The sequence below is a fragment of the Brevibacterium sp. VCM10 genome (assembly GCF_000583215.1).
In the GTDB taxonomy this organism is placed as follows: Bacteria; Actinomycetota; Actinomycetes; order Actinomycetales; family Brevibacteriaceae; genus Brevibacterium; species Brevibacterium linens.
The window spans coordinates 1-56,399 of record NZ_JAJB01000020.1 but is presented as its reverse complement, the minus strand read 5'-3'; the positions used below and the strand labels follow the sequence as shown (position 1 = coordinate 56,399).

At 65.8% G+C, this 56,399-nt stretch carries 54 protein-coding genes and 1 tRNA gene; 32 read left to right on the top strand and 23 right to left on the bottom strand.

The features are described 5' to 3' along the window. Window positions 1-190: 190 nt before the first annotated feature. Window positions 191-508, bottom strand: coding sequence for a hypothetical protein (locus AD89_RS0105560; protein ID WP_025777621.1), 318 nt, complete (start codon window positions 506-508; stop codon window positions 191-193). 203 nt (window positions 509-711) lie between these two features. Here AD89_RS0105560 and AD89_RS0105555 point away from each other — a divergent pair, with 203 nt between their 5' ends. Beyond that, on the top strand, window positions 712-1,509 hold the full coding sequence (locus AD89_RS0105555; RefSeq protein WP_025777620.1) for a hypothetical protein: 798 nt from the start codon (window positions 712-714) through the stop codon (window positions 1,507-1,509). A gap of 24 nt (window positions 1,510-1,533) precedes the next feature. Here AD89_RS0105555 and AD89_RS0105550 read toward each other — a convergent pair whose 3' ends face one another. Both AD89_RS0105550 and AD89_RS0105545 read right to left on the bottom strand, forming a co-directional pair. Further along, window positions 1,534-3,501 (bottom strand): bifunctional sugar phosphate isomerase/epimerase/4-hydroxyphenylpyruvate dioxygenase family protein, encoded by a 1,968-nt coding sequence (locus AD89_RS0105550; RefSeq protein ID WP_025777619.1) that lies wholly within the window; start codon window positions 3,499-3,501, stop codon window positions 1,534-1,536. Continuing rightward, entirely contained in the window at window positions 3,498-4,823 is a 1,326-nt protein-coding gene (locus AD89_RS0105545) for an MFS transporter (protein ID WP_025777618.1), read from the bottom strand. Before AD89_RS0105545 ends, AD89_RS0105550 begins: the two co-directional genes overlap by 4 nt. Window positions 4,824-5,064: 241 nt before the next feature. On the opposite strand from AD89_RS0105545, the gene AD89_RS0105540 reads away from it, so the two are divergent. From AD89_RS0105540 to AD89_RS0105530, 3 genes are read left to right on the top strand one after another with little or no spacing between them, the layout of a single operon-like run. Next, window positions 5,065-5,814 carry an IclR family transcriptional regulator gene (locus tag AD89_RS0105540; RefSeq protein ID WP_025777617.1) on the top strand — a complete coding sequence of 250 codons (750 nt, stop codon included), beginning with the start codon at window positions 5,065-5,067 and terminating at the stop codon, window positions 5,812-5,814. Further along, window positions 5,811-6,287, top strand: coding sequence for a type II 3-dehydroquinate dehydratase (gene aroQ, locus AD89_RS0105535; protein ID WP_025777616.1), 477 nt, complete (start codon window positions 5,811-5,813; stop codon window positions 6,285-6,287). The genes AD89_RS0105540 and aroQ overlap by 4 nt, the downstream gene beginning before the upstream one ends. Further along, window positions 6,284-7,144: a shikimate dehydrogenase gene (locus AD89_RS0105530; RefSeq protein WP_025777615.1), complete on the top strand. Its 861-nt coding sequence runs from the start codon at window positions 6,284-6,286 to the stop codon at window positions 7,142-7,144. Before aroQ ends, AD89_RS0105530 begins: the two co-directional genes overlap by 4 nt. 3 nt (window positions 7,145-7,147) lie before the next feature. On the opposite strand, the gene AD89_RS0105525 is transcribed toward AD89_RS0105530, so the two are convergent. Continuing rightward, on the bottom strand, window positions 7,148-7,984 hold the full coding sequence (locus AD89_RS0105525) for a DedA family protein (RefSeq protein WP_025777614.1): 837 nt from the start codon (window positions 7,982-7,984) through the stop codon (window positions 7,148-7,150). A gap of 129 nt (window positions 7,985-8,113) precedes the next feature. On the opposite strand from AD89_RS0105525, the gene AD89_RS0105520 reads away from it, so the two are divergent. Genes AD89_RS0105520 through AD89_RS0105510 form a run of 3 tightly spaced genes read left to right on the top strand, consistent with a single transcriptional unit; the run spans window position 8,114 to window position 10,678 of the window. Beyond that, window positions 8,114-8,533 (top strand): hypothetical protein, encoded by a 420-nt coding sequence (locus AD89_RS0105520; RefSeq protein WP_025777613.1) that lies wholly within the window; start codon window positions 8,114-8,116, stop codon window positions 8,531-8,533. After that, window positions 8,523-10,022 (top strand): sensor histidine kinase, encoded by a 1,500-nt coding sequence (locus AD89_RS0105515; RefSeq protein WP_231488463.1) that lies wholly within the window; start codon window positions 8,523-8,525, stop codon window positions 10,020-10,022. Before AD89_RS0105520 ends, AD89_RS0105515 begins: the two co-directional genes overlap by 11 nt. Further along, window positions 10,019-10,678, top strand: coding sequence for a response regulator transcription factor (locus AD89_RS0105510; protein WP_025777611.1), 660 nt, complete (start codon window positions 10,019-10,021; stop codon window positions 10,676-10,678). The genes AD89_RS0105515 and AD89_RS0105510 overlap by 4 nt, the downstream gene beginning before the upstream one ends. Window positions 10,679-10,743: 65 nt before the next feature. Here AD89_RS0105510 and AD89_RS0105505 read toward each other — a convergent pair whose 3' ends face one another. Then, window positions 10,744-11,685, bottom strand: coding sequence for a beta-ketoacyl-ACP synthase 3 (locus AD89_RS0105505; RefSeq protein ID WP_025777610.1), 942 nt, complete (start codon window positions 11,683-11,685; stop codon window positions 10,744-10,746). A gap of 65 nt (window positions 11,686-11,750) precedes the next feature. On the opposite strand from AD89_RS0105505, the gene AD89_RS19245 reads away from it, so the two are divergent. The 7 genes from AD89_RS19245 to AD89_RS0105470 all read left to right on the top strand — a co-directional run bounded on the left by AD89_RS19245 (window position 11,751) and on the right by AD89_RS0105470 (window position 21,511). After that, on the top strand, window positions 11,751-12,347 hold the full coding sequence (locus AD89_RS19245; RefSeq protein WP_025777609.1) for a TetR/AcrR family transcriptional regulator: 597 nt from the start codon (window positions 11,751-11,753) through the stop codon (window positions 12,345-12,347). A gap of 151 nt (window positions 12,348-12,498) precedes the next feature. Further along, the gene (locus AD89_RS0105495; protein WP_231488462.1) at window positions 12,499-13,848 is read left to right on the top strand and encodes a glycosyltransferase family protein; all 1,350 of its coding nucleotides are present in this window, start codon (window positions 12,499-12,501) and stop codon (window positions 13,846-13,848) included. A 106-nt stretch (window positions 13,849-13,954) separates the two neighbouring features. After that, a complete protein-coding gene (locus tag AD89_RS0105490) occupies window positions 13,955-15,202 on the top strand; it encodes a colanic acid biosynthesis glycosyltransferase WcaL (protein ID WP_051505092.1) in 1,248 nt (415 codons plus the stop codon). Further along, window positions 15,199-18,363, top strand: a complete 3,165-nt coding sequence (locus AD89_RS20535; protein ID WP_331279717.1) for an ABC transporter transmembrane domain-containing protein — start codon at window positions 15,199-15,201, stop codon at window positions 18,361-18,363. Before AD89_RS0105490 ends, AD89_RS20535 begins: the two co-directional genes overlap by 4 nt. Continuing rightward, entirely contained in the window at window positions 18,360-19,655 is a 1,296-nt protein-coding gene (locus AD89_RS0105480) for a phosphotransferase (protein ID WP_025777605.1), read from the top strand. The genes AD89_RS20535 and AD89_RS0105480 overlap by 4 nt, the downstream gene beginning before the upstream one ends. Continuing rightward, window positions 19,652-20,866 carry a phosphotransferase gene (locus tag AD89_RS0105475; protein ID WP_025777604.1) on the top strand — a complete coding sequence of 405 codons (1,215 nt, stop codon included), beginning with the start codon at window positions 19,652-19,654 and terminating at the stop codon, window positions 20,864-20,866. Before AD89_RS0105480 ends, AD89_RS0105475 begins: the two co-directional genes overlap by 4 nt. Before the next feature lie 9 nt (window positions 20,867-20,875). Then, window positions 20,876-21,511 (top strand): hypothetical protein, encoded by a 636-nt coding sequence (locus AD89_RS0105470; RefSeq protein ID WP_025777603.1) that lies wholly within the window; start codon window positions 20,876-20,878, stop codon window positions 21,509-21,511. Between the two features lie 51 nt (window positions 21,512-21,562). On the opposite strand, the gene mgrA is transcribed toward AD89_RS0105470, so the two are convergent. Both mgrA and AD89_RS0105460 read right to left on the bottom strand, forming a co-directional pair. After that, window positions 21,563-22,603 carry an L-glyceraldehyde 3-phosphate reductase gene (gene mgrA / locus AD89_RS0105465; RefSeq protein WP_025777602.1) on the bottom strand — a complete coding sequence of 347 codons (1,041 nt, stop codon included), beginning with the start codon at window positions 22,601-22,603 and terminating at the stop codon, window positions 21,563-21,565. A gap of 63 nt (window positions 22,604-22,666) precedes the next feature. Further along, the gene (locus AD89_RS0105460; RefSeq protein WP_025777601.1) at window positions 22,667-22,987 is read right to left on the bottom strand and encodes a 4a-hydroxytetrahydrobiopterin dehydratase; all 321 of its coding nucleotides are present in this window, start codon (window positions 22,985-22,987) and stop codon (window positions 22,667-22,669) included. A 114-nt stretch (window positions 22,988-23,101) separates the two neighbouring features. On the opposite strand from AD89_RS0105460, the gene AD89_RS0105455 reads away from it, so the two are divergent. The 5 genes from AD89_RS0105455 to AD89_RS0105435 all read left to right on the top strand — a co-directional run bounded on the left by AD89_RS0105455 (window position 23,102) and on the right by AD89_RS0105435 (window position 28,785). Continuing rightward, on the top strand, window positions 23,102-23,824 hold the full coding sequence (locus tag AD89_RS0105455; protein WP_025777600.1) for a GntR family transcriptional regulator: 723 nt from the start codon (window positions 23,102-23,104) through the stop codon (window positions 23,822-23,824). Beyond that, a complete protein-coding gene (locus AD89_RS0105450) occupies window positions 23,821-25,044 on the top strand; it encodes an anhydro-N-acetylmuramic acid kinase (protein ID WP_025777599.1) in 1,224 nt (407 codons plus the stop codon). Before AD89_RS0105455 ends, AD89_RS0105450 begins: the two co-directional genes overlap by 4 nt. Window positions 25,045-25,166: 122 nt before the next feature. Then, the gene (locus AD89_RS0105445; protein WP_025777598.1) at window positions 25,167-26,678 is read left to right on the top strand and encodes a sodium:solute symporter; all 1,512 of its coding nucleotides are present in this window, start codon (window positions 25,167-25,169) and stop codon (window positions 26,676-26,678) included. Continuing rightward, entirely contained in the window at window positions 26,675-27,679 is a 1,005-nt protein-coding gene (murQ, locus tag AD89_RS0105440) for an N-acetylmuramic acid 6-phosphate etherase (RefSeq protein ID WP_025777597.1), read from the top strand. The genes AD89_RS0105445 and murQ overlap by 4 nt, the downstream gene beginning before the upstream one ends. Then, window positions 27,676-28,785 carry a BadF/BadG/BcrA/BcrD ATPase family protein gene (locus tag AD89_RS0105435; RefSeq protein ID WP_025777596.1) on the top strand — a complete coding sequence of 370 codons (1,110 nt, stop codon included), beginning with the start codon at window positions 27,676-27,678 and terminating at the stop codon, window positions 28,783-28,785. Before murQ ends, AD89_RS0105435 begins: the two co-directional genes overlap by 4 nt. A gap of 7 nt (window positions 28,786-28,792) precedes the next feature. Here AD89_RS0105435 and AD89_RS0105430 read toward each other — a convergent pair whose 3' ends face one another. Beyond that, complete coding sequence (locus AD89_RS0105430) at window positions 28,793-29,311, bottom strand: GNAT family N-acetyltransferase (protein WP_025777595.1); 519 nt, start codon at window positions 29,309-29,311, stop codon at window positions 28,793-28,795. Window positions 29,312-29,589: 278 nt separating this feature from the next. Here AD89_RS0105430 and AD89_RS18180 point away from each other — a divergent pair, with 278 nt between their 5' ends. The 5 genes from AD89_RS18180 (at window position 29,590) to AD89_RS0105410 (ending at window position 33,698) form a co-directional block, all read left to right on the top strand. Beyond that, window positions 29,590-30,582, top strand: a complete 993-nt coding sequence (locus AD89_RS18180) for a hypothetical protein (RefSeq protein ID WP_051505080.1) — start codon at window positions 29,590-29,592, stop codon at window positions 30,580-30,582. Window positions 30,583-30,667: 85 nt separating this feature from the next. After that, a complete protein-coding gene (locus tag AD89_RS19240) occupies window positions 30,668-31,105 on the top strand; it encodes a hypothetical protein (protein ID WP_155807377.1) in 438 nt (145 codons plus the stop codon). Window positions 31,106-31,475: 370 nt separating this feature from the next. Further along, a complete protein-coding gene (locus AD89_RS0105420; RefSeq protein WP_051505077.1) occupies window positions 31,476-32,870 on the top strand; it encodes an FAD-dependent oxidoreductase in 1,395 nt (464 codons plus the stop codon). Next, window positions 32,867-33,436, top strand: coding sequence for a GNAT family N-acetyltransferase (locus tag AD89_RS0105415; protein WP_025777593.1), 570 nt, complete (start codon window positions 32,867-32,869; stop codon window positions 33,434-33,436). The genes AD89_RS0105420 and AD89_RS0105415 overlap by 4 nt, the downstream gene beginning before the upstream one ends. A gap of 10 nt (window positions 33,437-33,446) precedes the next feature. After that, window positions 33,447-33,698: a PspC domain-containing protein gene (locus tag AD89_RS0105410; protein WP_025777592.1), complete on the top strand. Its 252-nt coding sequence runs from the start codon at window positions 33,447-33,449 to the stop codon at window positions 33,696-33,698. A 117-nt stretch (window positions 33,699-33,815) separates the two neighbouring features. Here the strand turns inward: AD89_RS0105410 and AD89_RS0105405 are convergent, their stop codons facing one another. The 5 genes from AD89_RS0105405 to AD89_RS0105380 all read right to left on the bottom strand — a co-directional run bounded on the left by AD89_RS0105405 (window position 33,816) and on the right by AD89_RS0105380 (window position 37,309). After that, window positions 33,816-34,289, bottom strand: coding sequence for an FABP family protein (locus AD89_RS0105405; RefSeq protein WP_025777591.1), 474 nt, complete (start codon window positions 34,287-34,289; stop codon window positions 33,816-33,818). 295 nt (window positions 34,290-34,584) lie between these two features. Beyond that, window positions 34,585-35,070 carry an RDD family protein gene (locus AD89_RS0105400; protein ID WP_025777590.1) on the bottom strand — a complete coding sequence of 162 codons (486 nt, stop codon included), beginning with the start codon at window positions 35,068-35,070 and terminating at the stop codon, window positions 34,585-34,587. Between the two features lie 65 nt (window positions 35,071-35,135). Beyond that, the gene (locus AD89_RS0105395; RefSeq protein ID WP_025777589.1) at window positions 35,136-35,810 is read right to left on the bottom strand and encodes a hypothetical protein; all 675 of its coding nucleotides are present in this window, start codon (window positions 35,808-35,810) and stop codon (window positions 35,136-35,138) included. A gap of 281 nt (window positions 35,811-36,091) precedes the next feature. Next, window positions 36,092-36,164: transfer RNA gene (locus tag AD89_RS0105385), tRNA-Lys, on the bottom strand. A gap of 206 nt (window positions 36,165-36,370) precedes the next feature. Further along, complete coding sequence (locus AD89_RS0105380) at window positions 36,371-37,309, bottom strand: hypothetical protein (protein ID WP_025777587.1); 939 nt, start codon at window positions 37,307-37,309, stop codon at window positions 36,371-36,373. Between the two features lie 175 nt (window positions 37,310-37,484). Between AD89_RS0105380 and AD89_RS0105375 the strand changes: the two genes are divergently transcribed. The 3 genes from AD89_RS0105375 (at window position 37,485) to AD89_RS0105365 (ending at window position 40,051) form a co-directional block, all read left to right on the top strand. Further along, window positions 37,485-38,072 (top strand): hypothetical protein, encoded by a 588-nt coding sequence (locus AD89_RS0105375; protein ID WP_025777586.1) that lies wholly within the window; start codon window positions 37,485-37,487, stop codon window positions 38,070-38,072. A 341-nt stretch (window positions 38,073-38,413) separates the two neighbouring features. Beyond that, window positions 38,414-39,034 (top strand): phosphate transport regulator, encoded by a 621-nt coding sequence (locus AD89_RS0105370; RefSeq protein WP_025777585.1) that lies wholly within the window; start codon window positions 38,414-38,416, stop codon window positions 39,032-39,034. Between the two features lie 3 nt (window positions 39,035-39,037). Next, a complete protein-coding gene (locus AD89_RS0105365) occupies window positions 39,038-40,051 on the top strand; it encodes an inorganic phosphate transporter (RefSeq protein WP_025777584.1) in 1,014 nt (337 codons plus the stop codon). 60 nt (window positions 40,052-40,111) lie between these two features. Here AD89_RS0105365 and AD89_RS0105360 read toward each other — a convergent pair whose 3' ends face one another. After that, the gene (locus tag AD89_RS0105360; protein ID WP_025777583.1) at window positions 40,112-40,582 is read right to left on the bottom strand and encodes a DUF4383 domain-containing protein; all 471 of its coding nucleotides are present in this window, start codon (window positions 40,580-40,582) and stop codon (window positions 40,112-40,114) included. 125 nt (window positions 40,583-40,707) lie between these two features. Beyond that, window positions 40,708-41,268 carry a dihydrofolate reductase family protein gene (locus tag AD89_RS0105355; protein ID WP_025777582.1) on the bottom strand — a complete coding sequence of 187 codons (561 nt, stop codon included), beginning with the start codon at window positions 41,266-41,268 and terminating at the stop codon, window positions 40,708-40,710. 127 nt (window positions 41,269-41,395) lie between these two features. Between AD89_RS0105355 and AD89_RS0105350 the strand changes: the two genes are divergently transcribed. Continuing rightward, the gene (locus AD89_RS0105350; RefSeq protein WP_035320012.1) at window positions 41,396-42,049 is read left to right on the top strand and encodes a winged helix-turn-helix transcriptional regulator; all 654 of its coding nucleotides are present in this window, start codon (window positions 41,396-41,398) and stop codon (window positions 42,047-42,049) included. Between the two features lie 178 nt (window positions 42,050-42,227). On the opposite strand, the gene pstB is transcribed toward AD89_RS0105350, so the two are convergent. From pstB to AD89_RS20460, 8 genes are all read right to left on the bottom strand, one after another. Continuing rightward, window positions 42,228-43,007: a phosphate ABC transporter ATP-binding protein PstB gene (gene pstB, locus AD89_RS0105345; RefSeq protein ID WP_025777580.1), complete on the bottom strand. Its 780-nt coding sequence runs from the start codon at window positions 43,005-43,007 to the stop codon at window positions 42,228-42,230. Between the two features lie 55 nt (window positions 43,008-43,062). Continuing rightward, window positions 43,063-44,202 carry a phosphate ABC transporter permease PstA gene (gene pstA / locus AD89_RS0105340; RefSeq protein WP_025777579.1) on the bottom strand — a complete coding sequence of 380 codons (1,140 nt, stop codon included), beginning with the start codon at window positions 44,200-44,202 and terminating at the stop codon, window positions 43,063-43,065. 14 nt (window positions 44,203-44,216) lie between these two features. Further along, a complete protein-coding gene (gene pstC / locus AD89_RS0105335; protein WP_035320036.1) occupies window positions 44,217-45,149 on the bottom strand; it encodes a phosphate ABC transporter permease subunit PstC in 933 nt (310 codons plus the stop codon). Window positions 45,150-45,393: 244 nt separating this feature from the next. Continuing rightward, on the bottom strand, window positions 45,394-46,509 hold the full coding sequence (gene pstS / locus AD89_RS0105330; protein WP_155807380.1) for a phosphate ABC transporter substrate-binding protein PstS: 1,116 nt from the start codon (window positions 46,507-46,509) through the stop codon (window positions 45,394-45,396). A 251-nt stretch (window positions 46,510-46,760) separates the two neighbouring features. Beyond that, a complete protein-coding gene (locus tag AD89_RS0105325) occupies window positions 46,761-47,735 on the bottom strand; it encodes an NUDIX hydrolase (RefSeq protein ID WP_025777576.1) in 975 nt (324 codons plus the stop codon). Further along, window positions 47,732-49,876, bottom strand: coding sequence for an RNA degradosome polyphosphate kinase (locus tag AD89_RS0105320; protein WP_025777575.1), 2,145 nt, complete (start codon window positions 49,874-49,876; stop codon window positions 47,732-47,734). The genes AD89_RS0105325 and AD89_RS0105320 overlap by 4 nt, the downstream gene beginning before the upstream one ends. A gap of 11 nt (window positions 49,877-49,887) precedes the next feature. Next, the gene (gene mshD / locus AD89_RS0105315; protein WP_025777574.1) at window positions 49,888-50,886 is read right to left on the bottom strand and encodes a mycothiol synthase; all 999 of its coding nucleotides are present in this window, start codon (window positions 50,884-50,886) and stop codon (window positions 49,888-49,890) included. Further along, entirely contained in the window at window positions 50,883-51,773 is an 891-nt protein-coding gene (locus AD89_RS20460) for a winged helix-turn-helix domain-containing protein (RefSeq protein WP_025777573.1), read from the bottom strand. Before AD89_RS20460 ends, mshD begins: the two co-directional genes overlap by 4 nt. Before the next feature lie 140 nt (window positions 51,774-51,913). Here AD89_RS20460 and AD89_RS0105305 point away from each other — a divergent pair, with 140 nt between their 5' ends. From AD89_RS0105305 to gabT, 4 genes are all read left to right on the top strand, one after another. Further along, window positions 51,914-52,717 (top strand): ammonia permease, encoded by an 804-nt coding sequence (locus tag AD89_RS0105305; RefSeq protein WP_231488455.1) that lies wholly within the window; start codon window positions 51,914-51,916, stop codon window positions 52,715-52,717. Between the two features lie 277 nt (window positions 52,718-52,994). Beyond that, the gene (locus AD89_RS0105295; protein ID WP_025777571.1) at window positions 52,995-53,594 is read left to right on the top strand and encodes an FABP family protein; all 600 of its coding nucleotides are present in this window, start codon (window positions 52,995-52,997) and stop codon (window positions 53,592-53,594) included. Window position 53,595: 1 nt separating this feature from the next. Beyond that, complete coding sequence (gene ygfZ, locus AD89_RS0105290) at window positions 53,596-54,801, top strand: CAF17-like 4Fe-4S cluster assembly/insertion protein YgfZ (RefSeq protein ID WP_025777570.1); 1,206 nt, start codon at window positions 53,596-53,598, stop codon at window positions 54,799-54,801. Window positions 54,802-55,008: 207 nt separating this feature from the next. Further along, window positions 55,009-56,373: a 4-aminobutyrate--2-oxoglutarate transaminase gene (gabT, locus tag AD89_RS0105285; protein WP_035320007.1), complete on the top strand. Its 1,365-nt coding sequence runs from the start codon at window positions 55,009-55,011 to the stop codon at window positions 56,371-56,373. Window positions 56,374-56,399: the final 26 nt, after the last annotated feature.

Here is a 56,399-nt window from a genome sequence, read left to right as displayed (position 1 = left end):
GCGTTCGACGCCGGCGACATTTCGGCGCCGAGGTGGTCCCTCGATGCCAACGGATGCAACTGTGGCCTCGAATCTGCTCAACGCAGATTCGAGGCCACAGCCTTGTGATGACTCAGCCGCCCTTGTGGTGACTCAGCCGCCGGAACTTCACTGACGACGCCTGGTCGCTCAGCATCCTTTAGCGGAGAGCTCAGACGTCATCGGAGCCGGGGGTGCCGCCTTCGTCTTCCCAGCGTTCGATCGCGCGGACTTTTGCGCGGCTGAACTTCAGACGAATGCCGTAGCCACCCTCTGCGCCGTCAGGAATGAACCGTGCACCGTACTCCTCGAGGGCGAGGATGAGACGACGTTCCTGCTCGGCGGTGAGGTCCGCGATTCCCTTTTCGTAGTTCTTGAGTTCGGACTTCTTGATCTCAGCCTTGTCTGCCACATGCTTGGCTGACACCTGGCAGAGGATCCGCGATGCACGCGCCAGGGGGCCGTCGATGATGATCTCTTCTGTGCTCATGGCTCCACCATGCCAGAGCCCACCATGCCTGCCAAGGCCAGTCGCCTGAGACATTTCGCAGGTGGGAGCGGATTATATATATGTTCGATTCGTGACCGAGCATGTTGTGTCAATGCCGGTGTCTAGTGTTCTTCTCAAGCTTCCGACATCGGAGTCGGCGGCACCGCGTCGCAGGGTGCGGCGCATGACGGAAGGTCAGAACAATGATGATCACGACCAACAGCGTCGCTCGCTTGGCGCAGAGGTGCGGAGAGTTCCTCGGCGACTTCGGTCAGGCGATGACACCGAGCTACCCGAGTAGCCTCGCGCTGTGCATTCTTGACGCGATCTATTCGACGGGCTCCCACCCGACAGCGGTGGATAACATCGTCGCCCGGTACATCGCCCGACACGGGAACAGTGACGGTGCGAAATCGCTTCGCTATTCGATCGCCGCGGCTGGAGGGGCGGACGTGTGGGCGCGCGAGGTGATCTGCAACCTCAAACCGGCCAGTACCCGCCCCGGGGCAGTTCTCAAGGCTGAGGTCGTCGACAGCGCCGTCCGAGTCATGGCCGACCATGGAATCGATGATGTCGGTGATCTGCGGGAGGCGGTCGGTGAGGGAGCCGGCGGCTTTGCGTTCTCCAGCGACGTGTCGAAGGGGTGGCGAGCTCTGCCCAGCCAGAGCTCGGGCATCACCTGGCTCCACCTGTTGATGCTCGCCGGGTCCACCCATTTCGAAGTCGACCACAAGGTGGTCGGATACCTCGCCGAGGTGGCCGATCCCGCAGCAGATCTCACCGTCGACTACGTGCACGCTGAGATCGACGCGGTCGCCCGCGTGCTCGATGCCGAGGTGCCGACCGTCGAAAGGATCGTGTGGCAGGCCTCACACGGTCGCATCCTCTCACAGCTCAAGGACGAGGACCTGCTACCGGTCAGCGGTCCAGTTGAAGGGCCTGAGACGTCCAGCGCGGTCTGGGAGTTCTGTCCGGAACCGCTGGTGAGCAGACCCGTCTGAACCGTGTCGAGCGGTGCGCTCGGCTCAACTCTCCGTATTGCGCCGGTGCTGAGCGGCCAGCCGCACCGGCGCGTTCGGGGCACCGTAGCCCTGGTAATCTCCTCGGCGCTCAACCATCTCGAAGAAGACCGAACCGATCGTCGACGTATAGAAATGGAGGAACTCGCCCCGGTCGTCACGGTCGTAGAGGATATTGTGCTCACGCAGCCGGCCAAGCAGCTCAGGTTCGAGGTCGAAGCGCGCGGCAAGGTCCTCATAGTAGTTCTGCGGCACTGCCAGGAACTTCAAACCACGAGCGACCGCGGCCATTGCGGCAGTGAAGATGTCATCGCAGACGATAGCCACATGCTCCGGGTAGGTCTCTGCGGGTGAGCCGGTGCCTCGGCTCAGTGGGTTGGGGCTGTGGTCGGGAGAGACGTTGAGCGGCATCCTCACTGCCCCATCGGCACTCGACATCACTTGGGAGCGCACAAGACCGGAGGGGCTCGGCACGTCCTGGGACGGCAGAGCGGTCAGGGCGAGCAGGGAGGTGTAGAAAAGCACTGCTTCGTCGTAGTGATGAGCAGGCTGAGCGAGGTTGATGTGGTCGATCGCCGACTGCCGCTCGTCCGGGACGGTGCCGAACTCGTCGGTCCACTGCGGATCCACGCCGTTTCCGTCACCGAAGAAGACCTCCGATCCGTCGGGCGCGAAGACTCCACGCAGCACCTCTTCGTCGTGTGCCTGATCGCGGGGGACTTCGGTAGCCGAGAGCAAGAGCGCACGTTCCATTGCGGCGTCGGCATCGTCGACGGCGAAGCCGATGCCGCGCAGGAATGTTCCGGATCCGGGGGAGTCTGCTGCCACGGCGGCGGCTTCGTCAGCCGGGTCGGTGCTGTCGATGGTCACGGCGGTGGATTCGTAGTGCCGACTGGTGGGTTCGGTGACGACGATTCGAGCCTGACCGCGTCGCCACAGCTGCACATGCGGTTTCGTGCGATGGAAGCCGACGAACCGGAAGCCGAGCTGGTGGAGCTGCCGGGTGAGCGCGCCCAGATCATCGGTGCTCAGTTCGACGTAGTCGATGCCGCGAGGCTCCGAGACCTGGGGCAGAGGGCGCAGATTCAGCCGCGCGCGATTGCTTTCCAGCCCAGCACCAGGCGCCTCGGCCTCACCAGCGGCAGATGCCTTGGCCCCGCTGGCGGCCGACACGTTGGCTTCGAGCCACCGCAGGGAACGCAGTCCGTCGACAGCGGTGCGCTGAGTGTCGGCCTGCCGGAAGGAATCGTTGAAGACCTCGAGCGACACCGGTCCGGCGTAACCGGTCCCAGCGACGCGAGCGAGGAAGTCGGTGAGATCCCACGAGCCTTCGCCGGGGAAGACTCGGTGGTGACGGGACCAGCTGAGCACGTCCATCGACAGGGCCGGGGCATCGGCGAGCTGGAGGAAGAAGATCTTCTCTCCCGGGATCTCGGCGATGCGTGACAGGTCCGTGTCACGGGAGAGGATGTGGAAGCTGTCCAGGCAGGTGCCGATGCGCGGATGATCGGCGGCCTTGACGAGGTCCCAGGCGCGATCGTATTCGGAGACGAACCGCCCCCAGGCCAGCGCCTCGTAGGCGACGTCGATGCCGTATCTCTCGGCCAGATCGCCGAGGCGGCGCAGCTGATCGACGACGACCTGATCATCGTCGACGGTTGCGGTGGCGACGTTCGAGCACAGCAGCATCGTGGTCATACCGAGCCGCTTCATCAGCTGGAACTTCGCCTCGGCGCGGGCCAGGTTGGCGGCGAACAGCTCGTCCTCGACGCCTTCGAAATCGCGGAAGGGCTGATAGAGATCAAGACTCAACCCGAGTCCTGCAGCCAGTCCGGCGATCACCTCGGGGGAACTGGGCGAGACGATGAGATCCTGCTCGAAGATCTCGACTCCGTCGAACCCGGCCGTCGCGGCAGCCTGCAGCTTCTCCTCAAGCGTGCCGGACAGACACACGGTGGCAATCGAGGTTCTCATCGTGACCTTTCCTCGTGGACGACATCGATCTCTTCCAGATTCAGTCCCTTCGTCTCCTTCGCCGTCATGGCGACCAGGCCGACGACGATGCAGACACCCGCGGTGAACGCGGCCACCGAGACCCAATTCTCTCCTCCGGCGCCGGCGACAGCGGACGCGAGGACCGGAGCCAGACCGCCGGAGACCGCGAAGCCGACCTGAGTGCCCAGGGCCAGACCTGTCACTCGTGCCGTCGTCGGGAACATCTCGGCGTAGAACGAGGGCCAGATGGAGTTGGCCAGCGAGTACGCACAGCCGGACATGATGGCGCCGAAGACGAAGATGAGCGGCCAGTTCCCGGCCGAAACCGCACCCAGGTACGGGAACATCATCAGACCCGACCCGACGGCCCCGGTGATGAAGACCGGCTTCCGGCCGAACCGGTCGGAGAGCAGCGCGGCGGCCGGGATCGCGAACAGGGCGACACCGTTGGCGATGACCGAGACGAGCAGCATGGTCGAACGCTCGAGACCGACGATCGACGTGGCGAATGACAGCGACCAGACGGTGAAGACCATATTCACGGTGTTGACCATGGCGCACAGGGCCACGCGGACGACAGCGGCCTTGTGCCACCGGAATACCTGCATGAGAGGTGGGTTGTCGGCGCGTGCCTCCTTGAACGCCGGCGGCTCCTCGAGCCCTCGACGGATGAACCAGGCGGTGAGCACGACGAGCGCCGACAGCCAGAACGGTACGCGCCAACCCCAGCTGAACAGTGCTTCGTCGGGCAGGAAGGCAGTGAAGGGGATGAACACGGCAGTGGCGAGCAGGGTCCCGGCCTGAGTGCCGTGCAGGGTCCAGCTTGTCGTCCACGATCGTTTTCCCTCGGCCGAATGTTCGAGGGAGACGGAGATTGCGCTCGCCTGCTCCCCCGACGCGGACAGCCCTTGGACGATGCGGCAGAGCACGAGCAGGATCGGGGCCAGCATGCCGACCTGCTCAAAGGTCGGCAGGCAGCCGACGAGGAAGGTCGAGACTCCCATCATGAACAGAGTGAGCATGAGGACGAACTTGCGACCGAAGCGGTCACCGAGCGGTCCCATGATGAGCGCACCCAGCGGGCGCACGACGTAGGCGACTCCGACGGTGCCCATCGCCAAGAGGATGGCGATTCCCGGTGCGGTGGTCTCGGGGAAGAACAGGGTATTGAGCACCAGCGCCGCCGCGGTTCCATAGACCGCGAAGTCGTAGTACTCCAGAGCGGAGCCCGTCCAGCTCGACAGAGCCGCGCGCAGCGGTGTCTTCCTCGTGGGGCGAGCTTCCTCGATCGCGTTGCTCATGCTTCCTCGCATCTCTCATTCTCAGGGACATGTCGACGGCCTCAGCGCTGCCGTGCGTTCATCGGACCGATGCTGTATTGCCATAGTGTGGCAATAATTGTTACATTGTGGTTTACAGTGTGATCGAGATGACATAGCCTGTCAACGTGAAGCAGGGGAATTCTGCCGTTCGGACACACGACGTTTCCACGCCTACGCCCCGACACCATCGAACAGCCACAGCAGCGCAAGGAGGTGAAGCATGCCGCCCAAGGGCTCGAACTCGGTGACGAAGACCTTCGAGATGCTCGAACTCCTCGGTGAATCGCCCGAGGGGATCAGCGCCGCCCAGGCCGCCGAGACCACCGGCTACCCTTTCTCGACGGCCTACCGTCTCCTCGGAGGGCTCGTCGAATCCGGCTATGCCGGCTATGACGCACGCACGAAGATCTACACCCTCGGAATGGAGGTCTTCCGACTGGCCCAGAAGGTCGCACACCGGCAGGGACTGTCCGGAGCGACGAAGGATCTGCTCCAGGAGCTGACGGCCTCCACCGGCGAATCGAGCATCCTCGCGGTCCGTCGCGGCAATGCCGCACTGACCGTGCTCACCGTCGACGGCCCGCAGTTTCGCACGACCACCGACCCCGGAGACGAATCTCCGCTGCACACCTCCGCGATCGGTCAGGCTCTGCTCGCCCATGATCCGCAGGTCGATGCCACGGTCGACTCCCTCGACCTCGTCGCCCGCACACCGAACTCGATCACCGACCCGGCGCAGATGCGCACGCGCCTCGAACGGATCCGCGCCGACGGGTGGGCGGGACAGTCCGAAGAGAACGACATCGGCATGAATGCCCTGGCCGTACCCGTCTTCGACCTCGACGGCACACTGCTGGCCTCACTCGCGCTCGCCGCACCCGTCTTCCGCCGCAGCCTCGACGAGCTCATCGAATTCGTTCCCCAGTTGACCGAGACCGCGGCATCCATCGCCGCCCGATTCCCGAGGTGACCATCGTCGAACCGCACACCGAGCCCGAGATCCTCATCCTCAACGGCCCCAACCTCAACCTGCTCGGGGAACGCGAACCGAAGATCTACGGCCGCACCACCTTGGCCGATATCGAGGCCATGTGCGCCGACACCGCCGCCGAGGCGGGGCTGGGCGTCCGCTGCATCCAGTCCAACCATGAGGGCGGGCTCATCGACGCCGTCCACGCCGCCCGGCACTCCACGGTCGGCGCGATCATCAACGCCGGCGCGTACACGCACACCTCCCTGGCCCTGCACGATGCGCTCAAATCCTACGACCACCCGATCATCGAGGTGCACCTGAGCAACCCGCATGCCCGGGAAGCCGTGCGCCACCACTCGTACCTCTCACCCGTGGCCGCAGCCGTCATCGCCGGAGCCGGCGCAAAGGGCTACGTCCACGCGATCGAGATCCTCGTCGACCACCTCACGAACGCGAAAGCGAGACTATGACCTCATCCCTCCTCCTCGGCCTCATCGGCGACGGCATCTCCGCCTCCCGCACCCCGCGGATGCACGAGAACGAAGGCGCCGCACACTCCATCCCCACGATCTACCGCACCATCGACATCAGCAGCCCCCACCTCGCCGAGGCGACACTGACGGAGCTGCTCACCGCAGCGGTCCGCCTCGGTTTCGACGGGCTCAACATCACCCACCCGTTCAAGCAGCAGGTCATCGGCCTCCTCGATGAGGTCGATCCGGTGGCTGCGCGCATCAACTCGGTCAACACAGTCGTCATCGACGATGCCGGACGGACGACGGGATACAACACCGACGTCACCGGTTTCGCCGCCGGATTCCGTGCCGGACTGGACGGTGCCGCCACCGAGGCGGTCGTGCAGATCGGTGCGGGCGGTGCCGGCCGTGCGGTCGGGTTCGCCCTTGCCGAACTCGGGATCGGCGACCTCATCATCGCCGACACCGATGTGCGGCGTGCCGAAGGACTCGCCGCGGACATCGTCGAAACGTCATCGGTCGGAACTCGGGCGCGAGCGATCGGGCTCGATGAGCTGGAGGGGGCGGCCGCCTCGGCGCAGGGGATCGTCAACGCCACCCCGGTGGGGATGGAGGCGTATCCGGGAACCCCGGTCGACACCTCGGTGTTCAGGTCGGAGACCTGGGTGGCCGACGTCGTGTACTTCCCGCTCGAGACACAACTGCTCGCCGAAGCTAGGGCCAAGGGGTGCCGCACGCTCGACGGATCAGGAATGGCGGTCAATCAGGCCATCGACGCGTTCGAGCTCTTCAGCGGCCAGAAGGCGAACCCGCAGCGCATGCGCGAGACTTTCCTGTCCTTCGGAGCCTGATGCTCAGACCTGTTCCTTCTTCTGCTTGCGGTATTCCTTGAAGAAGCTGAAGGCGAAGATGCCGACGATGAGGGCCAAAGTCAGCCACAGGGCGTACTTGTCGATGACCTTGAGGATGTCGACGGCGGCCTCTCCGAGCTGATAGCCCAGGAATGTCCAGATGAGCGTAAAGATGAGGCAGCCGAGGAGATCGGCGACGAGGAACAGCGACAGCCGCATCCGCGTCCATCCCGCGACGAGATAGACGAGCGTGCCCGGGATACCCGGGCAACGCGAGATCAGCGTCATGAGGAACAGCGCCCAGCTCGGGATCTTCTTCAGCTGGTTGATGCGTTTGAGCTGGCGCTCGTTCTGCGCGAAGAGCCGCAGCACACCGTCGCCCCAGCGGCGACCGGCCAGCCAGAACGCCCAATCGAGTTTGGCCATGCCGACGAAGCCTGCGACGACGACCAGCCACAGCGGAATCTCACCGACCCGGGCATAGGCGGCAGCAGCGACGATCGAGGTCTTCGCGCCGTTGATGAATTCCTGGACGACCGGAGCATGGACGAGCATCCACGGTCGCAGCGGCATGAGGCCGAGGTAGATGAGCGGGACGCCGATGATGATGAACAGCAGCAGCTTGTCGAGGCCGGCAGCCTTGCCCTGCCAGGGTTTGATCGCCGCCCACGGATTCTCCTTGGCCTCGGACTCGGACTCGGAGGTGGCATCCGGCTCAGTGGTTGCGGAACCGTCTGCCTGCGCGGAACCATCGCCCGGCTCGGTGGACCCGGGCGTGGTCGATGAGGGGTCTGCGGATACGGGGTCAGCCTCGTCGCGTTCCGCGCGATCGTCGCTCATCGGTGGGCTCCTGCGGGTCGTCGTGGCGGTCGGCGCTTACGGTATCACAGGCGTCCGAACGCTCCACCTAAGAAGACTCTCATCGCCTCCGGCTCGACTTTGCCGCAGGCCTTGGGCAATGTGGACGGTATGGGTGGACGATCGAAGATCATCGGCTGGATTGTGGCCGGTCTCGTCGTCATGCTCGCACTGCTGACCGTGCTCATCGTGCGCAACACCACTCAGGCGGACCCGCCGGATCTCAGCCCGGTGGAAGTCACCCCTGAGCCGACGGAGACCTCCAAGCCCTCAGATGCAGACGCCGACAGCTCTGCCGACGAAGACTCGACTGGCGCCTCCGACACCGGCGCCTCCGCTGCCGAGGACTCAGATGCCGCGGACTCCGGAGGCGAGGATTCGCGAGAACCTGATGAGATCGAGCACTCCTACGAACCGGTGCCCAACCCGCCTCGTGAAGTCCCCGACGACGATGATGACGGGGACGACGACGGCGACGATGATGACCGGGACGACGACGATGACAATGACGGCGACGACGATGACGACTGAACGGCGCGTCGGGCTGACCGTTCAGAACCGGTTGACCATCACCGTCGCCGCATTGTCCGTGCTCACCCTCTCCATCGTCGGCCTCATCCTCTACACCGTCGAGTCGAGCAACGTCTCCAGTCGGATCACCGCCTCGATGTCTCAGGAGGTCGACGAGATGCGGACTTTCTCGGAGAACGGGATCGATCCGCAGACCGGTAAGCCGTTCACCTCCGTCGATGAGATCCTCAGCAATTTCCTCGCCCAGAACAGGCCCGATGAGGACGAGGTGCTGTTCGCGTTCCTCACCGACGGCCGCGTGCTCTATCAAGGCGAACCGAAAAGGCTGCTCGGGAGTTCGGGCGAATTCGAGAAGGCCGTGGCCGGTGCCGCCGAGAAAGGCGGGGAGATCCGCCTGACCGTCGGCGACGTCGAGTACGAAGGATTCGTTCTGCCCATCACCGGCACCGAGGCGGGAGCGGGCACGACCACGGACACCCAGACTGCACCCACCGGTTCGACGAGCCGGACCAAAGGCGTCGGCGAGGTGGCGGGCGGAACGGCCGCGACGAACGGGGCGGGCGCCTTCGTCGTCGTCCACAACGTCTCGGCCAGTCACTCCGATCTCGTGCAGTTCATGCAGATCTACGTCGTCGTCGCGCTCGCCGCCGCCCTGCTCATCGCCGGACTCTCCTCACTTCTAGCGCGCCGGCTGCTGTCACCGGTGACCGAGCTGAGGCGGACCGCGCAGTCGATCTCCGGTGGTGACCTCAGCAGTCGGCTGGAGACGAAGGGCCATGATGACATTGCCGAACTCGGGCACACCTTCAATGACATGCTCGACCGTCTCGAGGCGGCATTCGAAGCTCAGCGGCGGTTCCTCGATGATGTCGGGCACGAGCTGCGCACCCCACTGACCATCCTCGGCGGTCATCTCGAGACGATGAACGCCGAAGATGTCGGAGACGTCGAGGAGACTCGGGCGATGCTGCTCGATGAGACGGATCGGATGGGCCGCCTCGTCGAGGAGCTGCTCCTGCTGGCTCGTGCCCGCCGTCCTGATTTCGTGCGTTTCGCCGAGGTGGACCTCAGCGGGGTCGTGTCCGATTCCCTGGCGAAGGCCAAAGGACTGGGAGACCGGGAATGGGGCCTCGACGTACCTGAATCGCTGAGTTTCTGCGGGGATCGACAACGCCTGACGCAGGCGCTTCTGCAGTTGGCGTCCAATGCCGTCGAGCACACCGAGGAGGGTCAGAAGATCGTCTTCGGTGCCCGGGATGATGCCGAATCCGTGCACATCTGGGTTCGCGACGAAGGCCAGGGGGTGCCCGATGAGATCGCCGAGGACATCTTCGACCGTTTCTGCCGCGGGTCGACCGACGGGGACGGGTTCGGGCTGGGACTGTCGATCATCTCCGCCATCGCCGAGGCGCACGGAGGCTCGGTCGTGCTCGACCAGACCACCATCGGTGCACAGTTCCGCATGATCCTGCCGAAAGGACAGAAGTGAAGAGTATTCTCGTGATCGAGGACGAACAGCGGATCTCCGCCTTCATCTCGAAGGGCCTGACCGCCGCCGGATTCAGTCCGCAGACCGCCGCCGACGGAATCACCGGGCGAGATCTGGTATTGACGGGAGACTTCGCGCTCGTCATCCTCGACATCGGTCTGCCCGGTCTCGACGGTTTCACCGTGCTCGGGCAGCTGAGAGAGCGGCGCCCCGAACTGCCGGTGCTCGTGCTCACCGCCCGTGACAATCCGGATGACACGATCTACGCTCTCGAGTCCGGGGCGGTCGACTATATGATCAAGCCCTTCCGGTTCGCAGAGCTGCTGGCTCGGGTTCGTCTGCGGCTCAAGGAGAGCCCGCAGGAGCAGGAAGTCACGGAGCTCGTCCGCGACGAGGTGCGCATCGACCTGCTCAAGAGGCAGGTGTGGGTCAGAGACCGTCTCGTCGAACTCTCGGCTCGGGAGCTGTCCCTGGCCGAGATCCTGCTGCGCAACAGAGGCAACGTCCTTTCCCGCGAACAGCTGCTCTCCTATGTGTGGGGATTCGACTTCGACCCAGGCTCGAACGTCGTCGACGTCTACATCGGGTACCTGCGCAAGAAGCTCGGCTCCGATTTCGTCACCACCGTGCGGGGTTTCGGCTACCGCGTGGATTGACTCGATAGGACGAAATCAGCCTCAGTCTGGATCGACTGGTTGCAGGACATGAAGCGGAAGTGAACTCACGGGGACAGAATCACCTGAGACGACCAGGACAACCCGCCCCCGAATGACAGGAGAAGAGTGGGCACTCCTGCTGGCAGCTCACCGCTGTGTGAGAGCTTCGAGAGAGCTAGAGGGATCGACGCGGCGGAGGTGTTGCCGGATTCGACAACGTCGCGAGCGATGAGCGCGTGACCGAGACCAAGGTCGTCGACGAGGGGTTCGATGATTCGCAGATTTGCCTGATGGGCGATGAATGCTCCGATGCTCTCGATGTCGAGGCCCGCCCGAGCCACTGCTTCGCGAGCCGTTGACGCCATCGTCGAAGTGGCCCACCTGAAGACTGACGCTCCGTTCTGAGTGAAATCGGCCTCCCATGATCCTCGAATAGTCACATTGTCACGAAGGCCGGGGTCGGTTCCCCATTCTGCCGGATGGATTCCCCGTCGGTCTCCGGCCGAGACGATGACGGCACCGGCACCGTCGCCGAGGAGGATGCACGATGATCTGTCGCTCCAGTCGGTGACGTCGCTCATTTTCTCCGCCCCGATGACGAGAACATGCCTGCTCTGATCGGATCGGATCGAATTCTCGGCGACATTGAGGGCCGTGCTGAAGCCGGCACAGGCGTTGTTGATGTCGAAGCAGACTGCATTCGTCAGGCCGAGGCGGCCGGCGACCTCTGCTGCGGTGCTCGGACACCTGTCCCGAGCGGAGCAGGTTGCAACGATCACCATGTCGATGGCGTCCGATGCCAGCCCTGCCGATCTCATTGCCATGTGTGCTGCCGGTGCAGCCAAGTCCGAGACCTGTTCGTCAGCTGCGGCAATCCGGCGTGTTCGGATGCCGGTGCGACGCCGGATCCAGGCGTCGTCGGTATTAACCAGTTTGGCGAGGTCATCGTTGGTGACGATGCGCTCTGGCTGGTGGAAGCCGGTCCCTGTGATCGTCGAAAATGGCATATATCTCCTCGGTCGAAGTTTACCGCACGAGCGTACACTAAAAATGTCCGAGGTAGACTGGATGCATGCCCAAACGAACTCTCGACCAGGTGCGGGAGACCCGGGAAACGGTCCTCCGGCGCAGCGCTGATGTCGCGTCGGTCAACGGTCTTGACGGGCTGTCGTTCAGCCAGATCGCTTCAGAAGTCGGCTTGTCGAAATCGGGGTTGGCCGGTTACTTCGAGTCGAAGACCGATTGGCAGCTTGCTGTCATCAGATATGCCCGCTCCGTGTTCAGAGAGTCGGTCATCGATATCGGTCGAGAGAACTCGAATGTGAATACTCCGCTGATCGTCAGCACTTGCCGTGCGTGGTTGGACTACCTCGAATTGCCTGTCTTTCCCGGTGGTTGCTTTTTTGCCGCGGCAGCGGCCGAATTCGACGATCGTGAAGGTGCCGTGCGCGACGCCGTTCGCGATACTTATGCTCAGCTGCGAAATTATATTGCGGCATTGGCGGGACGTGATGCCGATGAAAAGTGTGCCGGAGAGCAGATGGCCTTCGAACTGATCGCGGTGATGATCTACCTCAATCAGAGTCTCCGCATCGGTGATGATCATCACGCCGGATCAATGGCTCGGCGTTCTATCAGCAGAATCATCGGTCAACCAGTCGACGAGTAGCAGAGCCTATTCGCAGACTGCGCTGGCAGTCGCACTGCGACCTCGAGAGATACGGGCGGGCGCTGGAGCAATCTGAACCTAAGATCTTTCTCATCTGCGTCTTAATCTCATCTTAATCACGGACGACAAGCTGAGATGTATGAGAAGACGATTGAGAATCGCATTGTTCTCCCACGACTCGCTGGGACTGGGCCACCTCCGCCGCAACCGGGCTCTCGCCTTTGCCCTGGCCCGGGACCTGCCGGCGCTGACCGGCCGTGAGGTCTCCGGTCTGCTCATTGCCAGCAGTCCCGAGGCCACGCGATTCGACCTGCCCGATGGGTGGGACTGGGTGATCCTGCCCGGAGTCACTCCCGCGCCCGGCGGTTACGTGCCCCGGTCGCTCGCTTCCTCGATGCAGGGGCTGAGGGCACTGCGGGCGGCGGCGATCTCGGCGATCCTCGATCAGCAGCGGCCCGAGCTCTTCATCGTCGACCGGCACCCCTTCGGCATCGGCGGCGAACTCGCCGAGGCCATAGACCGGGTTAGGGGCCACGGTTGCCGCACCGTCCTCGGCCTGCGCGAAGTCCTCGACACCCCGTCCGTCATCGCTGCCGAATGGGAGAAGGTCGGAGGGCCCGCACGCGTGGCCGAATCCTTCGACACAGTCTGGATCTACGGTGACCCGGACGTCTACGATCCCCGGTCCACCGGGGAAGTGCCGGCTCCGCTTGCGGCCAAGGCCGTGACCACCGGCTATCTGTCTCAGGACCGCCCCGCTGACGGCGGCCCACTGCCAGTGGGCGCCGAGGCAGCGAGCGCCCAGCCGGTCGGCGCCGAAGCAGCCGACACCGCGGAGGCAGAGTTCGGTTCCGAGCGGTTCCTCCTCACCTGCCTCGGCGGGGGATCCGACGGCGGAAGCCTCGCCTCCATCGCCGTCGACGCCGATCCGCCCGATGGCTGCCGTCACCTCATCGTCACCGGTCCGCAGATGGCCACGGAGGAGTTCGACCGACTGCGTGCACGTGCCGGTGGGGCCACCACCGTCATCCGCCACCACGACGATATCCCCGGACTCGTCGCCGCCGCCGAGGCGGTCGTGTGCATGGGCGGCTACAACACTCTGGCCGAGCTCATGGTCACCGATACTCCCGCACTTGTCGTCCCCCGCAAGGGTCATCGGGCCGAGCAGCCCAGGCGGGCATTCGCCCTTTCCGCAACCGGAGCGGTCGATGCCCATACGATCGAGCGCCTCGACGCCGATGTGCTCAGCGAATGGTTCGCCGGCCGGATCGGGCGACCCACAGACCGCTCCCATATCGATCTCACCGGATTGGTCACCGTTCCCCGCCTAGCAGCCGAACTCATCGCCGATGACCGCGCCGAGGCAACGGCACTCGCATCCGAAACCGGATCGACGACGGCGACTCCGCCGATCTCTGCGACCGCACCGACCACAACCGACACAGCACCGTCCGCCCGTCTGTCCATCACTCTGGAGGAGACCAGCCATGCTGTCTGAACAGACACCAACCATTTCGACGCCGGCCACGCCGACACCGCGTCCACCGGCAACCACGACCGCTCCATCGGAAAGGCATCCGGGTCGCCGCGCCTACGTGCTCAAGATGTACCCGCGGTTCTCCGAGACCTTCATCGTCTCCGAGATCCTCGCCCGCGAAGCCGCCGGAGAGGACCTCGTGATCTTCTCCCTGCGCCCGAGCACGGACACCCGCTTCCACCCCGAGCTCGCCCGCGTCCGCGCCGAGGTCATCCACATCGACCGACCCTCGAGCGCCCGCAGCTTCTGGCAGACCTTCGCCGAGGCGGCAGCGGAACCGCGCGTGGCCGCGGCAGTGCCGGGCCACCTCGGCGAGCTCATGAAATTGGGCCACGATGATGCGATCCAAGCTCTCACCCTGGCCCGGTTGGCCCTCGACCACGAGGTGGCGCACCTGCACGCGCACTTCGCGTCGGTGGCGACGACCGTGGCCAGGGCCGCCTCGGCGCTGACGGGGATTCCCTACTCCTTCACCACGCATGCGAAGGACATCTTCCACGAAGATGTCGTGCTCACCGATCTGGCCCGCAAGGCCGCGGACGCCGACCATGTCATCGCGATCAGCGAATACAACCGCCGCTATCTGTCCACGGTGCTCGGCCCCGAACTGGCCGACCGGATCGTCGTTGTGCGCAACGGCCTCGAACTCGACCGATTCCCGTACCGGCCCAGGCAGGAGGCGACGGGGGAGGTTCCCTCAGTGCTGGCCGTCGGCCGCCTCGTCGAGAAGAAGGGATTCGCCCATCTCATCGACGCGCTCGCCCGCCTCCGCAGGGAAGGAACGGATTGCCGCCTCGGCCTCGTGGGCACCGGCCCCCTCGAAGAGGAGCTGCGGACCCAGTCCCACGCACTCGGACTCGACGACCTCGTCACCTTCCACGGAGCGCTGACCCAGGCCGAGGTCCGCGACATGCTCACCGACCACGACCTCTTCGTCGCCCCCTTCGTCATCGGCTCCGACGGCAATGCCGACGGCCTGCCCACCGTGCTGCTCGAGGGCATGGCCACCGGAATTCCCTGCATCGCCGGGGCCGTCACCGCCGTGCCCGAGGTCATCGACCACGGCCGGACCGGGTGGCTCGTCGACGGCACCGATGAGGCGAACATCGCGACCACCATCGCCGAGGTGGCCGCCGCCCTGCGTACGGATCCCGCCGGTATCCGTGCCGTCACCGATGCCGCCCGCGACCGGATATGCCGTATGCACGACTCGGCCGTCCAGGCCGGGCAGCTCGCGAGCCTGGCCGACGCTGCGGCGGTGCCTGGGGCAGTCCCTGCCGTTCCGACCGTCCGTGAAATGGAGTCAGTGTCATGAGAATCGCCTATGTCCTCCTCGACCCCGGCATCGGAATCTTCGGCACGAAGGGCGCCAGCGTCCACGTCCAGGAAGTCGTGCGCACCTTCCGAACACTCGGCCATGAGGTCAGCGTCTTCTGCACCCGCACCTACGACGACGTGCCCGCCGATCTCGCCGACCTCGATGTCACCCGGCTCGAGGTGCCGCGCGGCCTCGACCGCTCCCAACGTGAGATCGCACTGCTGCGACTCTCCGACATGCTCGCCGACCTGGTCACCGACACGGTGGCCGCCTCGGGGCAGGGGTTCGACCTCGTCTACGAACGGTATTCTTTGTTCTCCACGGCCGGTGCTCGGATCAGTCAGCGCCTCGATGTGCCTTTGATCATGGAGGTCAATGCGCCTCTGCTCGACGAGCAGCGGACCCATCGCGGACTCGTTCATGCCGAACACGCCGCCCGTGCCACGGCGGCAAGCTTTGCCGGAGCCGAACGCATCGTATGCGTGAGCGAACTCGTCGCCGACTGGGTCCGCACCGACTATCCCGGCCGCGGCGACGTCAGCGTCGTCCCGAACGGAGTGAACACGCAACGGATCACTCCGCGGTCAGGTCACGGCCGCCTCGGTGGGGACGGAACCAGGGCACCCAGCGGTGACGCGTTACGGGAGGACCGCCTCGGTGATGGGGGCCCGGAGGACCACGGTCCGGTGCGGATCGGGTTCGTCGGCACGCTCAAACCCTGGCACGGCACGGATCGGCTCATCGCCGCCTGCGCCGGACTGGTCGGGGACTTCCGCGTCGACATCGTCGGCCACGGCCCCGAATTCGAGGCGCTCGAGAATCAGGTGCGTACGCTCGGGTTGGATGGGCGTGTGCGTTTCCACGGTGCTCTGGCACCCGAAGCAGTGCCGGGGGCGCTGCGCGAATTCGATATCGCTGTGGCCCCGTACCCGGCAGGGGAAAACTACTTCTCCCCATTGAAGGTCTACGAATACCTGGCCGCCGGACTGCCCGTCGTTGCATCGGGAGTCGGCGCGATCCCCGGCGTGCTCGCAGGAACCGGGGCCGCGATCCTAACCGACCCGGCCGACACCGCGGACCTCACCCGCGCACTGCAGAGACTCATCGACGACGCCGAACTGCGCACGACGATGGGAGCACGCGCCCGCGCAGAGGCCCTGACCAGCCACTCCTGGACCCGTCGGTGTCAGCAGATCCTCGCACCGGTGACGGGAACCGCCGGCGACACAGCCGCCGAAGAAACCGCCGCCGTCGATGCCGGTGCCGCCCCCCATCGACAAGAGGATGCCGGTTTCAGGACGGCACCCCACCTCGGCGGTGATCTCATGAGCGGCAAGAAGCTCACGGCCTCGGCGCTGCGGCGGACCCTGCGGATCATCCGCCCGCACCTGCGCCGGCACACGTGGCTGATCATCGGCGGGATGGCCGCACTGCTCGCCGATGTCGTCTTCCGCATCCTCGAACCGTGGCCGATCAAGATCGCCGTCGACGCCGTCACCGCGGCACTTGGCGCCCAGATCGCCCCGACGTTCGGCCTCGACGCCGGAGTGGGTACAACTCTCGCCGTCGTGGCCATCGGCCTGGCGGTCATCGTCGGCGGACGGGCCGCGGCGAACTACGCCTCGACGATCTGCTTCGCCCTCGTCGGTGCCCGCGTGGCCACCCAGCTGCGCTCACGCGTGTTCGACCACGTCCAGTCCCTGTCGCTGCGGTACCACTCGAAGGCCTCGATCGGGGACACCTCGCAGCGGCTCGTCGGTGACATCGGACGGCTGCAGGAGGTCGCCGTCACCGCGGGCCTGCCGCTGGTCGGCAATGTCATCACGCTGGCCGTCCTCCTCGTCGTCATGGTCATCCTCGACCCCGTGCTCAGCGCCATCGTGCTCGTCACCGCCGCGGTCTACGGACTGCTGTCGAAGGCGGCGACCCCGAAGATCACGAAGGCCTCCCGGTCCACCCGCAAGGGCGAGGGCCGACTGGTCGGATCCGCCGCCGAGGCGCTCGGAGCCATCCGCGTCGTCCAGGCCTACGGACTCGAGACGACCGTGGCCCGCGACTTCGCCGACGGCAACGAACGCGCACTCAAAGCTGGGGTGCGGGCACGCCGTCTGGCGGCCGGGCTCGAACGTTCCACCGATGTCCTCGTCGGCATCTCGCAGGCTCTCGTTCTCGCCTTCGGCGGGTGGCAGGTGCTGCGGTCGGCGATGTCCCCGGGTGACCTCGTCCTCTTCCTCCTCTACCTCAAGATCGCGATGAAACCGCTACGGGACATGGCCAAGTACACCGGTCGCATCGCCCGCGCGGCCGCCTCGGGGGAGCGGATCGCCGACCTCCTCGACGAACCCGTCGAGATCGCCGACGCCCCCGACGCCGTGTCCATGGGCCCGGTCTGCGGTGACGTCGTCTTCAACCGCATCACCTCGACCGACGGCCACGGCAGGCCACTGTTCGATGAACTCGATCTGCTCATTCCGGCCGGCCAGAAGATCGGTATCCTCGGTGCCTCCGGAGCGGGCAAATCGACCCTGACGAGCTACCTGCTGCGGCTCTCGCAGCCGGATTCCGGATCGATCTACCTCGACGGCTACGACACCCGCAACGTCACCCGCGCCTCCCTGCGGCAGAACGTGTCCGTCCTCCTCCAGGAGTCCGTGCTCTTCGCCGCGAGCGTGCGCGAGAACATCCGCTACGGCAGGCTCGACGCCACCGACGCCGAGGTGGTCGCCGCCGCCCGTGCGGCCCGTGCCGATGAGTTCATCCGCTCCCTTCCCGACGGATATGACACCGAGCTCGGCAACCGCGGGGACACACTTTCGGGCGGGCAGCGGCAGCGCCTGGCCATCGCTCGGGCCCTTGTCCGCGACGCCCCGGTCGTCGTCTTCGACGAAGCGACGACAGGACTCGATCCGCAGACCCGCGCCGAGGTGGCTGACTCCGTGTCCGCGCTGACACAGGGCCGCACGAGCATCGTCATCAGCCACGACGTGGCGATGATCCGCGGACTCGACCGTGTGGTGTGGCTCGAGGACGGACGGATCGTCGAAGACGGAACACCGAGCGAGCTGTCTGCGGCTGCCGACTCACGCTTCTCCCGGTGGATCCGTTCGCAGGCCGACGAAGCCGACAGCTTCTCCACCTATGCAGGAGCCTCATCATGACCACAGCGATGTCCGACCCCGTAAGCGACCACGTCGACACGAGATTCGCCCTGCTGCCCTATATCGACGAACTGCGATCGGCAGAAAGCCTGTCCCAGCGCCTCGGCTTTGCCGTTCGACCCCGCCGGATCCGCGTCAAACCGGGGCGCAGCGCCATGGTCGCATGGCAGCGGGAGGAACCCGGCCACCTCGGCGGGTTCGCGGATTGGGGTTTCACCGCAGTGATGACGGGTTCGGACAAGCTCGCCAATGCGCGGCGGCGAGCCGCCCGGCACGGGCAGGATCTGCTCGTCCACGAGGCTGCCGACCCGCGTTCGGCCGGTGCGACCGGTGCCGTGCTGGTCAGCGGCGGCGTGCTGGCCGACCCCAGGATCGGTAAGCATATTTCGCGGACGCTCGACCACCTCGGCGGGAATCTGACGATCATCGGATACAACCCCGCCAGGCGGCTGCTGCTCAAGCACACCCCCGTCTATGGGGCGCCGGAATTCCTGCGGATCACCGCCGACTCCCAGAACCACCTCGCCGAGGCGGCCGACCGTTGGCAGCGCGCCCAACTGCCGAGCCTGCCGGTCGATTTCGTCGGCGGACGTGACACTGCCACGCGTTCGCCGTGGTGGGGGACCGGTGACCTGAGCGATCACCCGGATCCGAACGTCGCCGAAGAGGTCGGCGTGATCATCGCCGAACTCCACCGCGGCACGGGGGTCGATTGTGTGAGTGCGCCGAGGACAGGTACTGAAACCGGTGCCCGCATCGTCGATGCTGCTGCCGACCCGGTCAGTGCTGTCGTTGACCAGGCGGAGACAATCGTCCGGTCAGTGGTTCGGCTGCTGCCCGAGAGAGAAGCGGAGATCGTTGGTCTGCTCGCCCAGCTGCGAGTTCGACTCGGCACGTGCAAGGGCCAGGACCGGCGGGAGATCCACGGAGATCTCAGCCCCGACCAGGTGCTTCTCCGTAATGCCGAGTGCCGGATCATCGACCTCGACCGGTCGGGATATGGGCCGGCCGGGATGGATGTGGGCAGGTGGATCGCTGCCTGTCGCGTCGAAGGCGGGCAGAGTGAGCTGACTGGACTGAACGGGCTCGAGCAGCCTTTCCTCGACGGTTTCCGTTCCGCCGGGGGTGAAGAAGTCGACCTCGGTGCGTGGACGGCATGGGCCATGCTCACTGCCGCACTCGAACCCTGGCGCAGCTGCTCAGAGAATTGGAGGGTCGAGACGATGCGGATCATCGACCTCGCTGGCTCCGCTCTGGAAGAGAATGCCCCGACGACGGAGGTTGCACCATGACCGTGCCGGAACAGGTCGTGACGAAGCCGATTGCGGCGAAGCAGGTCGCAACGAAACAGACCGTGACGGAACAGTCTGCGATGAAGTGGGGCGCGGCCCTGCACATCCCCGACGCAGTCACGATCGACGGACAGGAGTGGTCTGTGCGCCGAGCCTGGCCCGCAGGAGACAGTCGAATCGCGTGGGAGGCATCGCTCCCTGGCCAGGGGATCCGGGTCGGCTATCTCGACGAACACGGGGTGCGGGTCCTCGACGCGGACCGTGACCCGAAGCTGCCGGGACTCGCCAGGCTGCTCGCAGACGGTGGCCGGCTGGTCTCTCACCGGCCGGGCAAACGCGCCGTCGTCCGCCTGCCCGACGGCAGCTTCGCCAAATGCGTTCGTTCGGGCCGCGCCGCGGCAATCCTCGCGGGACAGCGCCGAGCACAGGCGTTCGCCGTCGGGTTCGCACTGCCGGAGGTCCTCGCCGCCGACGACTCGACTGCCGTCCTCTCCCGCCTGTCCGGAGTCGAACTCCATGATCCGGCCCGTCTCGGTGAGGACTGGAAACGGGCGTGGTCCGAATGTCTCGAGGCCTGGGCCCGAGCCGGCTCGAGCGGCCGGAGCGGCGAGGCAGGGCATGCAGGCGCCGCAACCGGGGGTGGTTCCACGGGTGTCGAGGTGCCCGCACACTCGGCTGCTTCCGAAGTTCAGGTTCTCACGGAGTGGCAAGAGCGGGCGGCGAACCTCCTCGGCCCCAGTCGGCACCGAGTCGACGTCCTCGTCTCCGACGTGAGTGCTGAGTTGATCGACCAAGCACCGGAGACTGCGGAAGGGAGCGAACCTGACTGGGGCCCGATCCACCGCGACCTCCACGACAAGCAGCTGATGTGGGACCCGGTCTTAGGGCCAGGTCTGCTCGACGTCGACACAGCCTGTCGCGGAGAGCGCGAACTCGACCTCGGAAATCTCGCGGCACACGCCCGCTGGCGATGTGCGCAGGGGCTCTGGACCGAATCGGAGGCCGAGGTCGTGCTCGATGCCATCTGTACGGCCGCCTCGGCGAGCGGATCGGACACAGCACGGATCCGTACCTATGAGCGCGCCGCCCTGCTGCGCCTGGCCTGTGTCTATGCGTTCAGACCGCGGTGGAGCGATCGCACGGGAATCCTTCTCGACGCTGTCGAGTCGAATCGCTCCGAGGCGGTGAGGCGGCGGGCGTCGACAGGCTAGTCTGGGCGCATGCTGGTGCGTGACAGGAACGGATGGGTGCTTCCGGCGAATCCCCGTGCCATAAGCCGTATCTCACGGTTCTCCCGAGCCGTCGGCATCGGCTGCGCGATCATCGGTGGGTGGGCGCTGCTCTGCGGCCTCGGTGTCCTGCTGTTCGGAGGTCTCATCCTCGACGCCGTCTCCACAGCCGATCCGGGCGATAGGAACATCGCCCGGTGGTGGATCGGCGGAGGACTCACGGTGTCCGGAGGGGTCTTCACGACTGTCGCCATCGTCATTCTCATGCGGCTTCGCACGCTCCGCAGGGTCCCTCGGCAGCCGGTGCTCACTATCGACGCGCGCGGCGTCTCGGTGGTCGGTATGGGATCGGCCGACTATGAGGATCTCGTTTCGATCCACGCTCGCATCGGATCCCGGCCGATCCAGTGGTCCACGACCATGGCCAAGACCGCCGGCAATGAGCTCGCCGCCACACTGGTCGGTCGAGGCCGAATCGTCCACGAGCTCGTCATCCGCCGGCGCAGCGGACCGAACATCCGGGCCGACCTGTCCATGCACACGAGTCCAGGGGGTTTCGCACGGCTGGTCGATCAGCTGCGAGGACTCCTCGCTCCGTGGTCCATTCCTGTCGAGCTTCGGCGCTGAGTGCGGTCGTCGCAGGACTGAAGACGGGGTGTGGGCGTCAGTCGGGTGATCTCATTCCGCGGTGCTGCGGCGCGCGTCTCCCCAGATGTCGACACCGGAATCGACTGCGAATTCGTCGATTGCCGTGAGCTCTTCATCGCTCAAGGGCGCAGCGTCGAGAGCCGCGACATTGTGCTCGAGCTGTTCGACACGGCTGGCCCCGATGACCAGCGAGGACACCCGCTCATCCCGCAGCGCCCAGACCAAGGCCATCTGCGCCAGAGACTGACCGCGGGCGGCCGCGATGTCGTTGAGCCCGCGAATCCGGGCGAGGTTGTCGGCGCTCAGGAACCCGTCCTTGAACGATGGCTTCGCCTTTCCGGCCCGCGAATCGTCGGGCACTCCGCCGAGGTACTTGTCCGTGAGGAGGCCCTGGGCGAGCGGAGAGAAGCAGATGACGCCGAGCCCTTCGTCAGCGGTTGTCTCGAGCAGTCCATCGTCTTCGATCCACCGGTTGAACATCGAATACGACGGCTGGTGGATGAGCAGGGGAGTGCCCAAGTCGCGAGCGATCTGCGAGGCCCGGGACGTATCGGCGGCCGAGTACGAAGAGATGCCGGCGTAGAGGGCGCGACCCGATCGCACAGCGGTGTCGAGCGCGCCGATGGTCTCTTCGAGAGGCGTCGAAGCATCGGGGCGGTGGGAGTAGAAGATGTCGACATAGTCGAGGCCGAGCCGACGCAGTGACGCATCGAGACTGGCCAGGAGGTATTTGCGGCTGCCGCCGGGGCCGCCATAGGGGCCGGGGTGCATGGTCCAGCCGGCCTTCGTCGAGATGATCAGCTCATCCCGGTAGGGGTGGAGGTCTTCGCGCAGCAGTCGGCCGAAATTCGTCTCCGCCGAGCCCGGGGGAGGACCGTAGTTGTTCGCCAGGTCGAAGTGCGTGATGCCCATATCGAAGGCCCGCCGGACGATGTCGCGTTGGTTCTGAAAGGCGACATCGTCGCCGAAGTTGTGCCACAGTCCCAGCGACAAGGCGGGCAGGACGAGTCCGGACCGACCCACTGGGCGATAGGTCATCGAGTCGTAGCGGTTCTCGGCGGCGAGGTACACACGTTCTCCTGGTCACGAGGCGGCTGAGCCTTCAGCCTAGTACGAACCCGAAGAATCGGGTGGTCAATCCGCGTTCGGGTCTGCTTTCACTCCCGCCGAGGCGGCCAGTTGACTGATCGTTCCCGCGAGGCCGAGGTCGCGCTCGGTCACGGCGCCCGTATCGTGGCTGGTCAACTGGATGTCGACGTGAGGGAAGGTCAGAGTGATGTCGGGGTGGTGGCCAGCTTCCTCGGCGGCGGCACCGATCTTATTGACGAGGTCGAGACCTGTCGCGAAGTCGCCGGTGAGCAGCCGAGTGCCGATCGCGTCGTTTCGGGCCTGCCAGTCGGTCAGGCCCTTGTCGTCGAGAGTATCTGTCAGTTCCTGTCCGGTGAATGCAGTCATGCGCCCATCGTAGGTACCACCGGGGCGTCCGTGAACCCCTGGCGTCCGGATGTCTGTTCGCAAAATAGACCACTGGTCTTGATTTAGTGGTGTGTCCTGTGCCTCAATGGTGGTGTGACGAAATTCCACGCCATCCGCGACCAGCTCCTCGACCGCCTCGAGAGCATGGCCGCCGGTGAGCAGTTCCCTCCGGAACGACAGCTCGCCGAGACTCTCGGCATCTCGCGGATGACCCTGCGCCGCGCCATCGACGAACTCGTCGCCAAAGGCATGGTCCGCAGGCGTCACGGCACGGGAGTCTTCGCACTCGGTCCGAAACTCGACCAACCGCTTGCGGCGAGCTCCTTCACCGAGGACATGCTCGCCCGCGGAATGCGTCCCGGGTCCCATATCCTCAGCTTCGACACCGCCGAGGCGGGCGCGCACGTCGCTCGCCGACTCCACATCGCCGAAGGCGACGAGGTCATCGCGATCCTGCGCCTGCGCCTGGCCGACGACGAACCGATCGCCCTCGAAGAACTCCATGTCCCCTCGGTTCTCGTGCCGGGGCTGAGCGCCGACGACCTCGAGGACCAGTCCTTCTACGAACTGCTGCGCCGGAACTTCGGCATCCGCCTCAACCACAGTGTGCAGACGATCGAACCGACCCTCCTCGACGCCGCTGAAGCGAAGCACCTCGGCGTCGAAGAGCTCTCACCGGCGCTGCTGTTCGAACGCATCTCCCGCGGAGCCGATGACCGCCGTTTCGAATTCGTCCGCTCCGTCTACAGAGGCGACCGTTACAAGGTCCGCACCGAACTCTCCGTCCCCGCCCAGACAGGAGGAGTGCAGCCATGATCATCGCCGGACTCATGACCGGAACCTCCGCCGACGGCCTCGACCTCGTCATCGCCGAATTCCGGCCCGACCCCATCAGCGACACGGAACCCACTCCCACCTTCGACCTCGTCGGCGCCGACCCCACCACCCTGACCGTGCGGATCCTCGCCGAACGCGAAACCTCGTTCGACGACCAGCTCTCCGCCGACATCCTTCGCCTTCTCGAACCGGCAGAGCTGCCGTTGTCGCTGGTCAGCAGCGTCGACGCCCGCCTCGGCCGCTTCTGCGCCGAGGCACTGTCCGAGCTGTGCACCGACCACGGCCTGCACCCGGACCTCATCGTCTCCCACGGACAGACCGTCCGCCACGACATCAGCGACGGTCAGGTCACTTCGACCTTCCAGCTCGGGCAGCCGGCCTTCATCGCCGAACGGCTCGGGGTTCCCGTGCTCTCCGACGTCCGTTCCCGTGACGTCGCCGCTGGGGGACAGGGCGCCCCGCTCGTCGGGCTGCTCGACTCCCTCCTGCTCTCCGACGCCGAGGCTCCGACCGCGGTGCTCAACCTCGGCGGAATCGCGAACATCACCGTCATCACTCCCGGCCAGGACCCCATTGCCTTCGACACAGGCCCGGCCAACGCCCTCATCGACATCCTCGCCCGTCGCATCACCGACGGCCGGCAGAGCTATGACCGCGACGGTGCGCTCGCCGCAGCCGGCGCCGTCGACGAGGATCTGCTCGCCGCGTTCCTCACCGAACCCTTCTACGCACGCCCCGCCCCGAAATCGACGGGCAAGGAACTCTTCCACGCCGCCTACCTCGACTCATTCCTCGAGGCCCACCCCCACCTCGGCGAGCATGATCAGATCGCCACGGTCACCGCGCTGACCGCGCGCACCATCGCCGAGGCGGTCCGAGACCACAACGTCACCACCGTCATCGCCTCGGGAGGTGGGACGAGGAATCCGGAGCTGATGCGCCGCCTCGGCGAGGAATTGGGTGACGGTGCCACCCTCACGAGCACGGACGCTGCTTTCGGGCTGCCCGAAGGCAGCAAGGAAGCGCTGCTCATGGCACTCCTCGGGTGGCTGAGCTGGCACGGGCTCGACGGCACGCAGCCCAGCCTGACCGGGGCGATCGGACCGCGCATCGCGGGTCGGTTCACCCCCGGTGACGGACCGCTGCGGCTGCCCGAACCCCTCCACCGACGACCCGCTCGGCTGAGACTGACCGACTGAACCGCGGCAGACACCGTCCGCGCGATGTCACCGGCACACCGACCACGACTGACCAAATCAACCCGACACACTCCACCACCACCAAGACACCCCAACACAACACCCCCAACAAGGAGAGACCAATGCAGATCATCGACCTCCTGGTGATCGTCGCCTATCTCGTCGCAACGGCGTGGCTGGGACTGGCACTGAGCGGAAAGCAGAGCAGCCTCAAGGGCTACTTCCTCGGCGGGCGCGACCTGCCGTGGTGGGCCGTCTGCCTGTCCGTCGTCGCCACCGAGACGAGCGCGCTGACCGTCATCGGCATCCCCGTCATGAGCTACCTCGGCGACCTCAACTACCTGCAGCTGGGGCTGGGCTACATCCTCGGCCGCGTCATCGTCGCCTACTTCATGCTGCCGCGCTACTACGACGGTGAGATGATCACCGCCTATGCCTACCTGGGCAAACGCTTCGGCCAGTCGACACAGACCACGGCCGGCGTAACCTTCCTCTTCACCCGACTGCTCGCCGACGGCATCCGCGTGCTCGCCGCGGCCATCCCGCTCAAGGTCATCCTCGACGGGCTCGGCGTGCACACGAACTACTTCGTCATCATCGTCGTCCTCTCCCTGGTCACGATCGTCTACACGTTCATCGGCGGCATCAAGGCCGTCGTGTGGGTCGATGTGGCACAGATGATCCTCTACGTCCTCGGCGGGATCCTCGCGATCATCATCATCTCCGCCTCGGTCGGAGGCGGCTGGTTCGCCGAGGCGGTCGAGGCCGGGAAGACGAACATCTTCGTCTTCGAGGGCAATCCGATCAACGCGGCGAACTCGTTCATCCCCTCCCTGCTCGGTGGTGCGGTGTTCGCGATGGCCTCGCACGGTTCCGATCAGCTCATCGTCCAGCGACTCCTGTCCTGCCGATCGAAGGTCGAGGCGCAGAAGGCGCTCATCACCTCCGGATTCGTCGTGGTCGTCCAGTTCGCGATCTTCCTGCTCGTCGGACTGGCGCTGTGGGCCTACTACGATCGCGCGCTGCCGGCCGATCTCGGCCTGACCCGTGACGACGAGATCTTCCCGCACTTCATCATCGAGGGCCTGCCCGCCGGTATCTCCGGTCTGCTGTTGGCCGGTATCCTCGCCGCGGCGATGTCGACCCTGTCCTCGTCCCTGTCGGCGCTGTCGTCGTCGACGGTCAACGATGTCTACGCGAGGCTCAAGCGCACGCCGATGACCGACGAACAGGGCTTCAAGGTCGGACGATGGGCGACGATCGGCTGGGGCATCGCGTTCATCCTGCCGGCGACGATCTTCGAGTCCGACTCCGGCAACATCGTCATCCTCGCACTCGGAATCGCGGGCATCACGTACGGCGGTCTGCTCGGGGCGTTCGTCTTCGGCATCGTCAACAAGCGGGCCCGGGCGCTGGATGCGAACATCGCGTTCGCCCTGGCCGTGGCCGTCAACGCGTTCTTCTTCGTCATGGAGAAGTACGTCACCGGTGAGGTGTGGGTCGCCTGGCAGTGGTATCCGCTGCTCGGCGTCATCGTCACCTTCATCGTCGGCGGCCTGCTCGGTCTGCGCCACAAGACGAAGGTCGTCGAAGAGCCGATCCTCGCCGAGGCGGAAGGAAGCCCCCGTCCATGACCTCCTCCCAGCGCCCACTCTCACCGACCGAGCAGCGCAATCCGGCGAGCTCCGGACTCGACGACCTCGACACCCTTGGGGTGCTGCGAGTCCTCAACGCCGAAGACCACGCCGTCATCGACGCGGTCGCCGCGGCGCTGCCGCAGCTGGCCGAGCTCGTCGACATCGCGGCAGAACGCATGCGCCGAGGCGGCCGCGTCCACTACTTCGGCGCAGGCACCTCGGGGAGGTTGGGCGTCCTCGATGCGAGCGAACTCTTACCGACGTTCAACCTCGAACCGGGCCGGGTCATCGGGCACATCGCCGGCGGCCAGGCGGCATTGGTCGACGCGGTGGAGAACGCCGAGGACTCCGGGGCCGACGGATCCGCGGCCGGTGCGGAGCTCGGTCCCGACGATGTGGCCATCGGCATCGCCGCGAGCGGGTCGACCCCGTACGTCGGCGGGGCGCTCGACGCGGCGCGGGCCAACGGCGCTCACGCCGTGCTCATCTCGAACAACCCGCACGCCTCTCTGGCCGAGACGGCCGATGACCACATCGTCCTCGACACCGGCCCCGAAGTGATCACCGGATCGACCAGGCTCAAGGCCGGCACCGCGCAGAAGCTCACCCTCAACGGGTTCTCGACCGCGCTCATGGTCGCTCTCGGCCGGATCTGGGACAACCTCATGGTCTCGGTCGTCGCGACGAACGCGAAGCTGCGCGAACGCACCGTGCGCATCCTTCGCGAGGCCGCGGACCTCACCGATGCCGACGCCAGGGCCCTGCTCGAGCGCTGCGACGGCGATCTCAAAACCGCCATCGTCGTCTCCTTCGCCGAGGCGGCCCCCGCCCTGGCAGCTTCGACCCTGGAGTCCCATGACGGATCCGTCAGGGCCGCGATCGCCGAGCTCGTCCGGACGGGCGCATCGTCCGATGACGGATCCGGCTCCGGACCGGACGACTCCGGACCGGACGATTCCGGTCAGGACAACCCCGGGCCGGGTACCGTGGGCGCATGAGCCTGATCCTCGGCATCGACATCGGCGGCACCGGCAGTCGGGCCGCACTCGGCGACGTCGGCGATGCTGCTGACCAACGTGGCAATGCCGTTAGCAGACCGGGCATCGCTGACGGCGGGGGCTTCGTCCCACGCATCGTCGACCAGATCGCCGGACCGCGCATCGAGATCGGGCCGGGCGGCAGCACCGTTCTGCATGTCGTCCGGGACCTCCTGCGATCGGCCGCCGATATCTGGTCGGAGCGCTTCTCCGAGGTGGGCGGCATCGGCATCGGCGCGACCGGTATCGCTTCTCTTGCCGAGGATCCTGCCGAAGCTCTCGCCGAGATCTCGTCCGAGTTCGGCGTGCCGGCAGTCGCCGCCATCGATGCCGTGACCGCCCACCTCGGTGCTCTCGGTGGGACCGGTGGGGCGATCAGCGTGCTCGGGACAGGGGCGATCGCCATCGCCCATCCGGGTCCGGACGAGGCTGGCCATTGGTCAGCCGAATGGTCACGAGCCGATGGCTGGGGTCACCTCTTCGGCGATCGCGGGGGAGGAGCATGGCTGGGACGTCTTGGTCTCGAACTCGCTCTGCGCACTCATGACGGTGTCGACGAACGAGGTCGTGCGCTGCTCGAGGCTGCCATAAGACGATTCGGCCCACCCGTCTCGTGGCCGGGTCAGTTCTATACCCGCAGCGACCGGGCCGGACTCCTCGCCGAATTCGCCGTCGACGTCGCTGATTGTGCCCGGGCCGGCGACACAGCATCGGCCGACCTGCTTCGCAGTGCGGGAAGGGAAGCCGCCCGCAGCGCCGTGGCCGCGCGAGCAGCCCACCGTGGCGACGCTTCGTCGACCTCGGCTCCTGCCGACGCTGTCCCGCGCTCTGTCGCCACACGTGCGGATAACCGAGCCGCGGATAAGCCCGTACGCATCGCGCTCACCGGCGGAGTCGCGGCCGCGGGGAGCCACCTCGTCGAGGGATTCCGCACCGAAACTGCGCGATTGGGCCCGACGATCGCCATCGTCGGGCCCGCGGGCGGACCGCTCGATGGGGCACTCACGCTCGGTCACCTCGGTGCCGGTGGGAAACTCAGCGCGCAGGACCGGGTCATCTGGACCTGACGGGCCGTCAGGTGGCGCGATCCTCAGCCCGGGCCTCTCGCACCATCCGCACCTCGCGCACCCCGTCGTAGTCGTCGGTCTTGACCGTGCCGTCGGCGACGAAGCCATTCTTCGCATAGAACGCCTGAGCGCGCGGATTCGGATCGGCCACCCACAGCGCAGTCGTCACGGTCGGATCGACGACCGCATCGAGGAGGTCCTGGCCGACGCCTGTGCCGTGCATGGATCGATAGGCGTAGAGAACGTAGAGGTGCCGGTCTTCGACGCTTCCGTCGGTTTCCCGCGGTCCGGACATCGCAATGCCGACGATCCGGCCATCCTGTTCGGCAACGGCGCTGACGTATTTCTGCGGGGCCGCCTCGGCGAGAATCTGCGTCCACATCTGCCGGCGTCGAACGACGAGGTCGGGAGCATCGAGGAATTCGTCGGGCATGATCCCGCGGTAGGTCTCCTCCCAGCTGTCGACGTGGACTCGCGCCATTCCGGCGACGTCGGCGATGACTGCGGGACGGACAGCAGATGTCATGAAGCGACTCTACCTCGGGTGTCGATCGTTCACCTGACCTGCGACGTTTCAGAACTGATGGTGGAGGTTCGGTCTCCGGCACGAAATGTTCACCTGACCTGCATCTGTGCACAAACCACTGGTCAGTCGGGGCACCCAGGGTCAAGAGAGTGAGAGCGAACCGCGAAGCAGTCACCGCCGTCGAATCACCACCCTCAGCACACCCACTTCATCGCCCGTCCCGACCGTCGCCGCCCGGGTCTCGGAACTCGGGAACAGGAGACGTCTCGTTCGGGCCGGTGGCACCACCGCCCGCCGACCTCGAACTGCCGATGGGCCCGCGCACCCGGCCGTACCGATTCTTCGAGGCACTGCCGGCGGCGATCAGCTTCACTGCGGTCGGGCTCGTGTTCATCCTCCCGTTCGTCGATGTGATGCTCGGGGCGGTCTACGTGCTCTCCATCGTCGGGCTGATGTTCGTCCGCGCCATGCTCGGGGCGATCGACGTCGCTCGCGGCTTCGTCCGCTTTCGCCGCAGCGCTCGGGTCGACTGGGCGGCACGCCTGACCGACCTGGAACGGGCCCTGGACGGGCGCCCCTCCTTGGCACACCCGCGCGGCGGATTCCGCGCTGCCGACCACGCAACGACCATCGAACAGGTCAGGCGCAACCCGGACTCGATCATGCGACCATCGACCCTGCTCCACGCGGTCGTCGTGGCCGCGTTCAACGAGCCCTACCCTGTCATCGCCGACACCATCCGCACCCTGCTGCACACGTCGACGAAGCCCGAACAGCTCCTCGTCTTCTTCGCCCATGAGGAACGGGGAGGACCGGCGATAACCGAGACGGCTCGGCGGCTCGAAGCCGAGTACGGCCACCGCTTCGGGGCCTTCGTCCTCGTCGAACATCCGGCCGGATTGCCCGACGAGATCGCCGGCAAGGGCGCGAACATCACGTTTGCCGGACATCGCCTGGCCGAATGGGTCCGTGACCAGGCCATCGACCCACGCCGGGTGATCGTCACGAGCCTCGACTGCGACAACATCCCACACGAGTCCTACTTCGACGCCGTCGCCTACGAATACGCGATCGCCCCGGACCGCGAGCGGCTGTCGTTCCAGCCGATCAGCCTCTACATCACGAACATCTGGGACGTGCCGGCGCCGTCTCGAGTCGTCGCCAGCGCGAACTGCTTCTGGAACCTCACGACCACGGTCCGGCGGCTCGCCCTGCGCAACTTCGCCTCCCATGCGCAGCCGCTGACTGCACTGGTCGAGATGGGCTTCTGATCGAAGCGGACCATCGTCGAGGACGGTCACCAGTACTGGCGCAGCTGGTTCCACTTCGACGGCGACTACCGGGTCGTGCCCGTCCATGTCCCGATCTTCCAGGACGCCGTTCTGGCCGGGAGTGCTCCGGTTCTTCTCCCTGCTCGAGGGGCACGTCACCCTCGCCTCGATCTCGATCATCATCGCCATCGGCGGCTGGATCCCCTTCGTCGTGGCCACGCAGACGGGGCAGGCCACCTCGGTGGTGGAGGGCATGCCGATGACCGTGGGCATCATTCAGCAGATCGGCATGATCGGACTCATCGTGTCCGTCGTGGTGTTCAATGCGCTGCTGCCGCCCCGGCCCATCCACGTCCCGCGCGAACGCTGTGTGACGATGTGGCTGCAGTGGCTGCTCTATCCGCTCACGCTGCTCGTGTTCAACTCCTCGACGGCGCTGTACTCGCAATGGTGCCTGCTCACCGGGCGCTACCGCGAACGCTTCGACGTCACGGAGAAGAGGGCCGGCGGAGCGTCCCGGTGAACCGCTGACCCGCTGACGCTGACCGGCTGACCGAGTGCCACCACACCAACTGCTGCAAAGTGTGAGCGTCCAGCCTGAAGGCTGCGCTCCTGCACTTTGAAGCAGTTCGCACCTCCGCCACCGAGGCGGTCGGCCGACTGCCCAGCGCGTGCACCCCATTTCCGCCGGTCGTTTCGAGGTCTACGCTGGGAATCGGGCCCTATTGCCCTTCGGACGCTGGCGCCCAGCGCACACCAGTGCTCACCGCGCTCCAGTGTTCACCGGACCGCAGCCCCACCGCGCGCCAGCGCCCACAGGACCCCGGCGTCCGCGGAGTCAACGGCGCCGGCGGTTCCCAGCGCCGCAGCGCCGACCAGCCGAGGAGAGTGTCATGCCCGACACCGACAGCCCACACCCCACCCGCCACGACAGCGGGCACGTCGATTGCATCATCAGCGGCGGAGGCCCCGCCGGGATCGTCGCCGGTCTGCTGCTCGCCCGCGGCGGAGTGAAAGTCGTCGTGCTCGAGAAGCATGTGGACTTCTTCCGCGATTTCCGCGGCGACACCATCCACCCGTCGACCCTGCGCCTGCTCGACGAACTCGGGCTCTACCACGAGTTCGCCCGCATCGCCCATCGCCGCGTCGAAGGCGTGACCCTGACCGGGCGAGGCGGCGGGGACGTCCTGCTCGCCGACTTCACCCGCCTCGACCTGCCACACCCGTTCATGACGATCGCACCCCAGTGGGACTTCCTCAACCTGCTTGCGAAGGCGGGGGAGGACGAGCCGAACTTCGACCTGCGGATGGGGGTCGAGGCCACCTCGTTGATCTGGGATGACGATCGAGTGGTCGGTCTCCGTGCCCGGAATTCGACCGTCGCCGTCCCGACCGCGTCGATCGCGCCCGGCGTCGCCGAGGCGGCCCCACCGCCAGAAGACACCGATGTCCACGCCGGGGAACGACCCGACAGCGCTTTCGATGCTTCCACCCCGGCCACCGTCGAATTCCGTGCACCGCTCGTCATCGCCGCCGACGGCCGGTGGTCGCGGGCCCGCGCGGAGGCGGGACTGTCCGTGAGACAGCTGCCGTCGACGATCGATGTGTGGTGGTTCCGCATCGACACCGAGGCGGTCCTGCCCGATTCCGTGGCCCCACGAGGCGGGAACGGCAAGGTGTTCGTCGCAATCCCGCGCGACGGACACGTGCAGATCGCCCGACTCATTCCGAAGGGTGCGGACGAGCGGCTGCGTGCCGAAGGCATCGGAGCGCTGCGTGACGCCGTCGCGGAGACCTACCCGCAGCTCGCGGCGGATGTCGGTCAGGTCGAATTCGACGATGTGAAGCTTCTCGATGTTCGCCGCAATGAGGCCAGACGATGGTTCACCGCCGGTCTGCTGTGCATCGGCGATTCCGCACACGCGATGAGCCCGCTCGGCGGGGTCGGGGTCAACCTCGCGGTGCAGGACGGAATCGCCGTCGCCCGGACACTGGCCGAACCGCTGCGTGCCGGGTCGGTGCGGACCGCAGAGCTGCGGCGCCTGCAGCTGAGACGACTCCCGACCACGCGGGCCGTCGAACTCCTGCAGTCAGGAATCCACCGGATGGTCGAACCCGCTGTCCACGGGCACCGGCCCATCCGCCCACCTGCACCGGTGGAATGGCTGCTGACGACCTTCCCCGCGCTCACCCGCATACCGGCGCGCATCCTCGGCGTCGGCATCACTGCCGAACACGCCCCGGACTTCGCCCGGCGTGAGGAACCGACCTTCGAAGGAACACAATGACCGAAATCCTGAGCTTGCGTCCATTGCTGCCCACCGATGAGGCGGAGCTGCGCACGTTCCATGAGCAGCTGCGTGCCGACGATTTTGAATTCCTCCAGGCAGAGGGAACGTGGGCCGATATCATCGCCACTCACGAGCGCGAGGCGAAAGGAATCGAACTCCCGCCGGGGCGAGTGCGTGCGGAGTTCCTTGTCGCCGAGGTGGACGGCCGACCCGTCGGTCGCACCCCCATCCGGTACGAACTCAACGATTTTCTGTTCACCTCGGGTGGTCACGTCGGGTATGCGGTCGCTCCTGAACTCCGTCGCCGAGGATACGCCCGGCAGATCCTGTCACTTTCGATCGAACGACTGCGCTCGGCCGGTGTCGAGAGCGTGCTCGTCACGTGCGATGAGACGAACACCGCCTCGGCGAGTGTGATCGAGCAGTGCGGGGGAGTCCTCGAGGACGTGCGCGTTGACGGTGACGGACCACCCAAACGCCGCTACTGGATCGGCGCAGATTCCGGTTTTCCTCAATCGGCCTCGACGGCCAACACCAGTGCCGTGGTGACGGCGGATCCGTAGAGTCGAAGACATGAACTCACTCTTCGACTCCATCCGCAGACTCGGTTTCCGTCGCGGTCCCGACCGCATCCTCGGCGGTATTGCCGGAGGCCTCGCCGAGGTGACCGGCATCAACGTCTGGATCATGCGACTCATCGTCCTCGCCTCGTTCCTGCTGCCCGTGCTCGGTATCGGTGCCTATCTCGTCGCATGGATCCTCACCCCGTGGCAGGACGAATCGATCCCGCTGCAGCAGATCTTCGGCGGTCGCTCGATCGAGTGACGAATCGTGGCCTCCCTTGCTGCGGGTTCTCCGGACGCCATCGACTGCGCCCTTCGGACCTGAAGGCGCGCTGCTGAGGCGCGGCCAACAGAGGGGAACCAGCTGGGTCAGTCTGACTCAGCTGATGCTGTGCATCTGTGAGGCCAAATGATGTGTCATCGGTACGCCTGCCGCCGCCATCGCGAAGCTGGTCGTGAGTACGCCTCCGGCCAGTTCGATGTGACGCAGCGTCGCCTCGACGTGTTTGGCCGAACCAGAGTTGTGCACCTGTGAGCGCAGCTCGCAGGTGAAGCCATCGGTCTTTGACTCCAAGGGGCCCTCGGACAGTTCGGTCTGTCCGGTGGGCTGCGCGAGGACGAATTCCACTCCTGTTCCATTGATGATCCGCAGGTAGCCGGTTTCCGTGTGCATCGGTGCTCCGGACGGTGACCAGGTCATCTGCGCATAGTGGAGGAACGGTTTGCCGACGTCGGTGAAAGTCACTTCTTCCACGTAGTCGAATGACTCGATCGTCGGATACTCCCCGTGACCGTCACCCCGCCAGGTGCCGATGAGGCCCGAGACCACCTCGAGTCCGGGATGCAGTGTCATCGTTCTCTCCTTCCGTTCGGTCAGTTCGCTGTCCGCATCTTGTAGTGGAGCGAACTGCGACCCTCGGGCAGATTGATGTGTGTCCGCCTCGGTTCCAGACATCCTCCCACCGCGGACGAAGGCGTCTGGAGCCTTCAGATCATAAACTGACACCATCATCCTCCCATTGCACCGGCAACCGTGGCGTCGCGAACCATTTCTCCGTCAGCGGTGGCGGTGGCTTCAGGTGCGCAACAATTGGGCACGGGTCATAACGGAACCTGCTGCTCAGGTCAACGGACGGTGACGCGACTGTTCACCCGACCGGCGGACTCCGCCGGAAGACCTTGATCGGGACGGAGTCGAAGGTTGGTGCGTCGAGAAACGTCCACAGGACGGCGAGAACGGTGATCGGGAAGAACGCGACAGCGAGGTAGCGGCCCATGCCTCTCCAGAAGCCGACGCGTCGACCGAAGTCGGCTTGCAGCGACACGACCCCGCACAGTGCCTGGCCGGGGGAGACGGTGCAGCCGTAGAGGGCACCGAAGACGAGAGCCATGAGCGGGTAGCTGGCGAGGCAGACGCCGGTCGCGGCATCGAGTGAGATCAGACCTACTGCCGAGAGTGCCAGAGCGATGCCGATGACGACCCCGGTGAAGACGAGGACGAAGACGGCGTCGAGGATCCTCGCCCACCAGCGCCTGCCCGTCGGCGCCGGCTGCAGGAGCACGCCGTTGCGCAGTGTCCCATTCGCGTGGTCGTACATCCTGGCACGGACGTGGGAGCCGTAGTTTGCACGCATGATTCGATTAGACCAGCAATTCTTCCCGACTGCGAGCCGCGGGGCTCGGCCATCGGCTCGTCGGATCAGGACGCGGGAACGTCGAACTCGGAGCGGAACTCAGGAACCTTCTTGTCCTCGCCGATGACCTTCGCTTCGGGACGGACGTAGGCGCCTTTGAGGGAATCGGCAGTCTCGCTGATGTAGATCGGCACGTATCCGGTGTGCTCTCCCTCGCGACGCGGAGCCGAGTCGAAGTACTCGTACCCGGCCTCTTCGACCTCGTCGTCTGCGCTCGCCGCATAGTTGACCTCGTCCCCGCCGTCGTCGAGGTAGAAGTCCGCGGCACTGATCGTTCCGCCGTATTCCTTGCCGGGAACGACCTTCACCTCGAGGTAGACCATCTCTCCATCGGGGTTGTCGCTCGCCTCATAGTATTCGGTGGGGTTGTTGCGCACGGCCGAGACGATAGTGATGACGTCGCCTGTCTCGTCGTCGGTGAACTCGGTTCCGACCTTGACCTCGGTGCCCTCACCGGACGTTGTTGCGTCCTCGGTGGCTGCCGCCTCCTCGGCTTCTTCGGTCTCCTGCTCGAGCGGGGCCGAATCGGTCTCCTCGGTCTGTTCCTGCTCGCTGGAGTCGGCCTCTTCGGCGGTGTCCGGCTCGTTCGTTCCGCAGGCTGAGAGAGCGAGCACCGAGGCGACCGCGACCGCGGCTGAACGGGTGAGCAGTGTGGTCGGGCGGAGTCGGATGCGGTTCATGGTTCTTCCCTGCTTTCGAGTGGCGGAGCCGACCGCGAACAGTGTCGTCGGCGTCCGTGGGTAGCTGACGACCTCGACTCTATGCGGGTCCAAGCCCGCAGATGGTGCTCGTTAGAGCACATGATGTGTCAGTTCTGCGACAACTGCTGTATTGAACCCGGCTCGGTCGACGCCGAGGGGCCCGTCCCTGATCCTGTGCTCGTTGGAAATCTCGTGAAAACAGCGCAGCCCCGAAGCGATGAGCTTCGGGGCTGCGGCGTATTGTGCCTGGTCAGGCTGGGTGGGCCCCGTGGGGATCGAACCCACGACCCGCGGATTAAAAGTCCGCTGCTCTACCAACTGAGCTAGAGGCCCCGCCCCATCACCACTGCAGGACACCGGCCTGCTGACACATGATGGAGACGAACTAATAGTAGAGGTTTGCGCCCGATTTACTCAAACCCGCAGCCCGCTCGCGACGGGCTTTGGCCGGCAACCGAAAGTCGGAACCGGCAACCGGAAGCCGGAACCGGCAACGGGAAGCCGGAACCGGCAACGGGCTGATCGGCTCCGGGCCGAGCCTACTTCTCCAGTCCGCGACGATCCTCTGCGGTGTACGTGCGAGGCAGACCGTCCGGCGATTCGAGTTCTTCGGGCGCAATGGGTTCGATGACCTCGGACTCGATGGTTCTGTCCTTCTTCAGCTTCCCGGCCAGCGCACGGACATTGCGCAGTCCTGCGAGCAGCTTCCGGTCCTTCTTCGGCGCCACGTATTCGGGATCGGTCTCGATGGGAAAGATCGTCGGCGCAGCACCGAAGGCCTCCTTCGATTCCGCAGAGACCTGCCGCGCCATCTGCGCATTCACCACGGCACCGATGACCGCCCCGACGCCGAAGGGCAGCAGCCGACCGACGAATGACCCTCCGGCACGGGCGGCGAACTTGCGGATGAAGGTCTTGCGCAGCTTGCGCACGAGCAGATCGACAAGAGGGGCAGGCAGCTGCTTCGTCACGGTGGCGCCCCAGCTGCCGAACATCGACTCGACGCCGCCGTTCTGCTTGCTGAACTTCTGGACGAGGTTCTTCCCGTCCTTGCCCAGCATGAGGCCGAGGACCAGGGCGTTCGCCCGCTTGGCGTCGGCCACGGGCAGACCATGGATCTCCGAGATCGCCTGCGCGAACAGCGCCGTACTTTCGAGAAATCCGGCGGTCTCCGCCCCGGCCACTCCGAGTGCAGCCGTCGTGCCCAGTCCCGGAACGGCCGCGGTCGCACCGACCGCAGCACCGCCCGAGGTCGTCAGGGCCAGGTAATGCCGACGAATGATCGTGATGAGCTCTTCGGGGGTCGCGTCAGGGTGCCGGCGGCGCAGACTGCGCACATAGGCCAACGCGACGGGCCGCTGCACGGACAGCAGACGCGACAATATCGACTGGGCGCGGGGATTGAGGGTGCCGTCGTCATTGACTGCCAACTTCGCAGCCTTGTCGAGGCCCTTCTTCGCCACTGATGATTTTGCCACGAGAGTTCCTCCTCGTTTCGGTCACTCGCGACTGCGGGTCGCAGTCACGAATCATCCTCAAGTTTAATGGCGTCCGTTGTGAGTCCCGGGAGCAGAACCTGACCGTGCGGAGAAAACCCGAATGTGCTCCACGTCCTAGTCCGCGCACCCCGGCAGGGACTAGACTGCCCTGACCATGTCACAGCGCGCTTTTCACCGTCCCGTTCCCCTGGCCGACCTCGACTCCGTCGGCGCCGTCGACGATCCAGTCGCCCGGTCGGAGACCTCGCACGCGACCGCAGCATTGCTGCTCGGCGATTCAGACGGCAACCGCGACGAGGCTGCCACCAGGCGCTTCGTCGAACTCGCCGATGACATCGGCTTCGAGGTCATCGCCGAGATTTGGTCCGCCGCTCCCGCCGTCTCCGCGCCCGGCGCACTGTGGCGCCTCTACGCCCTGCGCCAATGGATCAAGTCCGCACCCCGCGAACTCGCCGAGATGTTCTCCGACGGCCAACGCCGCACCACCGAGGGCATCGGCTACGGCGAAATCCTCGCCGGCGTCGAACTGCCCGCCGGCCCCGACGAGGTGGCCCACGCCATCGACGAGATCCTCGTCGGCGCCTTCCGCGGCGACGTCGTCATCGCGCTGCTGCGCGCCGCCGCCTTCGTCGGCATCTGCGCGGCGGGCACCGATGACCACGACGCCGCCGTCCGCCTGCGCCAGCTGTCCCAGGACCTGTCCGACGCGGCCGTCGCCCATCGCCGAGGCGGTCTCGACTGATCCTCAGTCCGCCGGCAATCCCCTCGCCGAGGCGGCCGTCGCCCAACGAAATGAGCGCGGTCCCCGTCGGGACCGGATATTCCCACCCGACCACGACATCGACTGTGAGATTCTCAACGGACGAAGAGCCGCCTCGGCGGTGGACTCATGAGCACGAACGAGTATCGTAGGGGGTGGCCTTCGGGCCACCGGACGCTGGATCGCTGAAGCCCCGGGCTCCAAATTCAGCCGCTTCGAGCGGCCTTCCGCCGAGAGGCGCTCTCGGTTCAGCGTCCGGCACATATCATTGAGACATCATGCATATTCGTCCGGCTTGTCCGGGCCCCGGGCAGGAGGATCGCATGCGGCTCAAGCGGGTACCGCAGGACAAGGTGTTCTATGAACGGTTGTCCGATCTCGTCTCTCAGATGCGTCAGTGCAACCTGGTTCTCGCCGAACTCTCCGGAATCGAAATCAGCGAACGACGCGACGTCGCCGACCGCCTCCGCGAGATCGGGGACAGGGCCGATGAGGACATGGGCGCGATGCTGCGTGCGCTGCGCGAGAACTACATCACCCCGTTCGACCGCAACGACCTCTACCTGCTCAGCCACCATATGCGCGAGATCTGCCACCGGCTGCACGGAGTCGGATACGTTCTCGCCTCCGGAGCCTTCGACCCGTTGCCGTCCGGCGTCCCCGAGACCCTGGCCGTGCTGTCGAACCAGACGGACCACACCTCGCGGATGATCACCCGACTGCCCGGCAAGCTCGACCAGTGGGACTACGTCGACTCGATCAACCGGCTGACCTACCAGGTCGAGAGCCTGCAGTGGCGGATGTCGGACGCGGTGCCGAACTCCAAACGGGGACTGACCTACATGGCGGCGGTCTCCCAGCTCGGGCAAGCTTTCGTCCGGGCCGCCCACGGGTTCACCGAACTCGGCAAAGTCGTAGCAGCCATCGCGATCAAGGAGTCGTAATCCGTGGAGCTGCTCCTGGCGGCAGTCGTCATCGCCGCGGTGATCTTCGCCGGCTCGAACGGATTCCACGATGCCGCTCTGACTGTCGGCAATGCGGTCGTCGGCCGAGCGATGCGTCCCGGGTGGGCGCTCAGCCTGGCTGTCGTCTTCAACTTCATCGGAGCCCTCCTCGGTGAGGGAATCGCCATCGTCGTGGCCAATCAGATCGTGCTGTTCTCCGGTTCGACCGAACTCATCCTCACCAGTCTGATCATCGCCTTCGTGGCGGCGACGACGTGGAGTCTGTTCACCTACTATCTGGCGCTGCCGGTCTCGTCGACTCACTGTCTCATCGGCGGTCTGCTCGGTGCGGGGATCGTCTTCGGCTTCTCCGTCAACGCCGAGCATGCGATGAACAACGTCGTGTGGCCGCTGGTGCTCTCACCCATCCTCGGTTTCATCCTGGCATGGGTGCTCACGCTCATCCTGTCGAAGTCACTGGCTTCGACCCCACCGAAACCGCTGTTCCGGGGCGCACGCATGGTCGATTCGGTGCTCACTGCGTCGCTGTCGCTCGTCCACGGAGTCCAGGACGCGCAGAAAGTTGCGGCCCTGGTCATGGTCGGGATCCTCGCCGTCGAGGCGACTCCGCACGACGGTCTGTCCATCGTCGAGATTTCGTGGCCTGTGCGCCTCCTCATCGCCGCGGCACTGGCTCTGGGCACCGGACTGAGCGGATGGCGAGTGGTCCAGACGCTGTCCGTGCGCATGGTCGGCCTCGACCCGCTCAAATCCTCCATCGCCGATGGCGCGGCCGCGATCCTCATGTACACCGCAGCCCTGATCATGCGTGTTCCTGTGTCGTTGACCTTCGTGCTCGGCTCATCGATCCTCGGCACCCAATACGCCGGACGCAAGGGCCACGCCAGAGCGAGATACTTCCTGCCGATGTTCGGCGTCTGGCTGCTGACGATCCCGGCCGCCGCACTGTTGGCCGTGCTGCTCGGGTGGATCGTCAAGGCGGCCGCCGGGTTCTGAGCCCCTCAGCTGGAGCCCAGAGCCCGGCGACCGCCGACGACGGATCGATTCAGCGCGGTTTCACGGACGCGAGCGGCGACCGAACACGATGCCGGTCGTCACCATTGCCACCGCGAGCACGAAGTGCAGCCAGTTGTCAGCGGTGTTGAGCGGCACGAAGTTGCCCATCGATTCCATCGGCACGATGAGACCGTAGATCCACAGCACCGCATAGATGATGCCGCCGACGATGAGATAGCTCTTCGCCAGTCCGCGCGATCGCAGAGCCAGCAGACCGACGACTCCGAAGAGCAGGTGGACGACATTGTGGAGCACGGAGACCTGGAAGATCCCCAGCAGTGCCGCTTCGGAATGATGCCCGGCGAACATGATGGTGTCGAAGTTCGCTGTGATTCCCGGAACGAAGCCCAAGATTCCGACCAGGAGGAACACGGCGCCGAAGACGCCGGCGACGAGTTGGACCGGGGTGCGTCCGGCATGGGGCTTCGCGAGCAGCGGCTCGGAATGAGAGGCGGAGTCTGGCGTGGTCATGACAGTCCTTTCGACGAGATGTTCTCTGTACTCGTCGATTCGGAGCCGGGCCGTAGCCGGATGGGTGTGCGGGCAGAAATTCTTCGCAGCAGGCACGCTCGGTGCCGTTCCGGGGTGCCGTGAGGTCAGTCTGCGAACGGAGCGTAGGTGGCCAGCAGGTTGCCTTTGCTGGTCCGCTGCATATCCTTGAGCACCAACCTCGTCGTCGTTCCTCCCTCGAAGAGGGACCTTCCGCTGCCGGCGACGACCGGGTGGATGGCCACGGTCAGTTCGTCGACGAGGTTCGCTTCGACGAGCTGCCGGACGATCGACATCGACCCTTCGATGGCGATCTTGCCGCCGTCGCCCGCTTTGAGGTCGCGAGCGAAGTCAACGAGGTCGCCCTGAATGAGCATCGAGTTCTCCCACCGGAGGTCGGCCTGCGACAGCGTCGTCGAGGCGATGTGCTTGGGAGTCGAATTGATGAAGTCGGCGAACGGGGCGTCCTCGCCTTCTGTGTGGTTCGGCCAGTAGCCCTCCCACTCCTGATAGGTGACACGGCCGAGAATGCAGTCGTCGACTCCTCCGATGGCAGTGGTCATCCACTCGCCCATCTCTTGGTCGAAGGAGTCGAATTGGAAGTTGAATGGATCGGATGCGATCCCGTCGAGTGACTGGAACAGTGCGGCGATGACGGTGCGGGGCATGGTGATCTCCTCATTGAGTGTGGTGCGGACCGTTGAGTTTCGTGCGGGCCTGGCCCTCGTCGTCCGCAACAGTTCAAAAAGTGAACTGTAGTTTCAATAGTGAACTTCGATTGCTAAGCTGTCAACCATGAAGTCGTACGGACAGTACTGCGGGCTGGCTCGGGCAGCCGAGGTGTTGGGAGAGCGGTGGTCACTCATCCTCCTCCGCGATCTCCTCGTCGGTCCGAAGCGCTTCAACGAGCTTCGGCAGGGAAACCCCGGTATTCCCTCGAACCTCCTGACCACGCGACTGCGCGAACTCGAATCTGCCGAGATCGTCGAACGCAGCATCGATGGGCGCAGCGTCGTCTATCGCCTGAGCGAATACGGTTCGGATCTCGGTCCGGTGCTCATCGAGCTCGGCCGCTGGGGCTCACGCCGCATGGACGCTCCGCGGGAAGGCGAGATCCCGACAGACAGTTCCTTGGCGGCCGCGCTTCTCACCTCTCGAACCGAGGTTGAAGTGCGCCCGTTCAGTGTCGAAGTGACGGCAGGCCCGGCAGTCGCTCACGCTGAGGTGAACGAGTCGGGAGTGAGCGTGGGCGAAGGCGCCGATCCGACCGCGCAGCTCTTCATCGGTGGGCCGGGCCTGCGTGGACTTCTTGCCGACGGCGACGCGGAGGCGGCCATTGCGGCCGGGGCGGTGACGGTCGACGGCGACGAGTCCCTGGTGCCGGAGTTCGTCCGCGCTTTCCGTGCGCCCCTCGACGGCAGCGTCGGCGGTGCACCGCCCGGGATCTGAACAGTCCGAGCAGCCTGCCCCGCCCTTCGATGACATGGCGAATGGCCGGACGCTTCCAGTCAGGCGCCTCCGGCGGGGGACCTGACCACGGACCTTCAGTCGACAGGGAGTCCAGCCAACGACACAGCCCCGGCGTACCCACTCAAGGGTTCGCCGGGGCGTTCGCCGCGCGGTCAGATCATCCGAAGCGACCGGAGATGTAGTTCTCGGTCTCTTCCTTGTCCGGGTTCGAGAAGATCGTCGAGGTCTCGCTGAACTCGATGAGCTTTCCGGGTTTGCCGGTGCCGGCGATGTTGAAGAACGCGGTCCTGTCGGACACGCGAGCGGCCTGCTGCATGTTGTGCGTGACGATGACGACCGTGTACTTGTCCTTGAGGTCGTTGATGAGGTCCTCGATCGCCAGGGTCGAAATCGGGTCGAGGGCCGAGCACGGTTCGTCCATGAGCAGGACCTCGGGCTCGACGGCGATGGCACGAGCGATGCACAGACGCTGCTGCTGACCGCCGGAGAGACCCGAACCGGGCAGGTTGAGGCGGTCCTTGACCTCGTTCCACAGATTCGCGCCGCGCAGGGCGCGCTCGGTGAGATCGTCGGCTTCGGTCTTCGACAGGCGCTTGTTGTTCAGACGCACACCCGCGAGCACATTCTCCTTGATGCTCATCGTCGGGAACGGGTTCGCCCGCTGGAACACCATGCCCACCTCGCGGCGGACGTTGACCGGGTCGACGCCGGCGCCGTAGATGTCAGTGCCGTCCATGAGGACCTCACCGGAGACGCTGGCGCCGGGGATGACTTCGTGCATGCGGTTGAGCGTGCGCAGCACTGTGGACTTGCCGCAGCCGGACGGGCCGATGAAGGCGGTGACGGAGCGCGGCTTGATCTGCATCTCCACTCCGTCGACGGCGCGGAAGTCGCCGTAGAAGATGTCGAGATCCTTGATGTCGATCTGCTTGGACATTGTGTTTCCTATCCGTGGAAATGGGTGAGTCTGGAAGTCTGCGGGCAGTCGCCGGTCAGCGGCCGGCCTTCGGCGCGAGCACCTTCGCGATGATGCGGGCGAGCAGGTTGAGCACCATGACCAGGGCGACGAGCACGAGGGCTGCTGCCCAAGCGCGTTCCGAGCTGGCCAAGGCGGCGGCTCCCGGGGAGACCGGGCGCAGCTGCGAGTCGTAGATGAACGTCGGCAGCGTCGACATCCAACCGGAGAAGAGGTTCCAGTTGAGTGTCTTCGCGAACCCGGCGGTGACCATGATGGGGGCGGTCTCACCGATGACGCGGGCGATGGCGATGGTGACACCGGAGAGGATTCCCGACACCGAGGTGGGCAGAACGATCTTCACGATCGTCTTCCACTTCGGCACGCCCAGAGCGTAGGAGGCCTCGCGCAGGTCCATCGGCACCAGGCGGAGGATCTCCTCCGTGTTGCGCACGACGATCGGAATCATCAGCACCGACAGCGCCACCGCCGCAGTGAAGCCGGTCTTCGCGCTGCCGACGGAGTCCGGTGAGAAGAATCCGGCGATGGTCGAGAACAGAGCGAAGGCGAAGAGACCGGCGACGATGGAGGGGATGCCGGTCATCACATCGACGAGGAAGGTGATGGCCTTGCCCAGGCGGTTCTTGCCGGCGTATTCGACGAGGTAGATGGCGGTGAGCACGCCGATGGGGATCGAGATGATGCAGGCGGCGAGCGTGATGAGCACGGTGCCGACGATGGCGTGATAGAAACCACCGGCCAGAGAGGCCTCACCGGCGACGTACTGCTGGTCGAGGACGCCCTTCATCCCGAGCATGGTGCGGGTGAGCAGATCGCCGCTGATGGCGGACCCGCCCTTGGACACCGTCAGCCACAGCAGCGATGCGAGGGGAACACATGCGAGGACGAACGTCGAGGTCACGACGGTGGTCGCGATCCGGTCGACGGCCTTGCGGCGACCTTCGTAGGACGCGGAGACCGCAAAGACGGCGACCGCGTTGGTGAGTCCGGCGAGGACGGCCACGACGGGGATGTTGAAGCCGCCGAACGCGATGAAACTGATGACGATCGCCACAAGGATCGACGCGATGGCGACGATCCACGGGGTCGCCTTCGGCAGCTGTTTGGAGGTCAGCTTCGCGGGTTTCGAAGCAGCCGCCTCGGTGGTGGTGTTCATGGTGGTCATTGGTCTCAACTTCCCTTCACCGAGGTGCGGGCGACGATCGCGCGGGCTCCCATGTTCACCAACAGGGTGATGACGAAGAGCACGAGGCCGACCGTGATGAGTTCGGACAGGCGCAGACCCGCGGCCTCGGGGAAGTTCTGCGCGATCTCGGAGGCGATGGTCTGGTTGCCGCTGACGACGAGCGACGCGGTGAGGACGCCGGGTGAGAGGATCATGGCCACGGCCATGGTCTCGCCGAGCGCGCGTCCGAGCCCGAGCATCGTGGCCGAGACGATGCCGGACTTGCCGAAGGGCAGCACGGCCATGCGGATCATCTCCCAGCGGGTGGCGCCGAGTGCCAGGGCCGCCTCTTCCTGCAGCCGCGGGGTCTGGAGGAAGATCTCGCGCGTGAGGGAGGTGATGATCGGCAGGATCATGATCGAGAGCACGAGCGAGGCGGTGAGCATCGTGCGCCCGGTCTGCGACACCGACCCGTCCGCCCCGGGAGCGAAGATCGGAATCCAGCCGAACCAGGTCGACAGCCACAGGTAGAAGCCGGTGAGGTTGCCGGCCAGGGCGATGCCCCACAGACCGTAGACGACCGAGGGGATGGCCGCGAGGAGGTCGATGACGTACCCGAGCATCGGGGCGAGCCTGCGCGGGGCCATGTGCGTGGTGAACAACGCGATGCCGAGAGCGAAGGGAGTGGCAACGAGCAGTGCGATGGCTGCGGAGATGAGCGTGCCGATGACCAGCGGCCAGACGTAGGAGAAGAATCCCTTGCCGCCCGTGATCTGTGAGGGATCGCTGATCTGGGCGGCGATGGTGTCCTTCGACTGCGCCAGAAGGAACAGGGCGACTCCGGCGAGGATCACCAGGATCAGAATGCCGGCGATGAGTGTGGCGGCGGAGAAGATGCGGTCGCCGGGCCGGACGATGAGTGTGGCGGCGGAGAAGATGCGGTCGCCGGGCCGGACGACGGCCTTCTTCTGCCGAGAGGCGGGGCTCTGCGGCGGCTTCTGCCCGGACTCGGACGTGGAGCCCGGCCCTGTGGGGCCCGACTCAGTGGTCTGTGTGCTGATCGGCACAAGTACTCCTCATGTGACTTGTGGTGAAACCGGGACGGTTCCACAGGCGCGGAAAAGCGGCGCAGGGATTCTGCGCCGCTCCCGACTGGCTATTTCTCCAGGTCAGAGGCTGAAATCAGCCTTCGACCTTGATCGAGTCGATGACTTCTTCGATCTGCGTGCGCAGGTCGTCCGACAGAGGTGCGGACCCGGCGGAATCGGCAGCGGACTGCTGTCCCTCTTCCGAGACCACGAACTTCTCCCACGCCTTGACCATGTCCACGGTCTCCTGATCGGAGTAGGACGAGCAGACGAGGTGGTAGGACACGAGCACGATCGGGTAGGCGCCCGACTCGGTGGTGTCGCGAGCCAGGTCGAAGGCGAGGTCGCCTTCGCTGCGGCCTTCGACCTTCTCGGAGGCGTCGACGACCTTCGCAGCGGCTTCGGGGGAGAGCTCGACGAACTCTTCGCCGACCTTGACCTTGGCGGTGGAGAGCTCACCGACGGCCGAGGCGTCCGCGTAGCCGATTGCTCCGTCGGTGTCCGAAACGGTCTGGATGACACCGTCGGTGCCCTGCGCGGCCTCGCCGCCGAACTCCTTCGGGAAGTTGCCGCTGACCTCGGCGTCCCAGTCCTTCTCGGCGGCGGCCTTGAGGTACTCGGTGAAGTTCTCCGTGGTGCCCGAGTCGTCGGCGCGGTGAACCGCGGTGATCTTGAGATCAGGCAGGTCGGCGTCCGGATTGTCGGACTTGATGGCGTCGTCGTTCCAGTTCGTGACGTCGCCCTTGAAGATCTTCGCGATCGTTGCGGGGGAGAGGTTGAGTTCGTCGACTCCCTCGACGTTGAGCGTCACGGCGATGGGGGAGATGTAGACGGGGAACTCGTAGGCTCCGTCGGCGCCGCAGGCTTCCTCTCCGGCCTTGACCTCTTCATCGTCGAGGTGGGCATCGGATCCGGCGAACTGCGCGTTGCCGGCGAGGAACTGTTCACGGCCGGCACCCGATCCGTCGGGGGAGTAGTTGACGGTCACACCGGAGTTCTGCGAGGTGAAGTCCGCAGTCCAGGCATCCATGGCAGCCTTCTGCGAGGAGGCGCCGATGCCGGTCAGGGTGCCCTGCAGGTCGCTGTTGCCGCCGGAGGCCTCTTCACCGGTCGCGGACTGACCGCCGCAGGCCGAGAGGGTGATGGCGCCGACCGCGAGGATCGCAGCGGAGGGGGCGAGATGCTTCATCTTCACGAAGATGCCTTTCATGTTTGTGGACACAGCTCGAGAGTTCTCGATTGCTCGTCATCCACGCTAAGGATCACGCGTGAAGTGCAAGGAGTTGGAACGTGAATGGCAGGTGAACGAGCGGCGAAGGGTTGGAACCGCCGTGAGTGCTCGATCACAGCCCGCGCCGTTTTCATGAAAGGATCATTGTCGGGACCGGCAGTCCCTCACCGAGGCGGCCCCGTCCGCACCCGCGGATCGGGTTCGCCGGGGATGTGCGCTGTGACCCCCGATCAGCTGTCGATGGGACGGACGCGTTCGATCTCGACGATGCGCGGCACCGGCCCGGGACGCACATAGGCGATGAGGACCTCACCGGGCTTGAGGTACGGATCGTCCTTCGGCAGCTTGGCGACAACGCGTTTCGGGGCATGAGCGGCGTAGACGGCAAAGATCGTCGGCAGCACCGGCCGGTGCGTGCAGTAGATGACGGGTTTGCCCTTCGCCAGCAGCTTCTCGATATAGCGGGCGGTCTTGTCCGGGTTCGCAGCGGTCGCTTTCTCGCTGAGCGTCGACACCTTCTTGATCGACTTGCCCGTCGCCGCCGACAGCGGAGTCAGCGTCGCCATGCACCTCTTCCACGGACTCGAGACCAGCTTGCGGACGCCCCAGGCTCCCAGCAGACCGGTCAATGCCATGGCCTGTCGGGTGCCGAGTTTGAGCAGCGGACGCACATGCTCGGTCTCGTACCACTTCGCACGTGGGAACGCCTTCCCGTGACGGACGAGGATGAGCGGCCACGCCCGCAGCGCGTCCGTCTCGGCGAACTTCTCCAGCGCGTCGAGCTGCTCCCGATCCGCGAACGACGTCAGCTTTGATCGGGCCTTGTCGACAGGGAACCAGCCGGCGGTGTCGACCTCCCGCTTATTCACCGGGGCGAAGGCGGACTCGTCCTTGACCTCGGCCGACCAGTAGAAGACCTTCTTCAGCGTGTTCTTGCCGACCGTGTACTCGGCCGACGGCAGAGGGATGCCGAGGTGGATGTCGAACCCCGTCTCCTCCTTGACCTCGCGGATCGCAGCTTCCGGCAGGGTCTCTCCCGGATCGACCTTGCCCTTGGGCCATGACCAGTCGTTGTACTTCGGACGGTGGATGAGCACCACCTCGAGACCTTTCGGACCGTGTCTCCAGCACACGGCCCCGGCGGCCAGGACATCGGCCGTGACGCGCGATGACGCCTGCGCCGAGGAGACCTCGGACCGACTCACGCCTCATCCCCGATTCGCCGACGGGTCCGGTGCCTGCGGATGAGATCCGTCTGATAGTCGCCGAGGAGGTTTCCGTCGTCATCGTGGGTCCGCCGTGTCCACTTGCCGTCGCCGGCCAGGTCGAACGCCGAGGTGGTCGGGGCGAAGGCGAGATCGAAGAGTTCGATGATCTCCGTCCGGTGCCCGTCGTCGACGATCTGCACGAGCGCTTCGACCCGACGGTCGAGGTTGCGGTGCATCATGTCTGCCGAACCGATGTAGACGATCGGATCGCCGTTGTTGCCGAAGACGAAGGCGCGGGAGTGTTCGAGGAAGCGTCCGAGCACGGAACGTACGGTGATGTTCTCGCTCAGGCCGTCGATGCCCGGGCGCAGAGCGCAGATTCCGCGGACGAAGACTTCGACGGTGACCCCGGCTTGGGAGGCCCGGTAGAGGGCGTCGATGACGGCTTCGTCGACGATCGAATTGACCTTGATCCGCACCTGCCCCGCTCCGCCGGACTGTGCGATCGCGATCTCGGAGTCGATGAGGTCGATGAGCCCGGTGCGCACAGTGCTGGGAGCGACGAGGAACCGTGAGTATTCGGACTTCGGCGCATAGCCGGAGAGCTGATTGAACAGCTTCGTCAGATCATCGGCGACGGCCCGATCGCGGGTGAGCAGCCCGAAGTCCTCATAGCCGCGGGCGGTCTTCGGATGGTAGTTGCCGGTGCCGACATGGCAGTACCGGGCCAGACCGTCGGCCTCCTGACGGACGACGAGGGAGAGCTTCGCATGCGTCTTGAGCCCGACGATTCCGTAGACGACGTGAACGCCGGCGCGCTCGAGCTTGCGAGCCCAGGTGATATTGGCCTCCTCGTCGAACCGGGCCTTGATCTCGACGACGGCGAGCACCTGGATGCCGGCCTGAGCTGCATCGACGAGGGCGTCGATGATCGGCGAGTCTCCGGAGGTCCGGTAGAGCGTCTGCTTGATCGCCAGCACGTTCTTGTCCGATGCGGCCTGTTCGAGGAAGGCCTGCACGCTCGTGGAGAACGAATCGTAGGGGTGGTGCAGGAGGATGTCCCGACTGGCCACCGCGTCGAAGACGTCGACCTGGTCGCTGGACTCCCGCAGCGACAGGTCCTTGTTCATCTGCGGGACCATCTTCGGATAGTGCAGATCATCGCGCGGGACATCGGCGATATCGGACATGCCGGACAGATCCAGCGGGCTGGGCAGGTGGTAGATCTCCGAGTCGTGGATGCCCAGTTCGTCCTTGAGCATCTCGAGCACGCGGGGGTGGATGTTCTCCGTGATCTCCATCCGCACGGCCGGTCCGAAACGCCGTCGCAGGAGCTCCTTCTCCAAAGCCTTGAGCAGGTTCTCCGCATCGTCCTCTTCGACCTCGAGGTCTTCGTTGCGGGTGACGCGGAAGGTCGAATGGTGGACGATCTCCATGCCCTCGAACAGGGTGCCGAGGTGTTCGGCGATGATGTCCTCGAGGGCGACGAAGCGGGCTGGGACGTCGCGTCCGGCGGGCCGGTCGGTCGCCTCGGCGACGTTGAAGAAGCGGGGCAGGCGCGGGGGAACCTTGACCCGGGCGAAGAACTCCTTGCCCGTCTCCGGCGACCGCAGGAGCACGCCGAGGTTGAGCGAGAGACCCGAGATGTAGGGGAACGGGTGCGCCGGATCGACGGCCAGCGGGGTGAGGACGGGGTAGACGTGGCCGAAGAAGAATTCGTCGACACGGTGGCGCTCATCCTCGGTGAGGTCCTCGACCTGGACCTTCGTGATCGATTCCGCGTCGAGGCGGGGACCGATATCGTCCTTGAGCAGGGCGGCATGCCGGCTCATCAGCTCGAATGCGCGCACACCGATATCGTGCATGACCTGAGCGGGCATGCGCCCGGTGACGCTGGGCACGGCCAGGCCGGTGTTGATGCGGCGTTTGAGGCCGGCGACGCGGACCATGAAGAACTCGTCGAGGTTGGTCGCGAAGATCGAGAGGAACCGGACGCGTTCGAGCAGCGGGATCTCCGGGTCCGAGGCGAGGTCGAGGACGCGTTCGTTGAAGGCCAGCCAGCTGAGTTCGCGATCGAGGAAGCGATCCGCCGGGTCGGGCAGACCCAGCTCATTCCCGGACGCTGCGATGTCGTACAACGATCTGCTCCTTACTCGTTCGACGCCGTGCTCGCCGAATCAGTGCCGGTGGCCTCGGCGGAGGCCGGTGCATAGGCCACGTGTGCGACCGCGACATGGAATCCCAGCCGCTCGTACAAGCCTAGCGCCGGGGCGTTGTCCGATTCGACGTAGAGTTCGATCGTCTCGGCACCGGCGGCCACCATCCGCCGCATCCCCTCGACCGTCAGCGCCTTGCCCACGCCCTTGGCATGGATGCGCGGATCGACACCGACGACATAGACCTCGCCGAGGCGGCCCTGGTCATCCGTGTCCGTGATCTTCGTCTGGTGGAAGCCGATGACCTCACCGTCGCGGGCGGCGATGATGAAGGTGTTCGGGTCGAAATCCGCAGGCGTCACGACGGCGTCGATATCGGCCCGGGTCTGGCCGCCCTGTTCGGGATGCCAGTCGAATGCGGAGTTGTTCACCGCCAGCCAGCCGTCCTCGTCGCCGGGGGCGAAGGACCGGATCTCGACTCCCTCGGGACTCCGAGTCTCGGGGAGGGCGTCGAGACTCAGCCCGGTGTCCGTGCGCATCTGATAGAGCACCCGGTCACGGCCGAGACCGTACTTCTGCGCGAGGTGGGCCGCAGCCGGATGGTCACCGTGCGACCAGCACCAGGCTGCGGACTCTTCGTCGAGGATCGTTCTCAGCAGCTGTTCGCCGAGGCCCTGGCCGCGGTGGTCGGGGGCGATGAGGAATTCCGCGGCGTGACGATCGCCCTGCAGGGCCCGGATTCCGAAGCCGATGAGCTCTCCCGTCGCGGTTCCGGCGGTGCCGGAACCGTCTGCGCCGTCGAACACGCGCCACACGCTCGACGCGGTCTGCGCCGCGTGGGCGGTGTCCTCCCCGGTGGCGACGGCCATGAGCCCGCCGGAGATCTCGGGGGCGCCGTCAGCGGCCGCCACGTCCTCGAGGAACGTCAGCTCATCCTCGGTGAGGGGCTCGATCGAAGTGGAGGCGACTGCTCCGCTGGCCTGGATTCTCATGCCGTCTCGTCCTCTGAATCTGTGTCTGTGACGCTGTCGGCGCTGAAGCGGTAGCCGACGTTGCGCACGGTGTGGATGGCGTTCTCAAGGTCTTTGCCGAGTTTCGCACGGAGGCGGCGAACATGCACGTCAACGGTGCGGGTGCCGCCGAAGTAGTCATCGCCCCACACCGTGAGCAGGATGTCGTCGCGGGTGAAGACGCGTTCGGGGTGCATGGCGAAGAACTTCAGCAGAGCGAATTCTCGGTAGGTCAGATCGAGACTGCGTCCGCCGAGCTCGGCGGTGAAGGCGGTCTCGTCGATGCGGAGGTCTCCGGTGACGACGACCATCGGCTCGCCGTCTGCGTTCAACAGCTCCTCACCCGCTTCGCCGAGGCGGCCGGACAGTCCGAGTCCGCTCTGCCTGGTCGTGCCGACGGGCCCGCGGCCAGTGCGCACCGGCCCCCAGCCCACTGCCCCGCCCTTCGCTCCGGGACGGCCGGATCCGGCCGTCCCGCCGGGGAAGCCGCTGGCGTGGGCGGCAGATGACGCTGTGTGACGGTCACGCGCCACGCGCAGCCGCGCCTCCACCTCGGCGGGGCCGGCCGTGGTGAGGATGAGGTCGGCCACCTGCCATTTCGCCGAGGCCGTCGCCAGTCCGCCCTCGCCGAGGACGACGATGACGGGTGCGCTGATCCGCGCCTCGGCGAGGAGCTCGGCGATGCGCGGGGCCAGGGACAGATCGAGACAGGCATCGGCGATGACGACATCGACCGCAGCGGCGTCGGCCTTGCGGTCGGGCAGATCCTCGGTGCCGCAGCGGTCGATCCGGTGGCCGAGGTACTGCAGGGATTCGGGTGCCAACGGAGCATCGAGCCTGGCCGTGGGGCAGATGTGCAGGATCCGCATGTGCTGCCTCCACCTCCTCGGCGCCCGTCGTCTCAGCCTGTTGTCTGAGGAAGATTATAGCGATGCCTCAGCCGGGGCCGCTCCGCCGCACAACCGCCGATGGTTACCGCGGGTGTCATCCGATAAGGCACGATAGTGCTGTGATCAGATGGATTCGAGTAGCCGTCGCCCTGGTGTTGGTGCTGGCCCTGAGTGCCTCCGTGTACTGGGGCTATACGCTCTTCCTGCTGGCGACCGGGCTCATCGTCTTCGGCGTCGCCTACGGTTGGCCGCGCCTGACGGACTCCCCGCAGCCGCGGGCGACGTCGATCATGCTCGCCCTCTTCGGAATCGGCGGACTCTACGCCGCCTGGCACGACTCCACGGCACCCTACCTCGACTGGCTGCCCGTGCTCGCGGGTCTGGGACTGCTGTGGACCTTCGTGCAGAACCTCACCCGCGGAATCGGCGCCTCCTATGCCGTGGCGAACGTGTCCGCGCAGGTCTCCGGCCTCGTCATCGTCCTGTCGGCGAGCACCTGGGTCGCTGCGATCACGATCCCCGGTGACAAGGAGGCCATCGTCATCGGCCTCGCCTCACTCATCGTGGCGCAGTGCATGACCGCGCTGCCGTGGCCGGCGATCTACACCTCGCCGCTGGCCATCGTCATGTCCACGGCCGTAGCGGGGATCCTGTCGGTGCTCGTATTCGCACCGGCGCTCTCCCTGGCCTCGGCGCTCAGCCTCGGTGTCGTCATGGGGCTGCTCGTCGCGGCGGTCGATCGGATGCTCGGGCTCGTCGCCTATGCGAAGTTCCAGGCCGCCAACCTCGAGGCCTCGCAGAACATCGAGGTGAAGAAGAACGTCGAGAAGGCTCGCAGCTTCGCCGTGCAGCTCGCCCTCGGTGCCGCTCCGATCGCCCTCGGCGGAGTCGTCGTCTACGCACTCGAACGCGTCGCTTCCTGATCTGCACGCCGATCTGCACGGCCGGGGTCAGTGTCGCTGCCCGAACGGGGTCCGCGTCGCTGCACGGCCAGAGTCAGCGTCGCCGCACGACCGGGGCCAGCGTCGCTGGGCTGAATGCACATGGCTCTGTCAGGAACTGTAGACTGGGAGCATGGAAAATCTCGTTGCTCTCGAAATCGTCTTCACCAGCCTCGTCGGCGTCGCCGCTCTCGGTGCCCTGGGTGTCGGGATCAAGGTCGTCACGGCGCTGTTCAAAGACAACCGCTGATCCGCCATGGTGATCGAACTCGATGACTCGGTCCATTCCGAGCTCGTCCCACTGTCCTGGCTCATCGGGTCATGGGAAGGCGTCGGTGTCGTCGGCTATGCGGACACGCCTGAGAAGCAGTTCGGCCAGCGCATCGACTTCGTCGCCCATCAGGGCACGCCGTTCCTCCAGTACACCGCGCATGCGTGGCTGCTCGGCGAATCCGGAGAACTCGACTCGACCCTGACTCTCGAGACCGGTTTCTGGCAGCTCGTGCGTCAGCACGACGACGGGGACGTCGGCCCGGGAATGATGGTGCCGACCGCCGACCAGAGCTTCACCTCCGCCGCCGCGGTCGAGACCCTGCGCACGAACGACGACGCCTTCGAGATCGAAGCCGAGATCGTCCATCCGCACGGTGTCATGGAACTCTATGCCGGCACCGTCAAGGGCCCGCGCATCGACCTGGCCACCGATGTGGTGGCCAGGACCAAGACCGCGAAGGAGTACACCGCTTCGACGCGGATGTACGGACTCGTCGGCGGCGAACTCATGTGGGCCTGGGACATGGCAGCCATGGGCCACGAACTCGCCTCCCACTCCTCTGCCAGATTGAAGAAGCTGTCTTAAGATGACTGATCCCGTGTCGCCGAATTCCGATGTCAACGATTCGCCGTCGCCGGAGAACACCCCCGCCGAGGCGGTTCGGCGCTCGTCGCTGGCTCGCGGACTGAGCTCGACCGCGGTGCTCGGGGCCGGCGATCTCGCCGAGACTCCCATCCACTACGGAGCTCCCCTGCGTGAGCAGCGCGTGCTCGAAGAGAAGGACGGTCTCGTCGACCTCGCCCATCTCCGCGTGCTGCGTCTGAGCGGACCCGACCGTCTGACCTGGCTGAACTCGATCACCACGCAGAAGATCGACACCCTGGCCCCCGGTGTGTCCACCGAAACCCTCGTGCTCGACCCGAACGGTCGCATCGAGGGCTGGCTGAAGCTCGTCGACGACGGTGAGGCCCTGTGGGCCATCAGCGACCTTCACACCGACGCGACCCTGGACTTCCTGTCCAAGATGGTCTTCATGATGCGCGTCGAGATCGAAGACCTCAGCGACGACTATCAGTGCTTCGGCGCCATCACGTCCCTGCCGGAAGCCCTGCCCGTCACCCGAACCTGGTCCGACCCGTGGCCGCATATCGGAAGCGGATCGGCCTCCTATGCGCAGATCGACATCGGCCAGGACGTCGCGGGCACCGACCACCCCGGTCTCGAGACCCCGTTCGTCATCGGCATCGTCAAACGCTCTGAGCTCGAGGGACTGTCGACGAAGACCTTCGATATGGCCGGCTTCGATGCTTGGGAGGCGCTGCGGATCGCCGCCTGGAGACCGGGCCGGAACGAAATCGACCACAAAGCCCTCGTCGGCGAACTCGACCTGCTGCGCACGGCCGTGCACCTGGCCAAGGGGTGCTACCGCGGCCAGGAAGCGGTGGCGCGCGTCCACAATCTCGGACAGCCGCCCAGGCGTCTGACCTTCGTCCACCTCGACGGGTCCGGCCACATCGCCCCGGACCCCGGCACCGAGGTGCTCGCCGAGGTCCGCGGATCCGAACGATCAGTGGGCACCCTGACCTCGGTGACCGTGCATTGGGAGCTCGGACCGATCGGTCTGGCCGTGATCAAACGGAACCTGGCTCCAGAAGCGCGGCTGAGCTTCGAAATCGGCGACGGAGAACGCGTCGTCGGCGCTCAGGAGACGATCGTCGTGCCGATGCGCGAGCACGAGCGCGTGCTTCCGGAACGGAACAGGGACGTCGACGCCCGCAGTCAGAACCGCTGAATCCAGGGAGTGCCGGGGGCGAGTCGGCGCTGTTTCCGCCTTCGCTGACGACCATCCGAACTGACGATGCGACCATCGGCCCCCGGCAACGGAATCCGTACCCGATCAGCGCCGAATCCACGGGGTCGTCTCTGCGCGGCGAGCGGTTCTGCCCAGCCCTCGGACGGCAAGTGACAAAAAGCGTCGATTGCCCCTATTCTTCCCCTTATGACAGCTTTGGAGATTGGCGGCGAAGCTCTGCCGCAGGAACGTAAGATCGTCACCGAGATTCCGGGACCGAAGTCCCGTGAGATCGAGGAACGTCGCAAGTCAGCAGTGGCGACCGGTGTCGGTTCGAGCCTGCCCGCCTATGTGGTGGCGGCCGGCGGCGGCATCCTCAAGGACGCCGACGGCAACCAGCTCATCGACCTCGGTTCGGGCATCGCCGTGACCACGGCCGGCAACGCGAACCCCCGCGTGGTCGAGGCCGCGAAGGCCCAGCTCGAGGCCTTCACCCACACCTGCTTCATGGTCAACCCCTACGAGAGCTACGTGGAGGTCGCCGAAGCCCTCAACCGGCTGACCCCCGGTGACCACGAGAAGCGCACCGTTCTGCTCAACTCCGGTGCCGAGGCCGTCGAGAACGCCGTGAAGATCGCGCGCGCCCACACCGGCCGCGACGCCGTCGTCGTCTTCGACCACGCCTACCACGGCCGCACCAACCTGACCATGGCGATGACCGCCAAGGCCGCCCCCTACAAGGCCGGTTTCGGTCCCTTCGCCGGTGAGGTCTACCGCGCACCCATGTCCTACCCGTACCGCGACAACGATGCGGCCGGCACGAAGATCAGCGGTGAGGACGCAGCCAAGCGCGTCATCACGATGATCGAGAAGCAGATCGGCTCCGAGTACGTCGCTGCGATCGTCATCGAACCCATCCAGGGTGAGGGCGGCTTCATCGTCCCGGCTGAGGGCTTCCTGCCAACGCTCGTCGACTACGCCCGCGAGAAGGGCATCGTCTTCGTCGCCGACGAAGTGCAGGCCGGATTCGCCCGCACCGGAAAGATGTTCGCCTCCGAGTGGGAGGGCATCGTCCCCGACCTCATCACCACGGCCAAGGGCATCGCCGGCGGTCTGCCGCTGTCGGCCGTGACCGGTCGCGCGGACATCATGGACTCGGTCGGCCCGGGCCGCCTCGGTGGAACCTACGGCGGCAACCCCGCCGCCTGTGCCGCCGCCCTCGGTGCCATCGCCGCGTATGAAGAGGACGGACTGCCCGAACGTGCCCTGGCGATCGGTGAGATCATCGTCGACCGGCTGACGAAGCTGCAGTCGAAGTACCCCGAGGTCGGCGACGTCCGCGGCCGCGGGGCCATGGTCGCCGCCGAATTCGTCGAGCGCGATTCGATCGAGCCGAACGCGGACCTGGTGAAGAAGATCGCGGACTACTGTGCGCAGAACGGCGTCCTCGTGCTCACCACGGGAACCTTCAGCAACATCCTGCGCTTCCTGCCGCCGCTGACGATCTCCGACGAGCTGCTGAACGACGCCTTCGACGTCATCGAGGCCGCCCTCGCCGACCTCCTCAGCTGAGAAACCCCCCAATTACTACCTGACGG

Excerpts from the sequence above, each read along its gene's own strand:
- AD89_RS0105560 (WP_025777621.1), bottom strand. The coding sequence starts at position 508 with ATGAGCACAGAAGAGATCATCATCGACGGCCCCCTGGCGCGTGCATCG.
- AD89_RS0105555 (WP_025777620.1), top strand. The coding sequence starts at position 712 with ATGATGATCACGACCAACAGCGTCGCTCGCTTGGCGCAGAGGTGCGGA.
- AD89_RS0105550 (WP_025777619.1), bottom strand. The coding sequence starts at position 3,501 with ATGAGAACCTCGATTGCCACCGTGTGTCTGTCCGGCACGCTTGAGGAG.
- AD89_RS0105545 (WP_025777618.1), bottom strand. The coding sequence starts at position 4,823 with ATGAGCAACGCGATCGAGGAAGCTCGCCCCACGAGGAAGACACCGCTG.
- AD89_RS0105540 (WP_025777617.1), top strand. The coding sequence starts at position 5,065 with ATGCCGCCCAAGGGCTCGAACTCGGTGACGAAGACCTTCGAGATGCTC.
- AD89_RS0105530 (WP_025777615.1), top strand. The coding sequence starts at position 6,284 with ATGACCTCATCCCTCCTCCTCGGCCTCATCGGCGACGGCATCTCCGCC.
- AD89_RS0105525 (WP_025777614.1), bottom strand. The coding sequence starts at position 7,984 with ATGAGCGACGATCGCGCGGAACGCGACGAGGCTGACCCCGTATCCGCA.
- AD89_RS0105520 (WP_025777613.1), top strand. The coding sequence starts at position 8,114 with ATGGGTGGACGATCGAAGATCATCGGCTGGATTGTGGCCGGTCTCGTC.
- AD89_RS0105515 (WP_231488463.1), top strand. The coding sequence starts at position 8,523 with ATGACGACTGAACGGCGCGTCGGGCTGACCGTTCAGAACCGGTTGACC.
- AD89_RS0105505 (WP_025777610.1), bottom strand. The coding sequence starts at position 11,685 with ATGCCATTTTCGACGATCACAGGGACCGGCTTCCACCAGCCAGAGCGC.
- AD89_RS19245 (WP_025777609.1), top strand. The coding sequence starts at position 11,751 with ATGCCCAAACGAACTCTCGACCAGGTGCGGGAGACCCGGGAAACGGTC.
- AD89_RS0105490 (WP_051505092.1), top strand. The coding sequence starts at position 13,955 with ATGTACCCGCGGTTCTCCGAGACCTTCATCGTCTCCGAGATCCTCGCC.
- AD89_RS20535 (WP_331279717.1), top strand. The coding sequence starts at position 15,199 with ATGAGAATCGCCTATGTCCTCCTCGACCCCGGCATCGGAATCTTCGGC.
- AD89_RS0105480 (WP_025777605.1), top strand. The coding sequence starts at position 18,360 with ATGACCACAGCGATGTCCGACCCCGTAAGCGACCACGTCGACACGAGA.
- AD89_RS0105475 (WP_025777604.1), top strand. The coding sequence starts at position 19,652 with ATGACCGTGCCGGAACAGGTCGTGACGAAGCCGATTGCGGCGAAGCAG.
- AD89_RS0105470 (WP_025777603.1), top strand. The coding sequence starts at position 20,876 with ATGCTGGTGCGTGACAGGAACGGATGGGTGCTTCCGGCGAATCCCCGT.
- AD89_RS0105460 (WP_025777601.1), bottom strand. The coding sequence starts at position 22,987 with ATGACTGCATTCACCGGACAGGAACTGACAGATACTCTCGACGACAAG.
- AD89_RS0105450 (WP_025777599.1), top strand. The coding sequence starts at position 23,821 with ATGATCATCGCCGGACTCATGACCGGAACCTCCGCCGACGGCCTCGAC.
- AD89_RS0105445 (WP_025777598.1), top strand. The coding sequence starts at position 25,167 with ATGCAGATCATCGACCTCCTGGTGATCGTCGCCTATCTCGTCGCAACG.
- murQ (WP_025777597.1), top strand. The coding sequence starts at position 26,675 with ATGACCTCCTCCCAGCGCCCACTCTCACCGACCGAGCAGCGCAATCCG.
- AD89_RS0105435 (WP_025777596.1), top strand. The coding sequence starts at position 27,676 with ATGAGCCTGATCCTCGGCATCGACATCGGCGGCACCGGCAGTCGGGCC.
- AD89_RS0105430 (WP_025777595.1), bottom strand. The coding sequence starts at position 29,311 with ATGACATCTGCTGTCCGTCCCGCAGTCATCGCCGACGTCGCCGGAATG.
- AD89_RS19240 (WP_155807377.1), top strand. The coding sequence starts at position 30,668 with ATGTCCCGATCTTCCAGGACGCCGTTCTGGCCGGGAGTGCTCCGGTTC.
- AD89_RS0105420 (WP_051505077.1), top strand. The coding sequence starts at position 31,476 with ATGCCCGACACCGACAGCCCACACCCCACCCGCCACGACAGCGGGCAC.
- AD89_RS0105415 (WP_025777593.1), top strand. The coding sequence starts at position 32,867 with ATGACCGAAATCCTGAGCTTGCGTCCATTGCTGCCCACCGATGAGGCG.
- AD89_RS0105410 (WP_025777592.1), top strand. The coding sequence starts at position 33,447 with ATGAACTCACTCTTCGACTCCATCCGCAGACTCGGTTTCCGTCGCGGT.
- AD89_RS0105405 (WP_025777591.1), bottom strand. The coding sequence starts at position 34,289 with ATGACACTGCATCCCGGACTCGAGGTGGTCTCGGGCCTCATCGGCACC.
- AD89_RS0105400 (WP_025777590.1), bottom strand. The coding sequence starts at position 35,070 with ATGCGTGCAAACTACGGCTCCCACGTCCGTGCCAGGATGTACGACCAC.
- AD89_RS0105395 (WP_025777589.1), bottom strand. The coding sequence starts at position 35,810 with ATGAACCGCATCCGACTCCGCCCGACCACACTGCTCACCCGTTCAGCC.
- AD89_RS0105375 (WP_025777586.1), top strand. The coding sequence starts at position 37,485 with ATGTCACAGCGCGCTTTTCACCGTCCCGTTCCCCTGGCCGACCTCGAC.
- AD89_RS0105370 (WP_025777585.1), top strand. The coding sequence starts at position 38,414 with ATGCGGCTCAAGCGGGTACCGCAGGACAAGGTGTTCTATGAACGGTTG.
- AD89_RS0105360 (WP_025777583.1), bottom strand. The coding sequence starts at position 40,582 with ATGACCACGCCAGACTCCGCCTCTCATTCCGAGCCGCTGCTCGCGAAG.
- AD89_RS0105355 (WP_025777582.1), bottom strand. The coding sequence starts at position 41,268 with ATGCCCCGCACCGTCATCGCCGCACTGTTCCAGTCACTCGACGGGATC.
- AD89_RS0105350 (WP_035320012.1), top strand. The coding sequence starts at position 41,396 with ATGAAGTCGTACGGACAGTACTGCGGGCTGGCTCGGGCAGCCGAGGTG.
- pstB (WP_025777580.1), bottom strand. The coding sequence starts at position 43,007 with ATGTCCAAGCAGATCGACATCAAGGATCTCGACATCTTCTACGGCGAC.
- pstA (WP_025777579.1), bottom strand. The coding sequence starts at position 44,202 with ATGAACACCACCACCGAGGCGGCTGCTTCGAAACCCGCGAAGCTGACC.
- pstS (WP_155807380.1), bottom strand. The coding sequence starts at position 46,509 with ATGAAAGGCATCTTCGTGAAGATGAAGCATCTCGCCCCCTCCGCTGCG.
- mshD (WP_025777574.1), bottom strand. The coding sequence starts at position 50,886 with ATGAGAATCCAGGCCAGCGGAGCAGTCGCCTCCACTTCGATCGAGCCC.
- AD89_RS20460 (WP_025777573.1), bottom strand. The coding sequence starts at position 51,773 with ATGCGGATCCTGCACATCTGCCCCACGGCCAGGCTCGATGCTCCGTTG.
- ygfZ (WP_025777570.1), top strand. The coding sequence starts at position 53,596 with ATGACTGATCCCGTGTCGCCGAATTCCGATGTCAACGATTCGCCGTCG.
- gabT (WP_035320007.1), top strand. The coding sequence starts at position 55,009 with ATGACAGCTTTGGAGATTGGCGGCGAAGCTCTGCCGCAGGAACGTAAG.